Origin of the sequence: Kitasatospora phosalacinea (genome assembly GCF_000716545.1) — a bacterium.
GTDB lineage: Bacteria > Actinomycetota > Actinomycetes > Streptomycetales > Streptomycetaceae > Kitasatospora > Kitasatospora phosalacinea.
The window spans coordinates 1-46627 of the sequence record NZ_JNWZ01000053.1 but is presented as its reverse complement, the minus strand read 5'-3'; the positions used below and the strand labels follow the sequence as shown (position 1 = coordinate 46627).

Annotated in this window: 46 protein-coding genes, 3 pseudogenes and 1 riboswitch; of the genes and pseudogenes, 29 read left to right on the top strand and 20 right to left on the bottom strand. The window is 74.3% G+C overall.

Going from position 1 to position 46627, the window contains the following annotated elements; all coding sequences use genetic code 11:
- The first annotated feature begins 98 nt into the window (after positions 1 to 98).
- The 6 genes from OO48_RS24450 to OO48_RS24430 all read left to right on the top strand — a co-directional run bounded on the left by OO48_RS24450 (position 99) and on the right by OO48_RS24430 (position 4729).
- Positions 99 to 1019, top strand: coding sequence for a LysR family transcriptional regulator (locus tag OO48_RS24450; RefSeq protein WP_033219847.1), 921 nt, complete (start codon positions 99 to 101; stop codon positions 1017 to 1019).
- A 115-nt stretch (positions 1020 to 1134) separates the two neighbouring features.
- Positions 1135 to 1284, top strand: coding sequence for a hypothetical protein (locus OO48_RS38510; RefSeq protein WP_157845524.1), 150 nt, complete (start codon positions 1135 to 1137; stop codon positions 1282 to 1284).
- On the top strand, positions 1281 to 1694 hold the full coding sequence (locus OO48_RS24445; RefSeq protein ID WP_063830726.1) for a type II toxin-antitoxin system death-on-curing family toxin: 414 nt from the start codon (positions 1281 to 1283) through the stop codon (positions 1692 to 1694). The genes OO48_RS38510 and OO48_RS24445 overlap by 4 nt, the downstream gene beginning before the upstream one ends.
- A gap of 202 nt (positions 1695 to 1896) precedes the next feature.
- Positions 1897 to 2832, top strand: coding sequence for a Gfo/Idh/MocA family protein (locus tag OO48_RS24440; RefSeq protein ID WP_051732676.1), 936 nt, complete (start codon positions 1897 to 1899; stop codon positions 2830 to 2832).
- A 139-nt stretch (positions 2833 to 2971) separates the two neighbouring features.
- Positions 2972 to 3053, top strand: a riboswitch (ZMP/ZTP riboswitch).
- Between the two features lie 54 nt (positions 3054 to 3107).
- On the top strand, positions 3108 to 3941 hold the full coding sequence (locus tag OO48_RS24435; RefSeq protein WP_033219884.1) for a bifunctional 5,10-methylenetetrahydrofolate dehydrogenase/5,10-methenyltetrahydrofolate cyclohydrolase: 834 nt from the start codon (positions 3108 to 3110) through the stop codon (positions 3939 to 3941).
- Positions 3942 to 4072: 131 nt separating this feature from the next.
- On the top strand, positions 4073 to 4729 hold the full coding sequence (locus OO48_RS24430; RefSeq protein WP_033219841.1) for an MBL fold metallo-hydrolase: 657 nt from the start codon (positions 4073 to 4075) through the stop codon (positions 4727 to 4729).
- Here the strand turns inward: OO48_RS24430 and OO48_RS24425 are convergent.
- Both OO48_RS24425 and OO48_RS24420 read right to left on the bottom strand, forming a co-directional pair.
- Positions 4683 to 5329, bottom strand: a pseudogene (locus OO48_RS24425) (SDR family NAD(P)-dependent oxidoreductase); the annotation flags it as partial. The gene OO48_RS24430 and the pseudogene OO48_RS24425 sit on opposite strands and share 47 nt — an antisense overlap.
- 125 nt (positions 5330 to 5454) lie before the next feature.
- Positions 5455 to 6141 carry a TetR/AcrR family transcriptional regulator gene (locus tag OO48_RS24420; protein ID WP_081952340.1) on the bottom strand — a complete coding sequence of 229 codons (687 nt, stop codon included), beginning with the start codon at positions 6139 to 6141 and terminating at the stop codon, positions 5455 to 5457.
- 151 nt (positions 6142 to 6292) lie between these two features.
- Here OO48_RS24420 and OO48_RS24415 point away from each other — a divergent pair, with 151 nt between their 5' ends.
- Positions 6293 to 7288 carry a phosphatase PAP2 family protein gene (locus OO48_RS24415; protein ID WP_051732674.1) on the top strand — a complete coding sequence of 332 codons (996 nt, stop codon included), beginning with the start codon at positions 6293 to 6295 and terminating at the stop codon, positions 7286 to 7288.
- 439 nt (positions 7289 to 7727) lie between these two features.
- Positions 7728 to 7922, top strand: coding sequence for a hypothetical protein (locus OO48_RS24410; protein ID WP_033219839.1), 195 nt, complete (start codon positions 7728 to 7730; stop codon positions 7920 to 7922).
- 32 nt (positions 7923 to 7954) lie between these two features.
- On the opposite strand, the gene OO48_RS24405 is transcribed toward OO48_RS24410, so the two are convergent.
- Entirely contained in the window at positions 7955 to 8323 is a 369-nt protein-coding gene (locus tag OO48_RS24405) for a hypothetical protein (protein ID WP_245194785.1), read from the bottom strand.
- 173 nt (positions 8324 to 8496) lie between these two features.
- A pseudogene (locus tag OO48_RS24400) lies at positions 8497 to 8910 on the bottom strand (transposase); the annotation flags it as partial.
- A gap of 43 nt (positions 8911 to 8953) precedes the next feature.
- On the opposite strand from OO48_RS24400, the gene OO48_RS24395 reads away from it, so the two are divergent.
- From OO48_RS24395 to OO48_RS24370, 6 genes and pseudogenes are all read left to right on the top strand, one after another.
- Positions 8954 to 9709 (top strand): maleylpyruvate isomerase family mycothiol-dependent enzyme, encoded by a 756-nt coding sequence (locus tag OO48_RS24395; RefSeq protein WP_033219834.1) that lies wholly within the window; start codon positions 8954 to 8956, stop codon positions 9707 to 9709.
- An 8-nt stretch (positions 9710 to 9717) separates the two neighbouring features.
- Positions 9718 to 10362 (top strand): annotated as a pseudogene (locus OO48_RS24390) (inositol monophosphatase family protein); the annotation flags it as partial.
- Between the two features lie 99 nt (positions 10363 to 10461).
- Complete coding sequence (locus tag OO48_RS24385) at positions 10462 to 12069, top strand: AMP-binding protein (RefSeq protein WP_209439538.1); 1608 nt, start codon at positions 10462 to 10464, stop codon at positions 12067 to 12069.
- Positions 12070 to 12225: 156 nt separating this feature from the next.
- A complete protein-coding gene (locus tag OO48_RS24380; protein ID WP_033219832.1) occupies positions 12226 to 14751 on the top strand; it encodes a SpoIIE family protein phosphatase in 2526 nt (841 codons plus the stop codon).
- 84 nt (positions 14752 to 14835) lie between these two features.
- The gene (locus OO48_RS24375) at positions 14836 to 15435 is read left to right on the top strand and encodes a hypothetical protein (RefSeq protein ID WP_033219830.1); all 600 of its coding nucleotides are present in this window, start codon (positions 14836 to 14838) and stop codon (positions 15433 to 15435) included.
- 96 nt (positions 15436 to 15531) lie between these two features.
- Positions 15532 to 16935: an MFS transporter gene (locus OO48_RS24370; RefSeq protein WP_033219828.1), complete on the top strand. Its 1404-nt coding sequence runs from the start codon at positions 15532 to 15534 to the stop codon at positions 16933 to 16935.
- A 94-nt stretch (positions 16936 to 17029) separates the two neighbouring features.
- On the opposite strand, the gene OO48_RS24365 is transcribed toward OO48_RS24370, so the two are convergent.
- Positions 17030 to 18691 carry an FAD-dependent oxidoreductase gene (locus tag OO48_RS24365; RefSeq protein ID WP_033219826.1) on the bottom strand — a complete coding sequence of 554 codons (1662 nt, stop codon included), beginning with the start codon at positions 18689 to 18691 and terminating at the stop codon, positions 17030 to 17032.
- Positions 18692 to 18939: 248 nt separating this feature from the next.
- Here OO48_RS24365 and OO48_RS24360 point away from each other — a divergent pair, with 248 nt between their 5' ends.
- Genes OO48_RS24360 through OO48_RS24330 form a run of 7 tightly spaced genes read left to right on the top strand, consistent with a single transcriptional unit; the run spans position 18940 to position 24122 of the window.
- Complete coding sequence (locus OO48_RS24360; protein WP_033219825.1) at positions 18940 to 20079, top strand: SchA/CurD-like domain-containing protein; 1140 nt, start codon at positions 18940 to 18942, stop codon at positions 20077 to 20079.
- 58 nt (positions 20080 to 20137) lie between these two features.
- Positions 20138 to 20566 carry a cupin domain-containing protein gene (locus OO48_RS24355; RefSeq protein WP_033219824.1) on the top strand — a complete coding sequence of 143 codons (429 nt, stop codon included), beginning with the start codon at positions 20138 to 20140 and terminating at the stop codon, positions 20564 to 20566.
- Positions 20563 to 21828 carry a beta-ketoacyl-[acyl-carrier-protein] synthase family protein gene (locus tag OO48_RS24350; protein ID WP_033219823.1) on the top strand — a complete coding sequence of 422 codons (1266 nt, stop codon included), beginning with the start codon at positions 20563 to 20565 and terminating at the stop codon, positions 21826 to 21828. The genes OO48_RS24355 and OO48_RS24350 overlap by 4 nt, the downstream gene beginning before the upstream one ends.
- Positions 21825 to 23045 carry a beta-ketoacyl synthase N-terminal-like domain-containing protein gene (locus OO48_RS24345; protein WP_033219822.1) on the top strand — a complete coding sequence of 407 codons (1221 nt, stop codon included), beginning with the start codon at positions 21825 to 21827 and terminating at the stop codon, positions 23043 to 23045. The genes OO48_RS24350 and OO48_RS24345 overlap by 4 nt, the downstream gene beginning before the upstream one ends.
- 36 nt (positions 23046 to 23081) lie before the next feature.
- Positions 23082 to 23336 carry an acyl carrier protein gene (locus OO48_RS24340; protein WP_033219819.1) on the top strand — a complete coding sequence of 85 codons (255 nt, stop codon included), beginning with the start codon at positions 23082 to 23084 and terminating at the stop codon, positions 23334 to 23336.
- Position 23337: 1 nt separating this feature from the next.
- Positions 23338 to 23796 carry an SRPBCC family protein gene (locus OO48_RS24335; protein ID WP_033219818.1) on the top strand — a complete coding sequence of 153 codons (459 nt, stop codon included), beginning with the start codon at positions 23338 to 23340 and terminating at the stop codon, positions 23794 to 23796.
- Positions 23797 to 23801: 5 nt separating this feature from the next.
- The gene (locus OO48_RS24330) at positions 23802 to 24122 is read left to right on the top strand and encodes a TcmI family type II polyketide cyclase (RefSeq protein ID WP_033219872.1); all 321 of its coding nucleotides are present in this window, start codon (positions 23802 to 23804) and stop codon (positions 24120 to 24122) included.
- Positions 24123 to 24173: 51 nt separating this feature from the next.
- Here the strand turns inward: OO48_RS24330 and OO48_RS24325 are convergent, their stop codons facing one another.
- Positions 24174 to 25250, bottom strand: a complete 1077-nt coding sequence (locus OO48_RS24325) for a methyltransferase (RefSeq protein ID WP_081952338.1) — start codon at positions 25248 to 25250, stop codon at positions 24174 to 24176.
- A 104-nt stretch (positions 25251 to 25354) separates the two neighbouring features.
- Positions 25355 to 26467 carry a right-handed parallel beta-helix repeat-containing protein gene (locus OO48_RS24320; protein ID WP_051732670.1) on the bottom strand — a complete coding sequence of 371 codons (1113 nt, stop codon included), beginning with the start codon at positions 26465 to 26467 and terminating at the stop codon, positions 25355 to 25357.
- A gap of 236 nt (positions 26468 to 26703) precedes the next feature.
- Between OO48_RS24320 and OO48_RS24315 the strand changes: the two genes are divergently transcribed.
- Entirely contained in the window at positions 26704 to 26931 is a 228-nt protein-coding gene (locus OO48_RS24315) for a hypothetical protein (RefSeq protein WP_033219817.1), read from the top strand.
- Positions 26932 to 27022: 91 nt separating this feature from the next.
- On the opposite strand, the gene OO48_RS38505 is transcribed toward OO48_RS24315, so the two are convergent.
- The 5 genes from OO48_RS38505 to OO48_RS24285 form a co-directional block, all read right to left on the bottom strand.
- The gene (locus OO48_RS38505) at positions 27023 to 27637 is read right to left on the bottom strand and encodes a hypothetical protein (RefSeq protein ID WP_033219816.1); all 615 of its coding nucleotides are present in this window, start codon (positions 27635 to 27637) and stop codon (positions 27023 to 27025) included.
- Positions 27638 to 28150: 513 nt separating this feature from the next.
- Entirely contained in the window at positions 28151 to 29740 is a 1590-nt protein-coding gene (locus OO48_RS24300) for an MFS transporter (protein ID WP_033219813.1), read from the bottom strand.
- Complete coding sequence (locus OO48_RS24295; RefSeq protein WP_033219811.1) at positions 29737 to 30291, bottom strand: TetR/AcrR family transcriptional regulator; 555 nt, start codon at positions 30289 to 30291, stop codon at positions 29737 to 29739. The genes OO48_RS24300 and OO48_RS24295 overlap by 4 nt, the downstream gene beginning before the upstream one ends.
- Before the next feature lie 165 nt (positions 30292 to 30456).
- Positions 30457 to 30852: a cell division protein SepF gene (locus OO48_RS24290; RefSeq protein WP_051732664.1), complete on the bottom strand. Its 396-nt coding sequence runs from the start codon at positions 30850 to 30852 to the stop codon at positions 30457 to 30459.
- 336 nt (positions 30853 to 31188) lie between these two features.
- Positions 31189 to 31716: a DinB family protein gene (locus tag OO48_RS24285; RefSeq protein WP_033219809.1), complete on the bottom strand. Its 528-nt coding sequence runs from the start codon at positions 31714 to 31716 to the stop codon at positions 31189 to 31191.
- A 262-nt stretch (positions 31717 to 31978) separates the two neighbouring features.
- On the opposite strand from OO48_RS24285, the gene OO48_RS35380 reads away from it, so the two are divergent.
- Complete coding sequence (locus tag OO48_RS35380; protein ID WP_051732662.1) at positions 31979 to 32335, top strand: YrdB family protein; 357 nt, start codon at positions 31979 to 31981, stop codon at positions 32333 to 32335.
- 91 nt (positions 32336 to 32426) lie between these two features.
- Here OO48_RS35380 and OO48_RS24275 read toward each other — a convergent pair whose 3' ends face one another.
- The 3 genes from OO48_RS24275 to OO48_RS24265 form a co-directional block, all read right to left on the bottom strand.
- A complete protein-coding gene (locus tag OO48_RS24275) occupies positions 32427 to 33212 on the bottom strand; it encodes a TVP38/TMEM64 family protein (protein WP_051732660.1) in 786 nt (261 codons plus the stop codon).
- A gap of 97 nt (positions 33213 to 33309) precedes the next feature.
- Positions 33310 to 34212 (bottom strand): deoxyribonuclease IV, encoded by a 903-nt coding sequence (locus OO48_RS24270; protein ID WP_051732678.1) that lies wholly within the window; start codon positions 34210 to 34212, stop codon positions 33310 to 33312.
- 306 nt (positions 34213 to 34518) lie between these two features.
- Positions 34519 to 35715, bottom strand: a complete 1197-nt coding sequence (locus OO48_RS24265; protein ID WP_033219805.1) for an MFS transporter — start codon at positions 35713 to 35715, stop codon at positions 34519 to 34521.
- Between the two features lie 84 nt (positions 35716 to 35799).
- On the opposite strand from OO48_RS24265, the gene OO48_RS24260 reads away from it, so the two are divergent.
- From OO48_RS24260 to OO48_RS24245, 4 genes are all read left to right on the top strand, one after another.
- On the top strand, positions 35800 to 37029 hold the full coding sequence (locus tag OO48_RS24260; RefSeq protein WP_033219803.1) for an ROK family transcriptional regulator: 1230 nt from the start codon (positions 35800 to 35802) through the stop codon (positions 37027 to 37029).
- A gap of 282 nt (positions 37030 to 37311) precedes the next feature.
- A complete protein-coding gene (locus OO48_RS24255) occupies positions 37312 to 37725 on the top strand; it encodes a TOBE domain-containing protein (protein ID WP_033219802.1) in 414 nt (137 codons plus the stop codon).
- Between the two features lie 149 nt (positions 37726 to 37874).
- Positions 37875 to 38564 (top strand): glycerophosphodiester phosphodiesterase, encoded by a 690-nt coding sequence (locus OO48_RS24250; RefSeq protein ID WP_245194784.1) that lies wholly within the window; start codon positions 37875 to 37877, stop codon positions 38562 to 38564.
- Positions 38565 to 38896: 332 nt separating this feature from the next.
- Positions 38897 to 39919, top strand: coding sequence for an AI-2E family transporter (locus tag OO48_RS24245; protein WP_245194783.1), 1023 nt, complete (start codon positions 38897 to 38899; stop codon positions 39917 to 39919).
- A gap of 89 nt (positions 39920 to 40008) precedes the next feature.
- On the opposite strand, the gene OO48_RS24240 is transcribed toward OO48_RS24245, so the two are convergent.
- Positions 40009 to 40962, bottom strand: coding sequence for an alpha/beta hydrolase (locus OO48_RS24240; protein WP_033219798.1), 954 nt, complete (start codon positions 40960 to 40962; stop codon positions 40009 to 40011).
- Positions 40963 to 41148: 186 nt separating this feature from the next.
- Here OO48_RS24240 and OO48_RS24235 point away from each other — a divergent pair, with 186 nt between their 5' ends.
- Entirely contained in the window at positions 41149 to 41994 is an 846-nt protein-coding gene (locus tag OO48_RS24235) for a spermidine synthase (protein ID WP_033219796.1), read from the top strand.
- Positions 41995 to 42165: 171 nt separating this feature from the next.
- On the opposite strand, the gene OO48_RS24230 is transcribed toward OO48_RS24235, so the two are convergent.
- Both OO48_RS24230 and OO48_RS24225 read right to left on the bottom strand, forming a co-directional pair.
- Complete coding sequence (locus OO48_RS24230; RefSeq protein ID WP_051732656.1) at positions 42166 to 43179, bottom strand: GNAT family N-acetyltransferase; 1014 nt, start codon at positions 43177 to 43179, stop codon at positions 42166 to 42168.
- Between the two features lie 546 nt (positions 43180 to 43725).
- A complete protein-coding gene (locus tag OO48_RS24225) occupies positions 43726 to 43941 on the bottom strand; it encodes a heavy-metal-associated domain-containing protein (RefSeq protein WP_033219794.1) in 216 nt (71 codons plus the stop codon).
- 427 nt (positions 43942 to 44368) lie between these two features.
- On the opposite strand from OO48_RS24225, the gene OO48_RS24220 reads away from it, so the two are divergent.
- Complete coding sequence (locus tag OO48_RS24220; protein ID WP_033219792.1) at positions 44369 to 45667, top strand: MATE family efflux transporter; 1299 nt, start codon at positions 44369 to 44371, stop codon at positions 45665 to 45667.
- Between the two features lie 35 nt (positions 45668 to 45702).
- Here OO48_RS24220 and OO48_RS24215 read toward each other — a convergent pair whose 3' ends face one another.
- A complete protein-coding gene (locus OO48_RS24215; protein ID WP_033219791.1) occupies positions 45703 to 46263 on the bottom strand; it encodes a GNAT family N-acetyltransferase in 561 nt (186 codons plus the stop codon).
- A gap of 151 nt (positions 46264 to 46414) precedes the next feature.
- Positions 46415 to 46627, bottom strand: a 213-nt coding sequence (locus OO48_RS39330) for a hypothetical protein (protein WP_209439537.1), incomplete at its 5' end; no start/stop codon positions are given.

Genomic DNA, 46627 nt, shown 5'->3' with positions numbered 1-46627 from the left:
CCCCCGGACGCCCGTCCCGCCCCCGCCCGGGGCGGTCCGCGGGCGCCCCGGGCCACCCGGCGTCCCGGCCGCCCCCGCCGCGCTGGCAGAATTGACCCGTGATCGACGCACGACGGCTGCGGACCCTCCGGGCCGTGGCCGACCACCGGACGGTGACCGCCGCGGCGGCCGCGCTCTACCTCACCCCCTCCGCGGTCTCCCAGCAGCTCGCCGCCCTCGAACAGGAGACCGGCCACACCCTGCTGGTCCGGGCCGGCCGCGGCGTCCGGCTCACCGCCGCCGGGGAGATCCTGCTCACCCACGCCGACGCCGTCCTCGCCCAGCTCGAACGCGCCGAGGCCGACCTCGCCGCCTACGACTCCGGCTCCGCCGGCGAGGTCACCGTCGCCGCCTTCGCCACCGGCATCGCACTCGTCCTCGCCCCCGCCATCACCGCGCTCGCCGGAACCGCCCCCGACCTGCGGGTGCGCGTCCTCGACGCGGAGGGCGACGCCAGCCTGCCGATGCTGCTCGACGGGCGCGCCGACATCGCGGTCGCCGTCGAGTACCGCGGCGCCCCGCGCCCCGACGACCGCCGCCTCACCCGGCTGCCGCTGTACGCCGAGCCCTTCGACGCCGTCCTCCCGCTGCACCACCCGCTGGCCGCCGGGGCCGGCCCGGTCGCCGTCGCCGACCTCGCCGCCGAACCGTGGATCGGGCCCTACCCCGGCAACCCCTGCCACGACGTCGTCCTGCTCGCCTGCGAACACGCCGGCTTCCAGCCCCGGCTGGTGCACTCCTCCGACGACTTCCGCGCCGTCACCGCCCTCGCCTCGGCCGGCGCCGGCGTCGCCCTCGTCCCGCGCTCGGCCCTGCGCGGCACCGAACTCGCCGCCGTCGCCGTCCGCCCGGTCGACAGCCCCCTCGCCACCCGCCGCGTCTTCGCCGCCACCCGCGCGGGCGCCGAACTCCACCCGCTGATCAGCCCCGTCCTGACCGCCCTCGCCCAGGCCGCCGCCCACCTCGACCGCCCGTCCTGAAGCGGCGTCAGATCCACTGCCCCGACGAATAACCGATCGACGACACCCCCTCCCGCCTGTTAGCTTCCGTCCACGAACCGAACCGTGAACCGAACCGCCGGGGGGAGGCGCCGAGGTGGAGCAGCAGGAGCGGTCGCAGGAACAGCCGCCGGACCCGAGGGCCGTCGACTGGGCGCCGGAGCAGCGCGCCGAGCGGCGGGCCGCCCTGGTGGCGCGGATCCGGGCGGCGAACGCCGAGACGCTGGAGAGGCTGGCGGACTTGTGAGCACGCACGGCACCGACCACCTCGACGAGGACGACGTCGTCCACCTGCTGGGCGACGCCGCGGTGGTGCGCGAGCGCTCGCTGCTGCAGTCCGCCCTCGGCCGCCCGCGGGCCTCGGCCTTCGGCGCGGACGCCTACCCGGACGTGTGGTCCAAGGCGGTCGCGCTCGGCGAGTCCCTGTCCCGTAACCACCCCATGACGGACCGGAACAAGCGCACCACCTTCGAGTCGGTGCTGCTGTTCCTCGACTACAACGGGCAGCCGTACGCCGACCCGCACCCGGACGACGCCGTGGCCTTCGTGCTGCGGCTGGCCCAGGGCGGCTACGCGGGCCGGCTCGACGACGCGGCGGCCGACCTCCGCCGGATCCTCGGCGCGGACGCGGACGCGGGTGGGCCCGCGGGCGGCTGACGGCGCGCGCCCCCGGTCGGGGGCGGGGGAGGAGGCCGTCCGGGGCCGGCGCGAGCAGCCGCGCGGGCCGTCCCCGGGCGGGGCCGCGCCACACCGGCGCGAATCGGCCGATCCACCGGCGTCCTGACTGCTCAACACCCGTCCTGGCATATGCTGCCGGGTGGTCAGGGACGACCACCACCCACCCTCGTAGGAGTGCCCGATGAGCGATCACGAGACCGGCCGCAGCACGCCCCCGATCCCGATCGGCGTCATCGGCCTCGGAGACATCGCGCAGAAGGCCTACCTGCCGGTCCTCACCGCCCAGCCCGGTATCGACCTGCGCCTGATGACCCGCGACCGGGCCAAGCTCGACCGGATCGGCGACGCCCACCGGATCCCGTTCCGCACCACCGACCTGGGCGAACTGATCGACTCCGGCATCCGCGCCGCGTTCGTCCACGCCGCCACCGACCAGCACGTCCCGATCGTCGAGGAACTGCTCACCCGCGGCGTCGACGTGTACGTGGACAAGCCGCTCGCCTACGACCTCGCCGGCGCCCGCCGCCTGACCTCCCTCGCCGAGCACACCGGCCGCTCCCTGCTGGTCGGCTTCAACCGCCGCCACGCCCCCGGCTACCTGCTCGCCGCCGAACGCCCGCGCGACCTGATCGTCCTGCAGAAGCACCGCGAGGGCCTGCCCGAACGCGCCCGCACCCTGGTCTACGACGACTTCATCCACGTCGTCGACAGCCTGCGCTTCCTCGTCCCCGGCGAGATCGAGCACGTCGACGTCCGCTCCCGCACCCGCGACGGCCTGGTCGAACACCTCGTCCTCACCCTGGCCGGGCGCGGCTTCACCGCCCTCGGCATCATGAACCGGGTCTCCGGCTCCACCGAGGAGATCCTGGAAGTCTCCGGCGCCGACTCCAAGCGCGAGGTGCACAACCTCGCCGAGGTCATCGACCACCGCGGCCAGCCCACCGTCCGCCGCCGCGGCGACTGGGTCCCGGTCGCCCGCCAACGCGGCATCGAACAGGTCGTCCTGCACTTCCTCGACGCCCTCCGCGCCGGCAAGACGCTCGACGCCACCGACGCACTGCGCACCCACGAACTCTGCGAACTCATCGTCGAACGCATCGAGGCCGAAACGGCCTGACCGCGCACCCGGCCGCCGTCCGCCCGGCGCTCCGGCCCCGCCGACCGGATCGCGCCCGGTCCGCCGTCCCGACCCGCCGCGCGGCGGATCGGGACGGCGGAATCCGCAGGACCGGCGGCGGCCGGATCGGCTAGAGTGCCCACGGGGCCGCGACTGGCGCACGGGTGGAGCACCACCGGGGAGCGGCCGATCCACCGCTGCCGCGCGCCTGGGCGAACTCACCACGAACCCCAGGGAGTTGCCCCGTGTCGCAGACCCCCCGCCGCGCCCGCCTGATGGACGGCGCCGCCCTCGCCCGCCGCCTCACCGACTCCACCGCCGCCGCGGCCGCCGACCTCCACCGGCGCACCGGCACCGCCCCCTGCCTCGCCACCGTCCTGGTCGGCGAGGACCCGGCCTCCGTCACCTACGTCCGGATGAAGCGCGACCGCTGCGAGAAGACGGGCATCCGCTCCCGCCACGTCCAACTCCCCGCGACCACCGGCACCGGCCAACTCGTCGACACCATAGCCGAGTTGTCCGCCGACCCGGCCGTCCACGGCATCCTGCTCCAGCACCCGGCCGGCCCGCACGTCGACGAACGCGCCGCCTTCGAGGCCATCGACCCGGCCAAGGACGTCGACGGCGTCACCACCCACTCCTTCGCCGCGATGGGCTTCGGCCTCCCCGGCTTCGCCTCCTGCACCCCCGGCGGCATCATGCGCCTGCTCGACGAGTACCGGGTCGACCTGCGCGGCAAGCGCGCCGTCGTGGTCGGCCGCAGCGCGATCCTCGGCAAGCCCGCGGGCCTGCTGCTGCTCGGCCGCGACGCCACGGTCACCTACTGCCACTCCCGCACGACCGACCTCCCCTCCGTCCTCCGCGAGGCCGACGTCCTGGTCGCGGCCGTCGGCAAGCCCGAATTCATCCGCGGCGAGCACATCAAGCCCGGCGCGGTCGTCATCGACGCGGGCTACAACCCCGGCAACACCGGCGACGTCCACTTCGAGTCGGCCAGCGAACGCGCCGGTCTGATCACCCCCGTCCCGGGCGGCGTCGGCCCGATGACCATCGCCGTCCTGCTCGCCCAGACCGTCGAGGCGGCGACCCGCCAACTCGCCCCGGCCTGACGGCCCCCGGGCCGCCCGCGCGGCGCGCCCGCGTCCCCCGCCGGGGGCGGCCGGCCTCCGCCTGACCGCCCGTCAGCACCCGGGCCGAAAACGGGGAGCGCGCCGCCCGCCCCCGGCGCTACGTTGGCCGGATGCGCCTGACCAAGTACGCCCACGCCTGCGTCCGGATCGACTCGCCCGACGGCGAGCGGTCCGTCCTGATCGACCCTGGGTGCTGGACGGAGCCGGAGGCGTTCGACGGGGTCCGGGCGGTGCTCTACACGCACGCGCACGCCGACCACGTCGACGAGGACCGGCTGCTCGCCGCCCGCGCCGCCGACCCGGAGCTGGCGGTGTACACCCACCCGGAGCTCGCGGCCGAGATCGCCGCGCTCCCCGGTCTCACCGGTCCCGCGCCGGTCGCGGTCCGGGCGGGGGAGGCGTTCACGGCCGGCGGCTTCGCGGTGCGCGCGGTCGGCGGGCGGCACGCGGAGATCATCGACGAGTACCCGGACTGCGCGAACCTGGGCTACCTGGTCGAGGGCGTCTACCACCCGGGCGACTCCCTGCACGTCCCGCGCGGCCGGGACGAGGAGGTGCGCACCCTGCTGCTGCCCGCCGGCGGCCCCTGGCTCGGCCTGCGGCAGGCGATCGAGACGGTGCGGGCCGTCCGTCCGGAGCGCACCTTCCCGATCCACGACGCCCACCTGAGCGAGATCGGCACCGAGAACTTCGACGGCTGGATCGGCCGGGCGACCGAGACCCGCTACGCCCGGATCCCGCGCGGGGAGTCCGCCCTGCTCGGCTGAGACCGGCGCCGCGCCGGATGCCGGTGGACGCGGTCATCGGGTGTAGGTCATGCCCGGGTGGACGGAGTTCACCCGGATCCGGTCCACGCCCAGCTCCACCGCGCCGATCTTGGTCAGGCCGCGCACGCCCCACTTGGACGCGCCGTAGCCCGCGGTCAGCGCCAGGCCCATCAGGCCGGCCGCCGAGGAGATGTTCACCACCGAACCGCCGCCCGCCTCCCGCAGCGCCGGGACGACCGTCTTCATGCCGATGAACACACCGGTCAGGTTGGTGTCGAGCACCTTGCGGAAGTGCTCCACCGACTCGTCGGCCAGGAAGCTGCCGGTGGAGATGCCCGCGTTGTTCACCAGCCCGTGCACCGCCCCGAACTCGGCCTGCGCGTACGCCACCACGTCCGCCCAGTCCTGCTCCGAACCGACGTCGTGGTGGCGGTAGCGGGCCCGCTCGCCCAGCTCGGCGGCGGTGGCCGCGCCGTCCTCGTCCAGGACGTCGGTGATCAGCACGTTCGCCCCCGCCGCGACCGCCTGCTTCGCGGTCTCCGCGCCCAGCCCCCGGGCCCCGCCGGTGATGATGACGGTCTTGCCGGACAGCTCGCTCATGACTCGCTCCTCGGTGTTCGCGTGTCTCGTGGGCACCTTGCTTCCCCGCTCTGCCGCACTGCGCCTACCGCATCTACTGCACTGCACTGCACTGCACTGCGCTCACCGCACCGCACCGCACCGCACTACCGCTCCGCCGCCGCCACCGGTGCGGTCAGCAGACCGGTGCAGACGGAGACGAGGTCGGCGAGGTAGGCGCCGTCCCCGGTCAGGGTGGGCTCGCCCTCGGCGAGCTGCCGGGCGCGTTCGGCGAGCGCGGCCCCGATCAGGGTCAGCGCCAGGTCGATCCGCTCCAGCCGGACCGGTTCGGGGGCCAGCGGCACCAGCGGCGCCTCCAGCTCCAGGATCAGCCGCCAGTACAGGGTGCCCGCGAGCCCGGCGTGCGGACGCCGCTCCCGGACGCCGCTGCGGTGGCTGACCTGGGTGGAGATCCGCAGGCAGTCCCGGCCGCGCTCGGTGCGCAGCTCGGTGGCCTCCGCGCCGACCAGCGCCCCGAGCAGCTCGCCCAGCGAACGGCCCTCGGGCCGCGGCATCCGCTCGGCGAGCGCCCGCTCGGTGCGCCGCCGGCGCTCGGCCATCACCGCGTCCAGCAGGCCCTCGCGCGAACCGAAGTGGTACTGCACCGCGGACGGGTTCGCCTGCCCGGCCTGCCGCACCACCTCGCGCAACTGCGCCCCGTGCACGCCCTGCACCGCGAACAACCGTTCGGCGGAGCGGATCAGCAGCTCCCGGGCGGACCCGCCACCCGCCGAACCGCCCTCGGACCCCTCGCCCGCAGGGGTGCTCCGTGCACCCGTCGACTTCCTCGCCATGCCTCCACATTAATGATCGCCATTATTAATGTCGAACATTAGGCTGATCGGACGTTCCCGGCACCCGTCCGGGTGCCGCCTGGGAACTCGCTGGGAACCCCGGCGCGCGGCACGAGGAATCTCCAAGCCGCCGTTGCTAGCTTCGTGACGCATGATCGACTCGTCCCACCTGGCAGCCCGGTCACGCTCCCTGGCGCTCCACCTGCTGTCCCGGCTGAAACTCCGGCACCTCGCCTGGCCGCTGTTCGCCCTGGCGTTCTGGTACTACCTCTCCGTCTACGGCCTGCCGTACGCCAACGACGTCGTCTTCCTCTGGCTGATGGCCGCCCTGATCGCGGCCTCCGTGCACAGCGGCGGCCGCCGGGGCTGGCTGCACGTGCTGCGCGACTGGGTCCCCGTGATGGCCGTCGTCTGGGCGTACTCCCTGCTGCGCGGTTACGGGGCGCACACGCCGTGGCCCCCGCACTACGCCCCGCAGATCGCCTTCGACGAGGTGCTCGGCTTCGGCGAGACCTGGACCGTCCGGCTGCAGGAGTGGCTCTACCACCCCGGCGACCCGCAGTGGTACGACTACGCCGCCGTCGCCGTCTACATGTCGCACTTCTTCGCGGTGTTCGTGATCCTCGCCGTCCTGTGGAAGCGCGACCACGCCAGGTTCCGGCACTTCCTCGGCTGCTACCTGGCGATGACCGCGATCGGCTTCGCCACCTACGTGCTCTACCCCGCCGACCCGCCGTGGCTGGCCGGCCTGGAGCACCACATGCCGGCCGTCGACCGGGTGGTCAACACCGTGCTCAACGACAGCGGCCTGCCCCGGGCGGGCACCATCTTCGAGAACGGCAGCAAGTTCGCCAACGACGTCGCCGCGATGCCCTCGCTGCACGCCGCCTACCCGATGGTGATCGCGCTGTTCTTCTGGCCGGGGGCCGGCCGCAAGCTGCGCGTCCTGCTCGCCGCGTACCCCCTGGCGATGGCGTTCACGCTGGTCTACGGAGCCGAGCACTTCATCATCGACATCCTGGTCGGGTGGGCCTTCGCCTGGGCGATGGTCACCCTGGTCAACCGCTTCGTCGCCCGCCGCGCCGCGGCCCGGGCCCTGGAGGAGGCGGTCGAACCGGCCGCCGGACCGGCCGTCCCGGTCGGCTGAGGGCGGACGCTCCCCGCCCCGTGGGCCCAGGCCCCGACCCGGCAAGGTGGTGCCGGGCCGGGGCCTTCCGCTCCGCCCTCCCGGGGCCCGCCCCCGGCCGCCGGACGGGTCCGGTCCGGCCCCGGCGCGGGACGCCGGGGGGTCGCCCCGCGGATGCTGGGCGGACGCCCGGAAGTCCCTGGGCGTTCGCTGGGAACCGGACGTTCCGCGCGTCCGTGCTGGTGGGCCGCCCGGGTGAACCCGGCGGACGGGCGGACGGCGCCCTTCCCGACCGGGCCGGACGGGTGCGGTGAAGGCTTTGCCAATCCGTGGCGGAGTCTTGTTCCGCCCCCCGGTAGCGTCGTGCGGAACCCAGCAGGAGGACCCGCATCATGGCAGCACCCCACGCCCCGTCAGCGCCCGGCGCGCGCCCCCGACCCGCCGGCCGGCCGACGGCCCGATGATCTCCGGCCACGCCGCCGCATCCACCATGTGGGTGGTCCTGACCCCGCTGGGCGTACTGCTCTCCGGCCTCGGTCTGGCCTCCACGATCCGGATCCGACCCGGTGCCGACCGCCCCCGCGACTACCTGCTCGGCCCGCTGCTGATCGCCGCCGGCATCCTGGTCGCGGGCCTCGGACTCTGGCTGCTCTGAGGGACGCGGTGCCCGACCCCGCCGTCCGGGCCCTACCGGCCGCCCCGGTCGCCCTCGCCGCCCCGGCCGTCCTGCCCGTCCGCGAACCAGTGGCCGATGTTGGTCCAGTCGAACCCCGCCCGCCAGGCCGCCCGCCCCTCCGACCAGCCGACCAGGGCGCTCACCACCTTGGCGGGGGAGACGGTCAGGGTCCGGTAGTGCTCGGCGGGCACGCCGTCGCGGTACTCCAACTGGTAGACGCCGTTCTCCCGCAGGCGCACCTGCACGTACCAGTCGCCCGCCGGCTCGTCCGCGCCGAACCGCTCGACGATCAGGTGGGAGTCGCCGCGCTGCATGTTCGCCACCAGCCGGCCCAGGGCCGCCGCCCCGGGGTCGCGCATCGACAGTCCGCGCTCGGTCATCGCGTGAAGCATGGGTGGAGCATGCCGCACCCCACCGACAGCCGGCCCACCGGGGTGGCCGCAGGCCCGGGGGGCCCGGACGGGCCCGGCCGGAACGGGAGTTGACGACCGGTCGGCACCCGGGCGGTCGCGGGGGAGCGGCCCCCGCCCCGGGTGCGCCCGACGGGTCACCCGCCGCCCCGCCCCCGCTGCCGCGAGTCGTCGATCACCGCCCGGGACCAGTCCAACCCGTCCGCCCGGTAGGCCTCGTCCAGCAGCACCCGCTGCAGCCGGTCCCACACCCCGGCCTCCTGCCAGTCCCGCAGCCGGCGCCAGCACGTCATGCCCGACCCGAACCCCAACTCCTGCGGCAGCCACTCCCACTGGATCCCGGTGTGCAGCACGAACAGGATGCCCTGCAGGCAACCCCGGTCCTTCACGGACGGCCGCCCCAGACCCTGCCGCCGCACCGGCAACAGCGGTTCGATCCGTTCCCACAGCTCGTCCGACACCAACCACGGCGCTCTCTTCCCCACGCCCAGCCCAACGAGCCGCCGGCCGAACGGACATGGCCGGCCTCCGCCCCGGCCCCGCGCCCGGACCCGAATATTCCCTTCCGCCCGCCGGAAACTTGGTGATAGACAGTCGACCGTGCCCATCGATCTTGACTTCCCGGCCCTGCTGAGCCTGCTCGACGACCGCTCCGCGGCCTTCCGCGCCGCGCTGGCCGCCGCCCCCGCCCTCGACGCCGAGGTGCCCACCTGCCCCGGGTGGACGCTGCACGAGCTGGCCCAGCACCTCGGCCGGGGGCAGCGCTTCTGGGCCGAGATCGTCGCCGCGGGGCCCGCCGAGACGCCGCCGCCCCGCCCCGACGAGACCGCTCCGGCCGACCGCGAGGCCCTGATCGCCTGGCACGCCGCCTCCACCGACCTGCTGCTCGAAGCCCTCCGCGCGGCCGGCCCCGGCGCCCCCTGCTGGACGTGGTGGGGCCCCGCCCAGTCCCCGCAGGACAGCACGGCCGCCGCCCGCCGCCGCCTCCACGAGACGGCGGTCCACACCTACGACGCCCAGCTCGCGGCCGGCGTCCCCGCCGCCGTCCCGGCCGAGGTCGCGCTCGACGGCGTCGAGGAGTTCCTCCTCATCTGCTGCTCCACCACCGTCCCCTGGCCGCACGCCCCCGCCGTCCTCGCCTTCCGGGCCACCGACGGCCCCGCCTGGTACCTCGACCTCTCCCCGGCCGGCGTCCGCGCCACCCGCGCCACCGCCGCCGCCCCGGACGGCACCCTCCGCGGCACCGCCGCCGAACTGCTCGCCGTCCTGTACGGCCGCACCCCCATCGACGCCCTCCCCGTCGAGGGCGCCGCCGAGCCCTTCCACCAGCTCTACGCCTGGGACCCGGAAGCCTGACCGACCCCCGACGGCCCCGCCCCGGCGACGCGTTCACGGGCGAGGAGAGCGGAGCCACCGGCGCGGCCGGCGCGGCCCGCCGCTGGCTGGTGGACCCGCTGTGCGGGACGCTCAACTTCGCGGTGGGCACCCACCTGGTGGCCGTCAACGTCGCCCTGCGCGAGCACGGCCGGACGACCGCCGCCGCCGCGGACCCGTACACCGGCGAGACGTACTGGACCGACGGCACCGCCGCCCACCTGCGCCGCGACGGCCGCGACACCCCGCTCGCTCCGTCCGCCGACTCCCGCCTGGTCGACCTCAACCTCGACCCGCCCCACCCGAACGCCCCCGCGCTGCGCGTCGCCCGCCTGCTCACCGACCCCGACTTCGAGTCGGCCTTCCGCCCCCGGGTGGTGTCCACCACGCTCGCGGTGGCCTGGGTCGCGGCCGGCCGCCGCGCCGGGTACGTGACGGACGGCCGACTGGTCGACAGCGTCCACTTCACGGCCGGCATCGCGCTCTGCGAGGCCGCCGGGTGCACCGTCACCGACCTGCGCGGCGCACCGGTGCACAGCGGCGCCGGCGGCCTGATCGCCGCGGCCGACGCCGGGACGCACGCCCGCCTGCTCGACCTGGTCAGCCGCCAGGAGATCCGTCCCGTACGCCGGTAAGCCCGTCACGCGCCCTGGTGGCGGCCCCCGCCCCCCGGCCACGCTTGCACCGCGTCCGCACCCCGCGGGCCGCGACCGCCGAGCCGCCCGGAGGCCCGCATGGTGTTCCACAGCGACTACCCGCCCGTCGTCCCGCTCGACCGGCCGATCCACGAGGCCGTCCTGGGCGGCTGCGCGAGCGGCGAGCACGCCGAACGCCCGGCGCTGGTGGACGGGCTGACCGGCCGCAGCGTCAGCTACCGGGAGCTGGACGCGGGCAGCCGCCGCCTCGCCGCCGGCCTCGCCGAGGCGGGGGTGGCCAAGGGGGACGTGGTGGCGCTGCACAGCCCGAACTCGCTGGCCTACCCGCTGGCGTTCTTCGCCACGACCCGCACCGGGGCGACGGTCACCCCGGTCAGCCCGCTCGTCACCCCGGCCGAGTTCGCCGCCCGGCTGCGCGACTGCGCCGCCCGCTGGATCATCACCACCGCCGCGCTGCTGCCCGTGGCCCGCCTGGCCGCCGCCGGACACCCGGTCGCCGGGATCTTCCTCTGCGACGAGCCCGACGACCCCGGAGCGGCAGCGGCCCACCGCTCGCTCGCCGACCTGGCCGCCACCTCCGCCCCCGAGCCCGAGCCGGACCTCGACCCGGCCGTCGACCTGGCGGTGCTGCCGTACTCCAGCGGGACGACCGGCCGGCCCAAGGGCGTGATGCTCACCCACCGCGCGGTGTCCACCAACCTCGCCCAGGCCGACGCCGTGCTCGGCCCGCGCCCCGGCGAACGCGTCCTGGCGGTGCTGCCGTTCTCCCACGTCCACGGCCTCGTGGCCGTGCTCAACCGCTCGCTGCGGGCCCGCTGCACCGTTGTCGTGCTGCCCCGCTTCGACCTGGAGCAGTTCCTGACCGCCGTCCAGCGCCACCGCGTCGAGGCGCTGCACGTGGCCCCGCCGATCGTCCTGGCGCTGGCCAAGCACCCGCTGGTCGACCGCTTCGACCTGTCCTCCGTCCGCTACGTGCTGAGCGCCACCGCACCGCTGGACGCCGGCCCGGCCGCCGCCGCGGCCCGCCGCCTGGGCCTGCCGCACCTGCTGCAGGGCTACGGCATGACCGAGCTCTCCCCGCTCACCCACATCGTCCCGCCCGGCGAGCCGCACCCGCCGCTCGGCACCGTCGGCCGCCTCGCCCCCGGCACCGAACTGCGGATCCGCTCCCTGGACGGCCCGCCCCGCGACCTCGGCCCCGGCGAGGACGGCGAACTGCTGTTCCGCGGCCCGCAGGTGATGAAGGGCTACCTCGGCCGGGAGGCCGACACCGCCGCCGCCGTCGACCCGGACGGCTGGCTGCACACCGGGGACGTCGGCCACGTCGACGCCGACGGCTGGCTGTTCGTGGTCGACCGGGTGAAGGAGCTGATCGAGCGCGGGGGCCACCGGGTCGCCCCGGCCGAACTGGAGGCGCTGCTGCTCACCCACCCGGGCATCACCGACGCCGCCGTCATCGGCGTCGCCGACGCCCACGGCGCCGAGCACCCCAAGGCGTACGTGGTGCCCGCGTTCGGCTGCGAGCTGGCCGAGCAGGAGGTGGTCGAGTACGTGGCCCGCCGGGTCGCCCCGTACAAGAAGGTCCGCGAGGTGGAGTTCCTGGACGCGGTGCCGAAGTCCGCCACCGGCAAGGTCCTCCGCCGCGAACTGCGGGCCCGCGCGGCGGGGCGGGGCCGCGGCGCGTAGGGCCGGGGCCCGTGCTCACCGGCCGGAACCCCGCCGGGGCGGTCCGTGACCGGCAGTTGGGGGTCACGCTCTTGCCCGGACCGGCCCGAATCGAGCACACTCACGTATTCGGTCCGACGGCCCGCACGACCACCAGTCGCCAGCGCCCGGCGGGCCGTGCAGTCTGGTGGAAGCCGGAACGACCGGCGGAACCGGGGAAGGTACCGGGCAGGTGGCCAACTGAGCACGCACGGCTTCGAACGCAAGCCCGATCGCGACGCGGCGGGCGCCGCTCCCGCACGCCTGTCCGGGCACCGCCTGATCCCACTGGCCACCGCGCTGGTCCAGCAGGACGGCCGGATCCTGCACTGGAGCCAGGAGGCCGAGGCGCTCACCGGCTGGCCCGCCGAACAGGCCCTCGGCGCCCACCCGGTCCGGCTGCTGCTGCCCGAGCAGGACCGGGCCGCCGCCGAGGAGCTGTTCGACCGCCTGGTGGCCGGCCACGGCTGGTCCGGCACCCACCCGGTGCGCCGCCGTGACGGCTCCACCGTCGAGCTGGAGTTCCACACCTACCCGATCACCGACCCCGACGGCCGCACCCTGCTGCTGGCCACCGCCTCCGACACCGAGGCGCTGCACGAGGTCGAGTCCGACCTGGCCGTCCTGGACGGCTTCTTCGACCAGTCCCCGATCGGCCTGGCCGTCTACGACACCGAGCTGCGCTTCGTCCGGCTGAACGCGGCGCTGGCCCGGATCAACGGCCTCAGCGCCGAGCAGCACCTCGGCCGCCGGATCTCCGAGGTGCTGCCCGGCATCAACGCCGGCGAGATCGAGAACGTGATGCGGCAGGTGATCGCCACCGGCAAACCGGTGGTCGACGCCCGCTCGCACGGCCGCGTCCCCGGCGACCCGCGCCGCGACCGGGCCTGGTCGGCGTCCTACTTCCGGCTGGAGGACTCCACCGGCAAGGTGCTCGGCGTCTCCTCCTCCATCATCGACGTCACCGAGCGCTTCCAGGCCGAGGCCCGCGCCTCCCGCGCCCAGGAGCGGCTGACCCTGCTGGCCTCGGCCGGCGCCCGGATCGGCACCACCCTCGACCTCAAGCGCACCGCCGAGGAGATGGTCGAGGCGATCGTCCCGAAGTTCGCCGATTTCGCCACCGTCGACCTGCTGGAACCGGTGCTGCGCGGCGAGGAGCCCGCCCCGATCCAGCCCGAGCGGGCCATCCAGGTCCGCGCCGTCGCGGTCGGCGAGGCGTACGGCTCCGGACTGACCGGCGCCGCCGACGCCGTCGGCGGCACCACCGAGTACGGCCCGCACCGGATCTACACCCAGTGCCTGCGCAGCGGCCGCCCGCTGCTCAAGCCGCACGTGGACGAGGAGGTGCTGCGCGGCCTGGTCCCCGACCCCGACCGGGTCGCCCCCGGCATCGCCGCCGGCATCCACTCCTACCTGCTGGTGCCGCTGATCGCCCGCGGCATGGTGCTCGGCGGCGCCGAGTTCGTCCGCACCCGCAACCCCGAGCCGTTCGGCGCCGCCGACGTCTCGCTCGCCGAGGAGCTCGTCGCCCGCACCGCCCTGGCCATCGACAACGCCCGGCTCTACCGGCGCGAACGCGAGACCGCCCTCACCCTGCAGCGCAGCCTGCTGCCGCAGGAGATCCACCGCACCCTGGGCCTGGAGATCGCCCACCGCTACCTGCCCTCCAGCGTGGTCAGCGAGGTCGGCGGCGACTGGTTCGACGTCGTCCCGCTCTCCTGCGGACGCGTCGCCCTGGTGGTCGGCGACGTGATGGGCCACGGCATCCGGGCCGCCGCCACGATGGGCCAGCTGCGCACCGTCGCCCGCACCCTGGCCACCCTCGACCTGCCGCCCGAGCAGGTCCTCGGCCGGCTCGACGAGACCGCCTCCGCGATCGGCGAGGGCCAGTTCGCGACCTGCGTGTGCGCCGTGTACGACCCCGTCGACCGCAGCGTGGTGGTCTGCTCGGCCGGCCACCTGCCGCCCGTGCGGGTCGACCCCGACGGCACCGCGCACGTCGTCGGCCTGCCGCCCGGCGTCCCGCTCGGCATCGGCGGCGGCGCCTTCGAGTCCGTCGAGTTCACCCTGCCCCCCGGCGCCACCTTCGCGCTCTACACCGACGGCCTGGTCGAACGCCGCGGCCGCGACCTCGACGAGGGCATCGACCTGCTCGCCCGCACCCTCGCCACCCCCGGCCGCACCCTGGAGGAGAGCTGCGACGCCGCGCTCTCCGCCCTGGTCACCGCCGGCACCGAGGACGACATCGCCATGATCATGGCCCGCGTCCTGCCCGTCCCCGCCGACCGGATCGCCACCCTGCTGCTGCCCAGCGAGGGCCCGCTGCCCTCCCGCGCCCGCCGCTTCACCCGCGCCACCCTGGACGCCTGGGGCCTGTCCGCCCTCACCGACTACGCCGAACTCGTGGTCAGCGAGCTCGTCACCAACGCGCTGCTGCACGCCGACGCCCCGCGCCGGCTGCGGATATTCCGCGACCGCACCCTCACTCTGGAGGTCTCCGACGCCGGCGGCCAGCCGCCCCGGCTGCGCAGCTCCGCCGAGGAGGACGAGGGCGGCCGCGGCATCCACCTGGTCAGCGAACTCGCGCACCGCTGGGGGAGCCGCCCCACCAAGCACGGCAAGGTGGTCTGGGCGGAGATCGAACTCCCGTACCGGGCGGGCTGACACCCGCCCGGGCGCGACCGCTCGCCCGGGACGCCGCGCTGACGGAGAGTCGGAGCAACCACGCCGTCGACCGGAAGGCCCGCCGTGCACCCCCGACTCCTCGCCGCCATCGGCCTGCTCGTCCTCACCGCCGGCGCGGCCGCCCTCGCCCCGGCCACCGCCGACGAGCCCGACCCGTCGCCCACCCCGTCACTGTCGCCCTCGCCCGCCCTGTCGCCCGCCCCGTCGCCGTCGCCGTCACTGTCGCCCTCGCCGTCGCCCGTCCCGTCACCGACCGGGACCGGACAGCCCGCCGGGAGCACGCCGCCGACCGCCCCGACCGCCCCGACCGCCATCGAGATCACCGGGGCCGCCATCGACCCGAAGGTCCCCAGCCGGGTCCGGGTCACCCTCGCCTACACCTGCGCGCCCACCGACCAGCCCCGCTCGCTGAACACCTCGGTCGAGCAGAGCGACCCCGAGGACCCCGCCACCATCGCCTTCGGTGCCACCCGCACCTCGCCGACCCTGGTCGTCTGCGACGGCACCCCGCAGACCCAGGACGTCACCGTCCAGTCCAAGACCAGCAACTGGCTCACCGGCCCCGACTCGGTGGTGATCACCACGCTCACCGACCTCGGCGCCACCCCGCCCGCCGCCGCCGACGCCCGCCGGATCCCGCTCGACCTGCCGCCCGCCCGCTGACCCGGCGTCAACCGACCGGCCCCCGTCCCCGGCGCGTCGCCCGCCCGCCGCCGCCCGCGCCTCCGAGACTGGACGCCGGACGGAAGGGACTCCCGCATGGCCACCCAGCCCACGACAGCCGGCACCCAGGCCCCCGAGGTGCGCCGCTGGCGGGCCCTCGCGGTATGCCTGGTCGCCGGGTTCATGACCCTGCTCGACGTGTCGATCGTCAACGTCGCCCTGCCGTCCGTGCGCAGCGGACTGCACATGTCCGAAGCCGGACTCCAATGGGTGCTCTCCGGCTACTCGCTGGCCTTCGGACTCGTTCTGGTCCCGGCCGGGCGGCTCGGCGACGCGATCGGCCGCCGCCCGGTCTTCCTGGCCGGCCTCGCCCTGTTCACCGCCACCAGCGCGCTGGCCGGCGCCGCCCAGGGCGAGACCTGGCTGGTCGTCGCCCGGCTGCTGCAGGGCATGTCCGGCGGGCTGCTCGTCCCGCAGGTCTCCGGCTTCATCCAGCAGCTCTTCCGCGGCGACGAACGGGCCCGCGCCTTCGGCCTGCTCGGCACCACCATCGGCTTCTCCACCGCCGTCGGCCCGCTGCTCGGGGGCCTGCTGATCGCCGCGTTCGGCACCGCCGAGGGCTGGCGCTGGGTGTTCTACGTCAACCTCCCGATCGGCATCGCCGCCCTCCCCTTCGCCCACCGGCTGCTGCCCGCGCCCACCCCCGACACCTGCGCCCGCCGCGACTTCGACCCGGTCGGCGTGCTGCTGCTCGGCGCCGGCACCGTCCTGCTGCTGCTCCCGCTGGTCCAGGCGCAGTGGCACGACGCCCGCAAGTGGCTGCTGCTGGCGAGCTCCGCGCTCGTCCTGACCGCCTTCGCCCGGTGGGAGCGCCACTACGCCGGGCGGCGCGAACCGCTCGTCCACCCGGAGCTGTTCGGCACCCGCTCCTTCACCGGCGGCGCGCTGGTCTCCCTGCTCTACTTCGCCGGGTTCACCGCGGTCTTCTTCGTCTTCACCCTCTACCTGCAGTCCGGCCGCCACTACAGCGCCCTCCAGGCGGGCCTGGCCATCACCCCCTTCGCGCTGGCCTCCGCGGTCGCCTCCACCGTCGGCGGCCGCCTGGTCACCCGTTACGGCCGCCGGCTGATCACCGCCGGCCTCACCACCGTCGCCGTCGGCCTCGCCCTGGCCGCCCTCGCCGTCCACCTCTTCGACGGCCCCGAGGTCGGCTGGGCCACCGCCCTCCCGCTCCTGCTGGCCGGCCTCGGCAGCGGCCTGGTCGTCTCCCCGAACCAGGCGCTCACCCTCAACGACGTCCCCGTCTCCCGCGCCGGCTCCGCCGGAGGCGTCCTGCAGACCGCCCAGCGCATCGGCTCCGCCGCCGGCATCGCCACCGTCGGAGCCACCTTCTTCTCCCACCTGCACACCCCCGCGGACTACCCCGCCGCCTTCCAGCTCAGCCTCGCCGTCGTCCTCGTCTTCGTCCTGCTCGCCCTGCTGGCCGCGGCCCGCCACTGAAGCACCGTCAGGGAGCTGGGGAGAGCCCCGACAGGGGCCCGGGTCCCGCCGTTCCCGGGCCCCTGATGTCGCCTCCCGACGTCCTCTCCGGGCCCTACAGCCCCGCGACCCCCCGCACCGCGACCCGCAGCGCCGCCACCGGGTCCCCGACCGGGCTGCTCGCGCGCCAGCCGACGAAGCCGTCCGGGCGGACCAGCGCCGCGCCGCCCTCGCGCAGCCCGTAGACGGCGGGCCAGCCGCTCGGACCGGCGGGGCGGGGCCCGGCCGCGGGGGCGTCGGGGACGGGCTCGGGGACGAGGTCCCCGCCCTCGCCGACCAGCAGGCACCTGATCGGCACCCCCGTCTGCTCGGCCACCGCCCGCGCCGCCTCCGGCCACTGACCGCCGCCCGCCGCGGGCGCCAGCAGCACCGGCTCGCGCTCGAACAGGTCCAGGGTGGAGATCCGGGCGCCCTCGCGGTCGCGCAGCCACAGGTGCGGGGCCCGGGTGCCGACCTCCCCGGTCGCGGCGAAGCGCTCCGGGACGACCCCGGCGGTGGCGTCCGCGCCGACCAGCGCGCCCTCGGTGTAGCGGTAGCCGAGCGCCACCGCCAGGACGTTGGTGCGCGGCCCGCCGACCGGCGCCGCGTCGAAGCCGGGGTGCTGGTGCTCCACCGAGCGGGCCGCGGCCCGGGCCGCGGTCTGCACGGCGACCGGCCGCCGCTCCGTCCCGTACGACTCCAGCAGGCGCGGCCCGCCCCAGCCGCCGAGGAGGGCGGCCAGCTTCCAGGCCAGGTTGTGCGCGTCCTGGATGCCGGTGTTGGAGCCGAACGCCCCGGTGGGCGGCATCTCGTGGGCGGAGTCGCCGCACAGCAGGACCCGCCCGGCCGCGTACCGGTCGGCGACCCGTTCGGCGGCGTGCCAGGGCGCCCGGCCGGTGATCTCCACGTCCAAGTCGGGGACGCCGGCCGCGGCCCGGATGTGCGCCGTGCACCTGGCGTCGGTGAAGTCCTCGACGCGCTCGCCGCGCTCGGGGTGCCAGGGCAGGTGGAAGACCCACTGCTCCTGGTTGTCGACGGGCAGCAGCGCGCCCGCGCCGGCCGGGTCGGTCAGGTAGCAGGCGATGAACAGCCGGTCGCCGACCACCTCGGCGAGCCGCTTGGCCCGGAAGGTGACCGAGACGTTGTGGAACAGGTCGCCGCGCCCCGACTGCCCGATGCCCAGGCGCTCCCGGACGGGGCTGCGCGGCCCGTCCGCGGCGACCAGGTAGTCGGCCCGGACCTGGCGCTCCTCGCCGGTGGCCCGGTCGAGCAGCAGCGCCGTCACCCCGTCGGCGTCCTGCTCGAAGGAGAGCAGCTCGGTGTTGAAGCGGATGTCGCCGCGCCGGGCGGCGTGCCGCAGCAGCACCGGTTCGAGGTCGTTCTGGCTGCACAGGCACCACCCGGACGGGCTGAACCTGGCCAGGCCGCCGCCCGGGTCGATCTCCCGGAACAGCCACTCCTGCTCGCCGCCGGAGAGCGTCTCGGCCTGCAGGATGCCGTGGTTGCCGGCCAGCACCGACGCGGCGGCCCGGATGTCGTCCTCCACCCCGGCGACCCGGAACAGTTCCATGGTGCGGAGGTTGTTGCCCCGGCCGCGGGGGTGCCGGGAGGTCTCGGCGTGCCGCTCCACCAGCAGGTGGGGGACGCCGAGCCGACCGAGGAAAAGCGAGGCCGACAGCCCCACCAGCGAACCGCCCGCGATCAGGACCGGAACCCGGTCCGCCATCTGTGTGTTCATCAACTCTGCTCCATCCGTGCCGGGCGCGGTGCGCGCCAGAGCTGACATCCATCCCCCGTCCCTGACGGCCACTCAGGGTGCTTCGCCCGGATGGCCCCGAAGTCTCGCGCGGGGCCCGCCGCAAGCTGACGATCGAGGGCGAACCATCGCCCGTCCGCCGAGCGTCCCGGCCGTCACCGGCCGGGGCCCGCCACCGGCGGAGGGCCAGGTGCAGACGAACCGCGAACCGACGACAGGAATCCGCCACCATGACCCTGCTCTCCGCCCCCGAGGAGACCACCACCACCGCCGCCGCCCGCCCCACCCCGGGCCGGCTCCGCGTCATCCTGATGCTGGAGGTCTACGAGGGTGCCCAGGACCGCTTCCTGGAGGCGTACGAACTGCTGCGCTACCAGGTCTCGGCCGTCCCCGGCCACGTCAGCGACCAGCTCTGCCAGTCCATCGACGACCCGTCCCGCTGGCTGATCACCAGCGAGTGGGAGAGCGCCGAACCGTTCCTGGCCTGGGTGGACAGCCCCGCCCACCGCGAGATGGTCAAGCCGATGCACGGCTGCGTCCGCGACAACCGCTCGCTGCGCTACACCGTGCTGCGCGAGACCCACGGCACCACCGCCACCGACACCACCGCCCCGCCGCTGCGCCCCGGCGAGCACCACCCCGGCGTGGCCGGCACCCCCCGCCCCGGCCCGGACGGCGTGGTCCGGCACGCGCTCAGCTTCACCGTCGAGCCCGGCGCCGAGGCCAAGGCCGCCGAGCTGCTGGCCGGCTACCGCTCCCCGCAGGCCCGGGTCGACGACACCACCCGTCTGCTGCGCACCTCGCTGTTCATGCGGGGCAACCGGGTGGTGCGCTGCGTCGAGGTGGCCGGCGACCTGACCGCCGCGCTGCGGCACGTCGCCCGGCAGCCCGAGGTGCGGGCCGTCGAGGAGGCGATCAACCCGTACCTGGAGGAGGACCGCGACCTGGACGACCCGCTGTCCGCCCGCGACTTCTTCCAGCGCGCCGCGCTGCCCGCCGCCCACCACCACGCCGCCCTGAAGACCGGCCCGGTGCAGCGCCACGCCTACCTGTACCCCGTCCGCCCGGGCGCCGGCGCGGCCCTCGCCGAGCTGCTCTCCGAGGAGGACGAGCACGCCGCCGCCGACCCCGGCAGCCCGCTGGTGCGCGCCACCGTCTACCGGCACGACGACCTGGTGGTCCGGCTGGTCGACCTGCTCGGCGACCCCGCCGACGACCCGGCCGCCGCCCTGGGCCTGGCCGGCCCGCGCTCCGCCGCCGTCCTCGGCAAGCTCGCCGGCCCCGCCGAGCGGACCCCCGACGGCCTGCGCCGCCTGCTCGCCGAGTGCGCGATGACCCTCGTCACCGACCGCAGCTCGGCCGAGGACTGACCCTTCCCGTCCCCCCCCCGTACGCCCACCCAACCCCCGCCACGAGAGGAAGTCCACCGTGACCACCGAGATGCCACGCATCATCCACGTCGACGACGCGCCCCCCAACCGCAAGCGCGGCGGTGACCTGCGGGCCATGCTCACCCCGCCGGCGGTCGGCGCGACCAGCGGATTCATGGGAGTGGCGATCGTCGAACCGGGCGACCGGATCGGCGAGCACTACCACCCGTACTCCGAGGAGTTCGTGTTCGTGATCTCCGGCGAGCTGGAGGTCGACCTGGACGGCGTGCCGCAGCGCCTGCGGCCCGACGAGGGACTGATGATCCCGATCGGGATGCGGCACCGCTTCCGCAACGTCGGCAGCACCGAGGCCCGGATGGTCTTCCACCTCGGGCCGCTCGCCCCGCGCCCCGAACTCGGCCACGTCGACACCGAGGAGAGCGCCGCCGAGGCGGGCCCGCCGGAACCGGCCGGGGCGGCCTCGTGACGCGCCGGGTCGCGGTGACCGGGATCGGCGTGGTCGCCCCCGGCGGCATCGGCGTCCCCCGGTTCTGGTCGCTGCTCACCGAGGGCCGCACCGCCACCCGCGGCATCACCCTGTTCGACCCGGAGGGCTTCCGCTCCCGGATCGCCGCCGAGTGCGACTTCGACCCCGCCGCGCACGGCCTCACCCCCGAACAGGTCGACCGCAACGACAGGTACGTGCAGTTCGCGCTGGTCGCCACCGCCGAGGCGGTCGCCGACGCCGGGCTCGACCCCGAACGCGAGGACCCCTGGCGGATCGGCGTCTCGCTCGGCACCGCCGTCGGCGGCACCACCCGGCTGGAACGCGACTACGTGCTGGTCAGCAGCCGCGGCGAGCACTGGGGCGTCGACCACCGGCCCGCGCGGCCGCACCTGGAACGGGCGTTCTCGCCCTCCACCCTGGCCTCCGCCGTCGCCGAACAGGTCGGCGCCCACGGCCCCGTGCAGACCGTCTCCACCGGCTGCACCTCCGGCCTGGACGCCGTCGGCTACGCCGCGCTCGCCATCGAGGAGGGCCGCGCCGACGTGGTCCTCGCCGGAGCCTGCGACTCGCCGATCTCCCCGATCACCGTCGCCTGCTTCGACGCGATCAAGGCCACCTCGGCCCGCAACGACGACGCCGAGCACGCCTCCCGCCCCTTCGACGCCGGCCGCGACGGCTTCGTCCTCGGCGAGGGCGGCGCCGTCCTGGTGCTGGAGGAGTGGGAGCACGCCCGGCGGCGCGGCGCCCGGATCTACGCCGAACTCGGCGGCTTCGCCACCTTCGGCAACGCCTACCACATGACCGGCCTCACCCAGGACGGCCTGGAGATGTCCCGGGCCATCGACCGGGCCCTGGAGCACGCCCGGATCAACGGCGAGGACGTCGACTACGTCAACGCGCACGGCTCCGGCACCAAGCAGAACGACCGGCACGAGACCGCCGCCGTCAAGCGCTCCCTCGGCGAGCACGCCCGGCGCACCCCGATGAGCTCCATCAAGTCGATGGTCGGGCACTCGCTCGGCGCGATCGGCGCCATCGAACTCGTCGCCTGCACCCTGGCCCTGCACCACGGCGTCGTCCCGCCCACCGCCAACTACACCGAGCGCGACCCCGAGTGCGACCTGGACTACGTCCCCCGCACCGCCCGCCAACTGTCGCTGCGCCACGTGCTGTCGGTGGGCAGCGGGTTCGGCGGCTTCCAGTCCGCGGTGGTGCTGAGCAAAGTGGAGGCGGCCGCATGAACGAGCGCTGCGCGGTGATCACCGGGATCGGCGTGGTCGCCCCCAACGGCATCGGCGCCGACGACTACTGGAAGGCGCTGAGCGAGGGCCGCTCGGCGCTCGCCCCGATCGACCGGGAGGGCTGCGAGCACCTGCCGCTCAAGGTCGCCGGCCTGGTGCGCGGCTTCGACGCCGAGCAGTACGTCGAGGCCCGCTACCTGGTCCAGACCGACCGGTTCACGCACTTCGCGATGGCCGCCGCCGAACTCGCCATGGCCGACGCCGACCTGGCCGACCACCCCGACGACCCGTTCGGCGTCGCCGTGGTCACCGCGGCCGGCTCCGGCGGCGGCGAGTTCGGCCAGCGCGAACTGCAGCACCTGTGGGCCGAGGGGCCGCACCACGTCGGCCCCTACCAGTCGATCGCCTGGTTCTACGCCGCCTCCACCGGCCAGATCTCCATCCGCGGCGGCTTCAAGGGCCCCTGCGGCGTGGTCGCCTCCGACGAGGCCGGCGGCCTCGACGCGCTCGCCCACGCCGCCCGGGCCGTCGCCCGCGGCACCGACGCCGTCCTGGCCGGCGCCGCCGAAGCACCCATCGCCCCCTACTCGATGGTCTGCCAACTCGGCTACCCCGGGCTCTCCACCGCGGAGGACCCCGAACGCGCCTACCGCCCGTTCGGCAGCGACGCGGTCGGGTTCGTCCCCGCCGAGGGCGGCGCGATGTTCGTCGTCGAGGACGAGCACACCGCCCGGCTGCGCGGCGCCCGCCCGCGGGCCCGGATCGCCGGCCACAGCGCGACCTTCACCGGCGCGGCCCGCTGGGCCGAGAGCCGCGGAGGACTCGCCCGCGCCGTCCGTGACGCCCTCGCCCAGGCGCGCTGCGCCCCCGACGAGGTCGACGTGGTCTTCGCCGACGCCCTCGGCGTCCCCGAGGCCGACCGGGCCGAGGCGCTCGCCCTCGCCGACGTCCTCGGCGAGCACGCCGAACGCGTCCCCGTCACCGCCCCCAAGGCCGGCCTCGGCCGCGCCCACTGCGGCGCCCCCGCCCTGGACGTGGCCGCCGCCGTGCTCGCCCTCGAACACGGCCTGGTCCCACCCACCCCGCACACCACGGACAGCCCGCACGGCCTCGACCTGGTCACCGGCCGCCCGCGCGCCGCCGAACTGCGCACCGCCCTGGTGCTCAGCCGCGGCCTGATGGGCTCCAACTCCGCCCTGGTGCTGCGCCACCCCTGACCCACCCCGACCCACCCCGACTCCAAGGAGCACGACATGGCCTCCGAGATCACCTACGAGGAACTCGCCACCCTGATCAAGACCCGGGCCGGCGTCGCGGTCACCGTCGACGAGCTCGCCGACCCCGGCTGCATGTTCCTCGACCTGGGCGTCGACTCGCTCGGCGTGCTCGGCGTCCTCGCCGACGTGGAGAACCGCTACGGCGTCTCCATCGACTCCTCCGACCTGCTCGGCCGCCCCGTCGCCGAGTTCATGCAGACCGTCAACTCCTCCGTGAAGGCTGGTGCCTGAGATGCCCGGACACACCGACAACACGATCGTCATCAACGCCCCCCTCGACCTGGTCTGGGACGTCACCAACGACCTGGAGAACTGGCCCCAGCTGTTCAGCGAGTACGCCGCCGTCGAGGTCCTCGACCGGCAGGGCCAGCTGGTCCGCTTCCGGCTCACCATGCACCCCGACGAGAACGGCCAGGTCTGGAGCTGGGTCTCCGAGCGCGAGGCCGACCGCGACAAGCTCACCGTCCGGGCCCGCCGGGTCGAACCCGGCCCGTTCGAGTTCATGGAGATCCGCTGGGAGTACGAGGAGGTGCCGCAGGGCACCAGCATGCGCTGGATCCAGGACTTCGCGATGAAGCCCACCGCCCCCGTCGACGACCAGGGCATGACCGACCGGATCAACCAGAACTCCAAGGTCCAGATGGACCTGATCCGCGCCAAGGTCGAGCACCGTGCCGGAGCGGCCCGGTGAACGACGTGCACCGCGCCCTGATCGTCGCCCGGATGAAGCCCGGCACCGCCGACCACATCGCCGGCGTCTTCGCCGACTCCGACCGCGGCGCCCTGCCCGGCCTGATCGGCGTCACCGGCCGCAGCCTGTTCCAGTTCGGCGACGTCTACCTGCACCTCATCGAGTCCGAGCGCCCCGCCGGACCGGAGGTCGCCAAGTACGCCCAGCACCCCGAGTTCCGCGACGTCAGCGAACGCCTCGCGGTCTACGTCGACGCCTACGACCCGACGACCTGGCGCAGCCCCAAGGACGCCATGGCGCACGAGTTCTACCGCTGGGAACGCTGAACGCAACGGAGGGGCCGTCCGGAGTTCCGGACGGCCCCTCCGTGCGTGCCGTTACGCCACCGTGCAGGAGAAGGCGTGCAGGTACGGGTTGACCGGGGCGACCGCGTCCAGGACCAGGCCCGACTCGGCGATCAGGGCGGTCAGGCTGCCCAGGGTGTGCTTGGCGCCGCCGACGTTCAGCAGCAGCAGCAGGTCCATCGCGGTGGTGAACCGCATCGAGGGGGAGTCGTCCACCAGGTTCTCCACGATCACCACCCGGGCCCCCGGCCGGGCCACCTCGCGCAGGTTGCGCAGCGTCCGGCGGGTGGAGTCGTCGTCCCACTCCAGGATGTTCTTCACCAGGTACAGGTCGGCCTGCACCGGCACGGCGGTGCGGCAGTCACCCGGCACCAGCCGGGCCCGCCCGGCCAGCGGGCCGCCGGGCAGCAGCCGCGGGTCCGCGTGCTCCACCACCTTCGGCAGGTCCAGCAGGGTGCCGTGCAGGCCGGGGTGGCGTTCCATCAGCTCGGCCAGCACCTGGCCCTGCCCGCCGCCGATGTCGGCCACCGAGGAGACGCCCGTCAGGTCCAGGAAGTCGGCCAGGTCCTGCGCGGACTGCCGGCTGGACTGGGTCATCGCCCGGTTGAACAGCGCCGCGGACTCCGGCGCGTCGTCGTGCAGGTAGTGGAAGAACTCCTTGCCGAAGGCGTCGCCGAACACGCTGCGCCCGGTGCGCACCGCGTCGTCCAGCCGGGACCAGGACTGCCACGTCCACGGCTCGGTGCACCACAGCGCGATGTCGCGCAGGCTGCCCGGCTCGTCGGAGCGCAGCAGGCGCGACAGCTGGGTGTGCCGGTAGCGGCCGTCGGCGTCCTCGGCGAACACCTCGTAGCAGGCCAGCGCGCGCAGCAGGCGCCGCAGCGGGCCGGGCTCGACGCCCAGCCGCTCGGCCAACCGCTCGGCGGAGGCGGGCTCCTCGTCCAGCGCGTCGGGCAGCCGCAGGCTGGCGGCGGCGCGGACGGCGCCCGCGCAGGCGGCGCCGAACACCAGCTCGCGCAGCAGCATCGCGGGCGGGACGGCCCCGGCCGTCGGGTCGGGCGGGAGGACGGTGCTCGGCGGGGCGGTCGTGCTGGTCGGGGCGGAGGTCATGGGCGTGGCCTTTCGTCGGAGATCGGAGATCGGAGATCGGAGGTCGCGGGGACCGTGGGGACCGCGGGGACCGCGGAGATCGGGGGGACGCGTCCGGCGGGGCGTCAGCAGTGGCCGGCGGGCTCGGAGGCGTCGCAGGCGTTGTCGGCGAACGTGTTGCCGGTGCCGTGCGGGTCCCGGTCGGCGAGGTCGGCGGGCAGGTTCCGGCGCAGCGCGTTGCCGGTGACGGTGGCCCGGGCGTTGGGCGCGCCGACCGCGCTCGGGTACAGCACGATGCCGCCGGACATCGGCGACGTCCCGCTGTGGTCGGAGACCTGGTTGCCGGAGACGGTGACGTCCTCGGTGCCGGTCAGCAGGATGCCGGTGCCCTGGACGGAGTCGAGCCGGGGGATGGGCGGGCAGTAGCGGTTGTTGGCCCGCACCACGTTGTCCCGGACGGTCAGCGCCCCGGCGCGCGGCACCCCGTCGTCGCCGACCACGAACACGCCGCCGCAGTTCCCGAACGCCAGGTTGGCCTCCACCGTCAGGTCGCGGACCCGGCGGAGCTGCAGCCCGATCCGGTTGCCGGTCAGCCGGTTCTCGGACACCACGGTGCCCCGGGTCTCCAGCGCGCCGCCCTTGCGGTCGTACCAGTTGGCGACGAAGATCCCGGCCTGGCCGTTGTCCCTGGCCTCGTTGTCGGTCAGCACGGTACGTGTCGACATCTCGACACTGATGCCCTGTCGGCCGTTGTCGTGCACGGCCACTCGGCGCACCGTCAGCCGGTCGGTGACCGCCGCGCCGATGCCGTTGCGCGGGAAGCCCGACACCGTCAGCGACTCCACCACCGCCCCCGACAGCGTCCGCACCGGCACGCCCCGCTCGTCCGCGCTGCCCGCCACGCAGATGCCGTCACCGGCCCGCGCGCAGCTGCCGCGGTCGGCCGGATCGGGCAGCAGGACGGTGCCGGAGCCCTGCCCGCGCAGGGTCACGCCGTCGGTGGCGAGGGTCACGCTGCCCGGGTAGCGGCCGGCGGCGAGCTCCACCACGTCGCCCGGGGCGGCCGCGTCCAGCGCGGCCTGCACGGAGGCACCGGGCGGGACCCGATGGACGGTCGGACCGGTGGGGGCGGCCGCCGCCGGGGCGGCGGCCAGCGCGGCGGGCACCGAGGCGGCGCAGGACAGCAGGACGGCGGCGACCCGCACCAGCGGGCGCGTCGGGGCGAGGAGAGGAGTCATCGAAGAGGAGCCGGCTTCCGGAAGTGGCGGTCGCGGACGGCATGGGCACATCCGCCGCCTCGAAGCTAAGGTCGCGCCCCCGCTCCGGCCAGCCGGGTTCGCGCACACGGGTTGCGACGGCCGCCGACCGGGTGGCGGGTGCCCGAAACCGGGGTAGGAACCACCCGTACACCCGATCGGGGGGCTCTGCGGCCGGGCACCGAGCCCGTACCGGCGGCCCGAACCACTATGGATCCATGGACACCCACAGTGGACGAACCGCCGAGCGGACCGAACTCCGGACCGCCGAACCGCACCCCGATGGCTCCGGCCGCACCGACCTCCTCCCCGACGAGGCCGCGGATCCCTTCGCCGAAGCCCTCGCCGAAGCCCTCGCCGAACCGTCCGGCCTCGACACCGGACCGGACGGCGCGGACGACCCCGGCTGGGACTACGAGGACGTCATCCTCCGGTCCGTCAACTGAACGCCCGCACCGCGGTGGAAGGCCCGCGGCACGACGGCGCCCGCGCGCTCGTACCTGCTGAGCGCGCGGGCGCCTCCACGTGCGGGGCGGGTCAGTAGCGGTAGGCCCGCACCACCACCGGGATCAGGTGCGTCTCCCGCACCTTGCTGAACACCACCGGGTTCGCGGTCGCGCCCGCCGCCAGGTTCTCCACGCCGACCGCCTGGCTGTCCACGCTCTTGCCGCTGCTGTCGGTGAAGTCGACCTGGATCGCGTAGGAGCGGGTGTCCAGGGTGCTGTTGGTGACCGTGACCGTCGCCGCGTTCAGGTCGCCGGAGACCGAGTTCGGCACGCCGGTCAGCGTCACGTCCGTCGTCCCGTTGCCCGAGCCCGGGGCCTCGCCCGTCGTCGGGGCGTTCGCCAGCACCTCCTGCGCCTTCGTCCGGGTGGCCTGGAGCTGGGCGTTCGCCGAGGCCTCGAACGAGGCGGCGCGCTCCGAGGCGGAGGCCTTCGCCGCCGACACCGAGGCCAGTGCCGACTCGTGCGCCGAGGCGAAGGCGGACGGCGGCTCGCCCGAGAAGCTCGCCGTCTCCGGCGCCCCGACCGTGAACGTCGACATCGCCGCCTGCACCGGGTTCTCACCCGAGGTGCCGCCGCAGGCCGCGACCACCGTGATCCCGGCGACCACCCCGGCCACCGCCAGCGACACCCGCAGGCGGCGCCGCACCGGGCGCCGCTCCGACCGCCTCGGCGGCCCCACCGGCCCCTGCCGGACCAACCCCCGGCCCGAACCGCCCCGCTCCGCGTCTCGCATCGCGCACCCTTTCGTTCAGAACCGCGCCGGGCCCGTGCCCGCCGCGGTCGTTCCGGCAGGCCCACGGCCCGCGTCCGGACACGGCGCGACCTGACGTCCGCCTCCGCCCTACGCCCCCATCGTCGGAGCCCGGCGCCACCCGGGGCCAGCGGCGCTGCGCCATTGGGGGGAGCCCGACGGGTCGTCAGATCGGCGGCGCGGGCACCGAGATACGTGTGGCGGGTGCGCACTGCCCGGCCCGCCCGGTTCCGGTCCTGGGTTCGGTTCCCGGGTGCCCGCAGGCCGCCGCCGGGGCGATCACCGCCGTGTCCGGCTACGGCCCGGGCGCGGATCGCCCCGTCCGAGGGGGGACCCGGCAGGACACCGACCGGCTGGTGGCGGGCCTGGCGGGCCTGGCGGGCCTGGGGGACCACTCGTGACCGGGGCTCAGCGGTGGGCGTGCTCCTGGGCGAGCTCCCGGGCACGCTCCTGGGCGTCCCCTCGGACGCGCTCCTGGACGGCGGCGGTCGCGGGACGGTGGCGCAGCAGGCGGTGGGCCAGGGCGGCGGCCGCCAGCAGCAGGGCCGCCGAGACCCAGGCCGCGGTCGTGATGCCGTGCACGAAGGCGTCGTCCGCACTGGCGAGCAGCTGCCCGGCCGGGCCCGCCGGGAGCCCCGCCGCGACCTCCTGGGCGCCGCCCAGCGACTGGCCGGCCCGCTCCGCGAGCGCCGGACCGACGCCCGCCGGGACGGACAGCGACCCCGCGTACAGGGCCGTCACGATCGAACCGACCAGGGCGATGCCCAGCGCCGCGCCCAGTTCGTACGCCGTCTCCGACACCGCCGAGGCGGCGCCCGACTTGGCGGCCGGGGCGGCCCCCAGCACCAAGTCCGAGGAGAGGGCGTACACCACGCCCTCGGCGGTGCCCAGCGCCAGGAAGGACGAGCCGAGCAACAGGTAGGCGCTGTCCACCCGGACGAAGCCCAGCACGCCGATGCCCAGGCCCATCACGAACAGGCTCGCGGTCAGCACCCGGCGGGCACCCGCGCGCCGCGCCAGGCGGGCCGCCAGCAGGCCGCCCGCCACCGAGCCGACGAAGGCCGGCATCTCGGCGAAACCCGCGTGCAGCGGGGAGTAGCCGCGGACCAGCTGGAGGTACTGCGACATGAAGAAGATCACGCCGGACAGGCCGATCAGGCAGATCAGCGAGGAGAGCACCGCCGCCGTGAACCGCGCGTTCCGGAACAGCCGGACGTCGAGTAGCGGCGCCTCCAGGCGGAGCTGGCGCCGGACGAACACCACCAGCGCGGCCGCGCCCAGCGCGAACACCAGCGGCGTCGTCCACCGCTCCAGGCCGTGCACGGCGAACTCCTTGACGCCGTACACCAGGCCGATCACACCGGCCATCGACAGCAGCACGCTCAGCACGTCCCACCGGCCGGGGCGCGGATCGCGGGACTCCGGCAGCAGCCAGGCGCCGAACACCAGCAGCAGCACCATCACCGGCAGGTTCAGCAGGAACACCGAACCCCACCAGAAGTGCTCCAGCAGCACGCCGCCCACCAGCGGGCCCAGCGCCGCACCGGCCGCCGCGCCCGCACCCCAGACGCCGATCGCGGTGGCCCGCTCCCGGGGGTCGGGGAACAGCGTGCGGATCAGCGACAGCGTGGACGGCATGAGCGTCGCGCCCGCCACGCCCAGCAGGGCCCGGGCCACGATCAGCCACCCGGGGCCCGGCGCGTACGCCGCCAGCAGCGAGGCCGCGCCGAACGCGACCGAACCCGCCAGCAGCACCCGCTTGCGGCCCAGCCGGTCGCTGAGCGCGCCCATCGACACCAGCAGGCCGGCCAGCACGAAGGAGTAGACGTCGCCGATCCACAGCAGCTGGGTGCCGGACGGGCGGAGCGTCTCGGTGATCGAGGGGATGGCGAGGGAGAGCACCGTCGCGTCCACCGCCACCAGGGTGACGGCGAGCACGAGGACGCCGAGACCGGCCCAGCGGGGGCCGGACCGGGTGACGACGGGGGTGGGACTCATGGGGTATCAGATCTCCGTAGAGCACCGCCGAGGAACAGCTCGGCGAGCGAGAACGCGCTTTCGCGGGGGGCGAGCCGGCCTTCCTGCACGGCCCAGCCGATGCCGGCCACCAGGTCGAAGAAGGCCTCGCTCAACCAGGCGGCCGAGAGCTCGACGCGGAAGGCCCCCTCCTGCTGGCCGCGCAGGAACAGCGCGCGGACCCGGGCGTCCTGCTTCTCCCAGAGGTCGTTGATCTCCTCGTGGTCGTACAGCTGGTTCTCCCCGGCCAGGAAGGCGCACAGTGCGGCATCCGGGACCACCGCGTCCACCAGGCGGCGCAGCGCGGCCTCGGCGTTGCCCTCCTCGATCCGCGCGGTGTCGAGCGCGGCGGAGAAGCGGCGCAGGCCGAGGGCGCCCACCTCCAGGATCAGCGCCTCCCGGCCCGGGAAGATCCGGTGCAGCGTGGCGCGGCTGATCCCGGCGGCGCGGGCGATCTCGTCGAGATGGGCCGTCGGGCGCCGGGACAGGATGCCCACGGCTGCTTCCAGGACGGAGTCGCGGTCGGTTGCCATGAGATGAGGATAGCGCATTTGAGACTTTCATGTCTCAAAATTTCGATGTGCGTCTCACGGGAAGGAGGGTCTCCGGGTGCGGCGGGGTTCTCCGGGCACGACAGAGACCCCGCGCGGGGCGCGGGGTCTTCGGGGGGGGGCGGGGTGCGGCGGGTGAGCGGGCGGTCAGCTCTGGTTGTAGAAGCCCGAGTCGTCGATCGGGCGGTCGATGACCGTCACCTCGACGTCGGCCGGGGTGAGCAGGAACACCCGGCGGGCGATCCGCTCGATGCCGCCGCGGGTGCCGAAGATCAGGCCGGAGGCGAAGTCGACCATCCGCTTGGCCTCGGCGTCGTCCATCTCGGTGAGGTCCATGACCACTGGCGTGGCGGCGCGGATGTGCTCGCCGACGGTGCGGGCGGCCTCGAAGCCCGTCGGGCGGAGCGAGACGATCTTGGAGGGGCCGGTCTGGACGCTCGGCAGCGTCTCCTCGCCCTCCCAGGATTCTTCGTACATCGCGGCCGGGTAGCTGCCGGAAGGCATCAGCCACCCGTTGTGGTGCTCGTCGCGAAGTGCTCCCATTAGCCGCGCCTCCCTTTCTCGTTCCGTACTCGTCCCCCGGAGGACGACGGATCGTTTTGACACGTCATCCACTTGTTGGAACTGTCCGAGTATCGCACTGATCACCGTAGATGTGCCCGCTTGTACCCACTGGACGGGTTGTGGCGCGCGGGAAAATCCGTGGTTGTCCGGATATTCGACAGGACGCCACCGACAGGTGAACGGTTGCGCGCGACGACCCTACCGGTGGCATCCGGACGTTAGTTGACTCACTGTCAACAATCGTGTAACGGCTTCACTCCGGGGTGGCGGGTCGCGGCCGAGGGGCGCGCACCCGGGGGGTGGCGCGGGGTGCGGCTACTCGCCGGTGGAGCCGTCGATCCGTTCCCGGAGCAGATCGGCGTGGCCGTTGTGGCGGGCGTACTCCTCGATCATGTGCACCAGGATCCAACGCAGCGTCACCTCGTTGCCGCGCCACTGGCCCCTGCCGACCGTGTCCAGCGGCAGGCCCTCGGCGGCGGACCGGGCGAACGCCACCTCCTGCTGCCACGCGGCGGTGTCGGCGACCGGGTCGGCCCCGTCCACCAGGTCGAAGTCGCCGTCCGGGAACTCGTCCGACCAGTAGCGGCCGGCCGGGTCGAGCTCCTGGCCGTCCAGCACCTGGCGGAACCAGTGGCGCTCCACCTCCGTCAGGTGCCGCACCAGCCCGAGCAGGGAGAGCGAGGACGGTGGACAGGCGCGTTCGCGGAGCTGGTCGGGTGTCAGGCCCTCGCACTTGAGGGCGAGCGTGGCGCGGTGGAAGTCCAGCCAGGCGCCGAGCATCACCGCCTCGTCGGCGGCGAAGGGCGGGCTGGTGCGGGCGGTGGCGGAACTGGTGTTCGTCATGTGGACATGGTGGGGCAGATCGGTCCGACCGGGCGAACCGTTTTCCGCCCCCGTCGGGCGGCGTCCGGGCGGCGTCCGGGCGGCGTCCGGGCGGTGTCCGGGCGGTGCGCGGGCGGGCGCGGTGGTGTGCGGGCAGTGCGCGGGTGGGCGCGGTGGTGTGCGGGTGGGTGCGGTGGTGCGGTTTTGACGGGCAGCGTGGTAGGAAGAGCGGATCATCGGAGGGCGTGGCGGGGAACGGGGCGGGTACGAGGTGCGCAAGGGGATGACGGGGGCTCAGCTGACGCTGCGTTTCCTGCTGGAACTGGCCTCACTGGTGGCACTGGCGGTCGGCGGCTACGGGGCGTGGCCGCACGGTCCGGTCGTCCTCCGGGTGTTGGTCGCACTCGCGCTGCCGGCCCTGGCGGTCGTGCTCTGGGGACGTTATGCGGCACCCCGGCGGCCGGTCCGCGGTTCGGCGGTGCTCTGGTACGGCGTGCAACTGCTGGTCTGGGGCGGCGCGGTCGCGCTGCTGGCGATCGCCGGACACCCCTGGTGGGCGCTCGGGCTCGGCGCCGTGATGGCCGCCAACACGGCGGTGCTGCGCTCGCTCGGCGAGTGGTCGCCCGAGGTGGAGCACTGAGGGTCGCCCCGTCCGGCCGGGCGTTCGGTCCGTGCGACCGTCCTCGGTGAGGCGGCCCGGCCGGGAGCGGTCGTCGTTCCGGTGGCGGGCGTCAGGCGGAGCGGCGCGGGCGGGCCCGCCAGAGCGAGACGGCGCTGAACACGCACATCGCGGCGATCACCCCGGCCGAGACCAGGAAGGCCGGCGAGGTGGGCGAACTCGCGCTCGCCCCCGCGACCACGTACGCGGCGGTGGTCGGCACCACGCCGAGGGCGGTGCCCGCGAGGTACGGCCAGAACCCCACGCCGGAGAACGCGCACGCGAGGTTGCCGGCCTGGAACGGCGCGCCCGGGAACAGCCGGACCAGCAGCACGCTGCGGAAGCCCTGCTCGGACAGGCGCCGGTCGATCTCCGTGAGCACCTTGCCGCGCACCAGCGGACGCAGCGCCTCGCGCCCCAGCCGGCGCCCGAGGACGAACGCCACCGCCGCACCGACCGCCGACCCCGCGACCGCCAGCGGCACGCCCCACAGCGAACCGAACAGCGCCCCCATCGCCGCGTTCAATGCCGGACGCGGCAGGAAGGCCACCGTGCCGAAGGCGTACACCGCGAGCGCGATCGGCATCCGCCACGGGCCGTCGGCGGCGGACATGACGGCGGACGGGTCCCACAGCAGCAGCGAGGCCGCGGCCGCGGCGAGCACCGCGAGCAGCGCGCCGAGGCGCAGCAGGGCCCCGCGGGGCGGACGGCGCACGGGAGGGTGCGGCTGTGCCGGGGGAGGCTGAACGGGGCCGGCGGCTTCGACGGGCTCGGGGAGTTCGGTGGTGGTGGCGGAGTCGGCGCCGGAGGGGGTGACGGAGGGGGTGACGGGTGCGGCTATCGGCTGCGGGGCGGGCACCCGGGGAGCTTAACTGGCGCCGAGCGGGTGCGGGGGAGGCGGTTCAGAGGGGGAGGCGGTTCGGAGGGGGAGGCGGTTCAGGGGGCGGGGCGGCGGTTCAGGGGGCGGGGCGGCGCAACCGTTTGAGCAGGTCGATGTCGGCGGTCTGGCGGGCACCCTCGACCCGGGCGGGGTCGTGGCGGCCGTCCGGGGTCTCGATGATCAGGGGGACGCCGGCGGTGGCGGGGTGCGCGAGCAGTGCCTCGAACGCGGCCGCCCCGATGTGTCCGGCGCCGATGTTCTCGTGGCGGTCCTTGCGGGCGCCCGCGACGTCCTGCGAGTCGTTGGCGTGGATCAGCCGCAGCCGGTCGTGGCCGACCGCCCGGTGCAGGGCGTCGAAGAGCTCGTCGATCCCGTCCGGTGCGGCCAGGTCGTGGCCGGCCGCGAAGGCGTGGCAGGTGTCCAGGCAGACGCCGACCAGCGGATGGTGGTCGAGGGCGTCCAGGTAGGCGGCGAGGTCCTCCATCCGGGAGCAGAGCGAACTGCCCTGGCCCGCCGTCGGTTCCAGCAGCAGCCACGGGGCGTCGGCGCCGTACCGGTCGAGGCCGTCCAGGATCGGCAGCACCTGGGCGCGGACCTGGGCGAGTGCCTCCGCCCGGGTGCCGCAGAGCGCGGAGCCGGTGTGCACGACCGTGCCGAGGGCGCCGATCGCGGCCGAACGGTGCAGCGAGTGGGTCAGGGACTCGGCGGAGCGCTCCCGGGTGGCGGCCGAGTCGGAGCCGAAGTTGATCAGGTAGGGCGCGTGCACGTACGCCGGGATGCCCCGTTCGGCACAGGCCGTCCGGAAGGCCAGGTCGTGCGCGGGGTTCCCGGCGGGGGTGGCCCACCCGCGCGGGTTGGCGACGAACACCTGCACCGCCTCCGCCCCGACCTTCTCGGCGTAGGCCAGCCCCGTGCCGGCCAGCCCCTTCCCGGCGACGGGGACGTGGGCGCCGATCGGGTTGCGCGGGACGGAATCCATGACCAGGAGCATCGCACGGAAGGAAGGAAGCGCAGATCACCGGGGTCGGCGCGGGCCAGCGCGGGCCGGCGCGGGCCAGTGCCAGTGCCGGGGCACGTCGGGCCCGCGCGGAACGCCCTGCTCCCGGCCCCGCTGCGGCCGGGGCCCTCGAGGCGGAGGGCCTGCCGTGCGGGTCCGGCGGGTGACCCGGTGGCGGCCGGTTCGACGGCGGCTCGGTGTGCGGCGGGGAGCAGACGCCGAGGGGCGCGGGAGTGAATCTCCCGCGCCCCTCGGCGGACGGCCGGCCGCCCATTGTCCGGTCGTCCGTCAGTGGATCGGCTCCAGGGAGCCGGAGGCAGCTACCGGGGTGTCGACCGACTTGCGGTGCCGCATCGCCGTCGCGGAGGGGATCAGTGCGGCCGCCAGCAGCGTGACCGCGATGAAGGAGACGGTCAGCGAACTGGCCTGTGCGATGCCGCCGACCACGGCCGGGGCGACCAGGCCGGAGGTGTAGGTGATGGTGGCGACACCGGCGATGGACTGGCTCGGGTTGCTGCCGGCCCGGCCCGCGGCGGCGAACGCGAGCGGGACCACCACGGCGATGCCGATGCCGATCAGTGCGAAGCCCGGGATGGCCACGTACGGGCTGCTCGCGAACACCACCAGCAGGCCGCCGGTGGTGGCGACCACGCCGCTCAGCCGGACGGCGCGCACCGGGCCGAGCCGGCGCACGACCGCGTCACCGGCCAGGCGGGCCGCGGCCATGGTGGCGGCGAAGGCGGTGAAGCAGGCGGCGGCGACCGAGGAGGAGGCGCCGGTGATGTCACGGAGGTAGACGCCGCTCCAGTCCATCGACGCGCCCTCGGCGAACACGGCGCAGAACCCGACCAGGCCGATGACCAGCGCTTCCTTCGGAGGCAGGGCGAAACGCGGCGGCGCCTCCTCCCCCGCGGTCGGCCGGACGTCCAGCACCCCGCGGGAGACCACCTGGGCGAGCACCACCAGGATCGCGGCCGTCACCGCGTACTGGACCCGGGCGTCGACGTGCTGGTGGGCCGCCAGCACACCGAAGGCGGAGGCGATCAGACCGCCGACGCTCCACATGCCGTGCAGACCGGACATGATCGACCGGTCGAGCCGCTGCTCGACCTCGACGCCCTGCGCGTTCATCGCCACGTCGGACATGCCGGCCGTCGCGCCGTAGAGGAACAGCGACAGGCAGAACACCACCAGGTGCGGGGAGAGCGCGGGCAGCGCCAGCGACAGGCACCACAGCGTCAGCAGGCCCCGCAGTGCCGTCCTGGCACCCAGGCGGTGCACGATCCGGCCGGCCAGCGGCATGGCCACCGACGCGCCGACCGCGGGGAACACCAGGGCCAGGCCCAGCTGGCCGGGGCTCAGGTCGAGGTGGTCCTTGATCCACGGAATGCGGGTGACGAAGGTGCCGGTGACGGCACCGTGGACGGCGAAGACCAGCGCCACGCTCACCCTTGCGCGCTGGACGTCCTTGAGAGTCTCGCCCATGCCGGGCTCCCCCTTGGGTCGGTCGGATGGCAATAAACTATCAGGGACCCTGCCTGATAGAAACCTCTGGAAGGATGCAGGCTCATGACGACCGCTCGCACCGCCACGCCGAGCACCGCCCGGGCCATCAACGACCGGCTCGCCCTCGACCTGCTGCTCGAACGGGGGCCCCTCACCGCATCCGACCTGCGCACTCTGACCGGGCTCTCCCGACCCACCGTCGCCGACCTGCTCGAACGACTCCAGCGCAGCGGCCTGGTCGCCCACACCGGAGAGAGCGCCGCACTGCGCCGGGGCCCCAACGCCCGGCTGTACGGGCTGGTCGCCGACCGCGCCCACCTCGCCGGGATCGACATCCGTGCCACCGGCGTCAGCATGGTGGTCGCCGACCTGACCGGCCGGACCCTCGGCACGGCCACCATCGCCGCCGCCCCCGGCACGGGAACCCCGGGCGGGGGGACGGAGGCCGGAGCGGCCGACGGCGACCTGCTGGTGGAACGGACCGTCGAGACGCTGCTCGCCACCGCGGCCGAAGTCGGGGCGCGGGAACTGCACACCGTGGCCGTCGGCGCGCCGGGCCTGGTCGACCCGGCGACGGGCACGCTCAACAACTCCGGCAAGCTGCCCGAGTGGCACGCCAAGCTGCTCGCCGCCCTGCGCTCCCGCCCCGGGACGGAGGTGATCCTGGAGAACGAGGTGAACCTCGCCGGGATCGCCGAGCACCGCATCGGCGCGGCCCGGGGCAGGCGGGACTTCGCACTGATCTGGCTGGGGCACGGCGTCGGCGCCTCCGTGGTGCTGGACGGCCGCCTGCGCCGGGGGGCCTCCGGCGGCACCGGCGAGATCGGGTTCCTGCCCGTCCCCGGGACGTTGGGACTGCCCGGCGCCACGAAGTGCGACGCCGGCTTCCACTCCACGGTGTCGAGCGCCGCGGTCTGCGAGCTCGCCGCCCGCCACGGCCTCACACCCGGCCCCGGCCTCGACGGCGAGGACGGGGGAGAGGCCGCCGAGGCCGTGGTGCGGCAGGCCGTCGAGACCGGGGCCGACGGCTTCCTGGACGAACTGGCGCTGCGCATCGCCATCGGAGCCTCCGCGATCTGCGTCGTGCTCGACCCGGGCTGCGTGGTGCTGGGCGGCGAGATCGGACAGGCCGGCGGCCCCGAACTGGCCGACCGGGTGGAGCAGCACCTGGCCCGGCTCTCCCCGCTCGCCACCGAGGTGCGGGCCGGCACCGCGGGCGGCGGCGCCGTCCTGGCCGGAGCGGTGCTGACCGCCGGGGACGCGGCGCGGCGGGAGCTGTTCGGCGGGGACTGACGCCACGGCCCGCAGCGCACCGCGCCGGGCCGGGCCGGGCTGCGGACGGGCGTTCGCCGGGTAGGCGCGCCGTGTGGATCCTCGGCGGGTGAGTGTTCGCCGGGCGGGCGTTCCTCGGGTGGGCGTTCGCCGGGCGGGTGTTCCTCGGGTGGGCGTTCGCCGGACGGGCAGTGGCCGGATCCCGGGCCCCGGGGGTGGTGGGGTGTGCGTGGGGACGGGGGCCGGTACGGCAGGATGGCGGGGTCCGCCAGTCCGTTCTTGAATCGCCCGGGAGCCGCATCGATGGCCACGTCCGACCGGCCCGTCCACCCGTACCGCATCGGAGAGGCCGCCTCGATGCTCGGGGTGAGTGCCGACACCATGCGGCGGTGGGTGGACGCGGGCCGGCTGCCGGCGATGCGTGACGAGCACGGCCACCGGATCATCGCCGGGGCGGAACTCGCGGCGTTCGCCCGGGAGCTGGCCCGGCCGGAGAACAGTGAGGTGGAAGGGCGTTCCTCGGCCCGGAACCGGTTCCCCGGGATCGTGACCGCCGTCGTCCTGGGAGACGTCGCCGCGCAGGTGGAGATCCAGGCCGGCCCGTTCCGGGTGGTCTCCCTGATCAGCCGCGACTCCGCCGAGGAACTCGGCCTCGTTCCCGGAGCACCCGCCACCGCGGTGATCAAGTCGACCAACGTCGTGGTCGAGCGGCGCTGAGGCTCGGCCGGTCGGCACCGGCGGCAGCCGGGCAACGGACGCGAACTGACGCCGCCTAGGATGCGGAGGTCTACGGCCGACCGGTGGCGGGGCGGCCAGTGCTGTGAGTATTCCGACCGTGCGAGAGGGAGATCCCGTTGAAGAGCCGCGTGCGTGCCGTTGCCCACCGTGGTGACCCGTACCTGCACCGCGAGAACACCCTGCCGGCGGTCAGCGCGGCTCTCGCCGCCGGAGCCGACGCCGTCGAGGTCGACGTCCGGCTCACCCGGGACGGAGTGCCCGTGCTGCTGCACGACCACACCCTCGAACGGCTGTGGAACGACCAGCGCCGGATCGACCGCGTGACGCTCGAACAACTGGAGGAAGTGGCCGCCCCCGGGCTCCGGATCCCCACCCTCGCCGAGGCCCTGCAGACCGTCGCCGCCACGGGCGGTGCACGGCTGATGATCGACCTGGACGGGGACGGGCCGGCCGCCGCCACCTGGCGGGCCGTCAGCGAACTCGGGGTGGAGGACCGCGTCGCCTTCTGCGGGCCGGTCACGGCCATGCTCGCGGTGCGCGAGCTGGCGCCGGGAGCGGAGATCTCCCTGACCTGGAAGCGGCCGCAACTGCCCAAGCGGCGGCTGCTCGACGAACTGCGCCCCAGCTACCTCAATCCGCCTTTCGGGTTGGTCGACGAGCGACTGGTGGCCTCCGCCCACGACGCCGGGATGGGACTGGCGACCTGGACCGTGGACCTGCGACGCACCATGCGACGGATGCTCGCCCTCGGGGTCGACTCGCTGACCTCCAACCGGATCGCACTCCTGCGCCGGACGATCGACCAGCACCGGACCTGACCCGCAGCGAGCAGCCCGGGCGGAGGGCGGCCCGGCACGGGTGGCACGCCACGCCGTCGGCTCCTGCCCGCCGACATGACCGTCGTCTGTTGAAATAAGACGATCATGACGGAGCGTCGGCTGCGGAGGTGACGGTGACGGCAGAGGGCTCCCCGGGCCCGGGCGACCGACCAGACCTGTCGACATCATCAAGTGGGAATCCTTCCTCTGGAAGTGGTGGGGCGTCAGGAGCGCTGCCCGTGGTCGCCGGGGGCGGTGCGGACCCGGACGGCCGGCGGCCGTCCCAGATGCTTCCCGCGACGATCCGGTCGGCTGCCGCCTGGTCCGCGGCGGTGATCCTCTTCATCACCGTGGCCGCGTTCGCCGTCTTCGTGGTGGTGGAGTTGCGGGCCGCGACGATTCCGATGGTGGTCGCGTTGCTGGCCACGGCGCTGCTCTACCCAGTGATGCCCTGGCTGGTGCGCCGGGGCGTCAAACGGGGCGTGGCGGCCGGGCTGACCTGCGCGATCCTGGTGCTCGCGGTCACCGGTGGGATCGCGCTGCTGGTCAACTCCCTGGTGAGCAGCGCGCCGCAGATCGCTTCGGGGCTCCAGCAGGCGGGTGACCGGATCGCCTCCTGGCTGGGGCCGTTCGGCGACAAGATCCAGTACGCGCTCAAGGAGAGCTCGGGCTCCGGGAGCACCCTGGTGGACTCGCTCGCCAACGGCGTCCTCTCCGGACTCGGACTGGTCACCCAACTGCTGACCGGCGGAGTGCTCGCCCTCGCGCTGGTCTTCTTCTTCCTGCGGGACGGGCACCGCTTCGGTGACGCGGTGCACGAGCTGATTCCCGGCCGACACTCCGATACCGTCATCGCGTGCGGTCAGCAGGCGTTCACCGCCATGGCCGGGTTCATGCGGGGCACCACCCTGATCGCCCTGATCGACGCCACGTTCATCTCCATCGGGCTGCTGGTCCTGGGGGTTCCGGGCGCGGCGGGGCTCGGCGCGCTGGTCTTCATGGGTGCCTACATCCCTTTCGTCGGCGCCTTTCTCTCGGGAACGGTGGCCGTCCTGGTGGCCCTCGCGAACGGTGGGCTGGGCACCGCCCTGTGGGTCCTCGGGGTGGTGCTGGCGGTGCAGGCGATCGAGGGGAACGTCCTGCAGCCGCTCATCCAGAGCCGGACCGTGGAACTCCACCCCGCCACCATCATGATCGCGGTGGTGGCGGGGGCCGGGATCGCCGGAATCATCGGTGCCCTGCTGGCTGTGCCGGTCTGTGCCGCCGGACTCGGCGTGGTCTCCGTCCTCCGGGGCGACGCGGAGGGCCCGGGCCTGCCGGGCAGCCGCCGGAAGCGGCACCGGGTCGAGTCGTGAGCGTCTGCCGGTCCGACGGCAGGGTGCGGTGGTCAGGGGTCGGAGGGGGGCAGGGGTCAGAGGAGAGGGCAGGGGTCAGAGGTCGGTGGTCAGGGGGCCGGGAAGTAGGCCGCCATCCAGCGGTCCAGCTCGGTGAACACCTCGGTCCGGGCCGGCTCGGCGGACAGCACCAGGTCGTGTACCCCGTCCCGGATCCGGACGGTGGTGACGTGCCGGCCGAGACGCGGTGCGAGTGCGGCGATGTCGTCGGCGCGCAGCACCGCGTCGGTGTGCATCAGTGCCGGATCCCACCGGTTGGTGACGGTGGAGGCGGTGGAAGCCATCAGCAGGACCGGGCAGTCGATCGGGAGCCCCCGGCGGACCTGCCGGTGGCCGCGCTGGATCGCCGCCAGCCACCCGGCGAACAGCGGAAAACCCTCGGCGGGCTTCAGGGCGAGGTCGAAGTCCCAGCTGCCACGGTGGCTCCGGTGGAGGCTGTGAACGTAGTGCGGGTTGAGCGGTGCGGGCAGCTTCCGGGTGGGGGAGGCGCGCCCGATGGCGTCGAGCGCGGGGGCGCCGAGAGTCCGCATCGCAGGTGCGGCGGGCATCGACAGGAACGGGCTGTTGAGGAACAGGCCGTCGACCAGCCCGCGGCCGGCCCGGCGGGCCGCCCACAGGGCCGCCACCAGCCCACCCGTCGAGTGCCCGTTCACCAGGAGCCGGGTGTGGCCGTCCAGCTCCCGGATGATCCGGACCGCCTCGTCCAGTTCCTCGTCGTAGGCGAGGAGATCCCGGACGAAGTTGGGGGAGTGGTGGGGGCGGAGCGACCTGCCGTACTTGCGGAGGTCCAGTGCGTAGAAGGAGAAACCGGCCGCCGCGAAATGGTCCGCCAGGTGGGTCTGGAAGAAGTAGTCGTTGTAGCCGTGCAGGTACAGCACCGCCTGGCGGGACCCTTCGACCCGCCGACGGACCAGGGTGGCGCTGACCTCACCCTCCTCGTCCGGGAGCAGCGGGAGCTCCGCCGCCTCGTACGGGGCACCCAGGATGTCTTCACGGAATTCCACGCCAGCCACATCCACTTCCCGCTCCACCGCGCCGCCCGGGACCACCCCGGGCGGTACCACCCAGCGACCATACCGGTCGGTAGCCGCCGCCGTTTGGGAAGACCGCCCTGATGGGGCCTAAGCTGCCCGCATGGCTGTCCCTCCGCCCACGGTTCTCCACTCCGCCGCTCCCCGGAAGCCCGCCCGATGAGCGGCACCGCCGTCGACGGGGCGGATCCGCGACCGGTGGAGCGCGAGGTGGCCTTGGGCACCGCCAAGTTGATGCCCGACATCGACCTCGACGGCGGTTGGCTGCTCACCCTCGACGGGACGCCGCAGTCGTACGTCGACCTCCAGGACCCGACGCACCTCGAGTTCGAGTACGTGCAGCGGATCGCGCACCTGCTGGACGTGGCCGCGGCCCCCGGGGAGCCGTTGGAGGCGCTGCACCTGGGTGGCGGTGGGCTCACCCTGCCCCGCTACCTGGCGGCGACCAGGCCCGGTTCGCGGCAGCAGGTGGTCGAACTGGACGGCCCGCTGACCGAGTTCATCGCCGAGCACCTCCCCTGGCCGTCCGGCATCGACGTGACGGTCGGCGACGCCAGGGCCGCGCTCGCCTCCGTGGCACCCGCCAGCGTCGACGTGGTGGTCGCCGATGTGTTCCGGGGCTCGCGGACGCCGGCGCACCTCACCAGCGTAGAGTTCGTACGGCTGGCCGCCGCCGCGCTCCGGCCCGGAGGCTGCTACGCGGCGAACTTGGCGGACGGCCCGCCGCTCACGTTCGCCAAGGCCCAGACCGCCACGGTCGCGGCCGTGTTCGCCCATGTCTGCCTGGTGGCCGAGCCCTCGGTGCTGCGGGGCCGGCGCTACGGGAACGTCCTGCTGATCGGATCCGACGCGCCGCTCCCCACCGGTGAGTTGACCCGGTTGCTCGCCGCCGATCCGTTCCCCGCGAGACTGACGGAGACGCCGGAGCAGGCGGCAGAGCCGGTCACGGACGCGACGGCCGCGGACTCGCCGCCTCCACCCAACGGGGCGTTCTCGCTGGGCTGAGCCGACCCGGCGTGGCGGTGGAGCGCTGTGCTGGAAGTCGTACCTGATGGGAGGTTCTCCTCTCGGTGACGGGACGTCGGACGTCGTGCGGCCCGGAACGGCGACAGGGTGGCGGGGCGGGGCCGGACGGGCGTTGTGGCGGGGCGGTTCGGAGACGCGACGGGTGGCTGGTCAGACGGCGGAGAAGACCAGTCGGCGGGTGCGGTCGCGGTAGCCGACCAGTTCGAGGGCGGCGACCATGGGGTGGTTGGAGAGGTTGGTTTCCGCGCGGATCACCCTGGCCCGGGTTTCGGCGGCCAGGACCCGGGTGGCCTCGGCGAGGATCTCCGCAGCGAAGCCGCGGCCCCGGAACTGGGGCAGCACCCCGAGGTGGCCCACCACCGGGACGACGGAGTTGTGCGAGGGGATGGCGAAGCCGACCACCTGTCCTGCGGCCGTCCGCGCTATTCGCCACCAGGAGCGCCGGCCGCGCATTCCGTGGCGGTAGAACGCGATCTCGTTCCGGGCGTGCGCCTCCGTACCGACGCGCAGCACCTTCCGGGTGGAGCCGGTGTCCAGGCTCTTCGACAGGCACCGGCGGAAGAGGTCCACGAAGACTTCGTCGTCGGGGTCCGGGGTGAAGGACAGCCGGTCGGACAGCGAGGGAACGGGACGGTCCGCCGTCCGTTCGAAACGGAGCTGTTCGGAGGTGAGGCGCAGACCGGCCGCCTCGGCCGCCCTGCGGCGCCACGCGACGGAAGCGGCCGCCTCGGGGCGGTCCCGCCAGCCGGACGGCAGGAGGAGGTGGTAGTCGGGCGCCGGGACCAGCCCGCCGGCGGCGAACACCCGGTGGGCGGCGATGAGCAGCGCGGCGGCGACCGCGCTGCGCGGATCCGTGGTCGGCCGGGGAACCGATGCCGATGACGTGCGCCGGCGCAGGTCGGCGAAGGCCCACATCGGATCGGACCGGGCGAACAGGGCGTCCAGGTTGCTCGGATGGGCGTCGGCGGGGCTGCCCCACCAGATGGCGACGGCCAGCGGTGCTCGGCCGGGACAGGGCTCAGCCACCCAGATCCAGCGGTGGCGGTACTCGCGGTCGGCCAGGCGTGCGCGGACGGTGTCCGCCGAGACCGCGGTGGACGGGTCGGGCCGTACATGGGCCAGTACGGCATTGAGTTCCTGCGGGACGATCGGACGGAAGATCACAGTGCCTCCGGGAAAGGGGACGTGGAGGCGCGGAACCCGATCGTGGCGGTCTGTCGCGGTTACTGCGCGGGGACGGACCTGCCGGAAAGGACGACGACCGGGAGCGCCGTGGGGCGGCTGCGGATTATCGGAACCATCACGGAACTCCTCTCGGGCACGGCGCTACTGGGCCTCGGAACCTGGCGGGGAAAGCCCGGCAGGCCGACGGCGAGACCTGATGCGCTGTCAGTGATGGCCAAGGGTAGGAGGGGCGGCAGATCGCCTGCAAATTATTATTCGGGACCGGATTCCGCGGCGGCGCGGCACGGGGCGATGGTGCGCCGATCCGGCGGCGGGCCGACTCGTCGAGCGGGCGCCCGGGCGGCCGACGGTCGATTCCGGCGGCGGCCCGGGCGGTTCTCCCGGGATCCGGCGGTGGTTACGCAGAATTACCCGCAAGAGTGAATGCGGGGATTTTTCCCGAAGGAGGGGATTGGGCCGGATCTGGCGGCGGTAAATGAACGGACGGCGGCAAGGGGTGTGAGGGGGTGCCGGTCCGGCAATGGTTCAGATTCGACCGACCAGGGCGAACCCGGCATCGGTGACGGCCGAGCGGATCTGCTCGTCCTGGAGCGGCGCGGCGGATTCGACGGTCACCTGACCGGACTTCGCGTCGGCGATGACGTTGGTGACTCCGTTCAACGCGGTCAGTCCGGCGGTGACGGTCCGTTCGCAGTGGCCGCAGCTCATTCCCTCGACGGTGAAGACGGCGGTGGTGGACATGGATGGCCTCCGTTGGGCGGTCGGGATTCGGGGGGCACGGCCTCGCAGGGCCGAAGGGTGCCGTACAGCACAACGCACCCGGTCGCGGCGGGGTACCGGGACACGCCGGTGGGTGCCTCCAACGAGTGGTGCCCTGAATGGGAGTTCGCAGCGGACCGGGTGATCGGACGGGCTGCCGGGCCGGGCGCCGGGAGCGGTGCGGGACGACGGCTCGTCGAGCCGGTGGCCGGTGATGCTGCCGGCCGTTCGTCGGCCGGCCGACGGCCGGGATTTCCGCTCCGCTCTCGCCGAGGCGCGCAAATTTCTTTCGTTGAATTCTTAAAAATTCCCCGCTACGGTCGGCCGCATCGATATCGACGGTGCCTGCCGGGCGGCCGTCGGTGCAATCGGGAGGGAAATCATGGGGCAGACCATGGCAAGGGGTGAGGTGCGGGAAACCGCACCCGCGTCACTGGACGTCTCGGCCGGGCGGCTGGCCGTCTCCATCCTGCTCGGCCTGGTGGCCGGGCTGGTGCTGCAAACTTGGACGGTGGCCTTCCTGGGACGGTTGGGCCCCGAGGCGCTCTACGTCCGGTCGGTGTACACGCCGATCGGCTACCTCGTGCTCGCGGTGACGGAAGGGCTGGTGGTGGCCACCCAGGTTTCCGCCGGGATCGCCGCCCGGAACGGCAGGAGCCGGGACGCGCTCAAATCCGTACCGACGTTCTTCGCGATCGGCGCGGGGCTGCTGGTGCTGCAGGCTGCCGTCGTGCTGGCGGCGTCCGGCTCGATCCTGGCCGCTCTCGGGGTCGCCCCGGGCGCACGGCACGCGGTGCTGGTCTTCGTCGTGACCCTCGCCCTGACCAGTGCGATCGGGCTGGTCCCCCATCTCGGCGCGGGCGTCCTGCGCGGCCTGGGGCACACCGGTCCGGCGTCCTGGCTCGGCGTGCTGTTCACCGTGCTGTCCATCGTCGGAACGGTCGTGCTCCACGCGGTCACCGGGCTCGGTGTGCTGGCGGTGCCGATCGGTGGGCTGCCCGCCACCCTGATCATCGGAGTGGCCGTCGCGGTCGTCCTCCGGCGGAAGCAGGTGGCCCGGCCCCCGCTGGCCGGTGACCGGGCCGCGGTGCGCGAACTCCTGAGCCTCGGTGCGCCGGTGGCGGGCACGTTCCTGCTGCTGTCCACTGTGACCTTCGGCTACCTGCGGATGCTGCGCGAGGCCGGGCCGACCGAAGTCGCCGGATTCTCCCTCGGACAGATGGCGGTCGGACTGCTGATGGTGATCGCGATGGCGGTCGGCTCCGGCACGGCGATCGCCGTCACCCTGCGGCCGGGCGAGAGCCGCAGGGAGATCAACCACGCGGGTCTGATCACCGCCCTGCGGCTGTCCCTGCCCCCGTACCTGCTGCTCGGCGCGGCGGCGTTCCTGTTCCGGGAACCGATCGCCCGCGCCCTGACCACCGACCGGGCCGCGGTCCCCGTGGCGGCCGGGTACTTCGCCTGGGTCGGTCCCACCCTGGTGCTCTTCGGCGGGACGCTCGCACTGCTCGGCTACCTGGAGCAGATCGGTCGGGCGGGGACGGCCTTCCTGCTGAACACCGCGTACTTCACGGTGATGCTGACCGCCGCGTTCCTCATACCCGGGCCCGTCGACGCGGGAGACCTGGCCAAGTTGATGGCGGTGGGAAACGTCCTCGGGTTCGTCACGCTCTGGTTCAGCGCGCGCTTCCTGGTCCTGCGCCGGTGACGGGTCGAGACGGGTGGCGCGCCGGCGCGGGCGCGTCAGTTTCCGGCCAGGTCGTCGGGCACGAGCGAGAAGACGAGCAGGTCGACCCGGCCGGAGTGGACGTAGCCCGCGTTCCGGAGCACGCCCTCCTTCTGGAACCCGGCCTTCTCGGCGACCCGCTGGGAAGCGGTGTTGCCGGTGGCGGCGAACAACTGCAGCCGCTGGAAGCCCTGTCCGCCCAGCAGCCATGCGCCGACCGTGCGCGTCGCCTCCGGCATCACGCCGCGGCCGCGGGCCCACGGTGCGGCCCAGTAGCCGACCTCGCTCACCCGGGCCGGCCAGTCGGTCTTCTTGAGCCCCACCGTGCCCAGCAGTCGACCGGAGTCGGTATCGGCGACGGCGAAGTGGATGCCGTCGCCGGACGTGCGCAAGTGGTGCGACACCCCGGTGCACCAGGCCGCCGCGTCCTCGGTGGTGTACGGCCGGGGCAGCGGCAGCCACTGCTGGGTCAGTTCGTCCGAGCAGGCGGCCCTGGTCTCCTCCACGTCCGCCGCGGTGAAGGGGCGGAGCAGCAGCCGATCGGTGCGCAGGACGGTTTCGGGAAAGATCGGCGGCACGTGGGACTCCTGGTCGGCGGTGGATGGGATTCGGTGTGACATCGAAACGCCGCGGCACGCGGGAGTTCCGCATCCGTCCTGATGGCGGTTGTCGAAAGGAGGATGACCTACCGCTCTTGAGTTCACAGGTTGCGGCGGCGCTCGCGGCCGCTCACTCTACAGGGCGCCGAAATCCGTTTCCATCGATGGCGAACTGGTGCAATGCGGCGTTGAATTCGGAGTTCGGCAGAGAGATTTCCGCCGCTGCGGCGCTCTCCGCCGGCAGCCCAGGGCCGTTGCAAAGTCCTGTGATCTTGTGACTGTGTTGGTCAAGCGATGCCGAGGAGGTCGAGCGGGCGGGTGAAGGGCTCGTAGGAAGCGTGAC

Excerpts from the sequence above, each read along its gene's own strand:
- OO48_RS24335 (WP_033219818.1), top strand. The coding sequence starts at position 23,338 with ATGCCCGGACACACCGACAACACGATCGTCATCAACGCCCCCCTCGAC.
- OO48_RS24265 (WP_033219805.1), bottom strand. The coding sequence starts at position 35,715 with ATGGGCGAGACTCTCAAGGACGTCCAGCGCGCAAGGGTGAGCGTGGCG.
- OO48_RS24225 (WP_033219794.1), bottom strand. The coding sequence starts at position 43,941 with ATGTCCACCACCGCCGTCTTCACCGTCGAGGGAATGAGCTGCGGCCAC.
- OO48_RS24420 (WP_081952340.1), bottom strand. The coding sequence starts at position 6,141 with ATGGCGAGGAAGTCGACGGGTGCACGGAGCACCCCTGCGGGCGAGGGG.
- OO48_RS24255 (WP_033219802.1), top strand. The coding sequence starts at position 37,312 with ATGGCCACGTCCGACCGGCCCGTCCACCCGTACCGCATCGGAGAGGCC.
- OO48_RS24370 (WP_033219828.1), top strand. The coding sequence starts at position 15,532 with ATGGCCACCCAGCCCACGACAGCCGGCACCCAGGCCCCCGAGGTGCGC.
- OO48_RS24360 (WP_033219825.1), top strand. The coding sequence starts at position 18,940 with ATGACCCTGCTCTCCGCCCCCGAGGAGACCACCACCACCGCCGCCGCC.
- OO48_RS24365 (WP_033219826.1), bottom strand. The coding sequence starts at position 18,691 with ATGAACACACAGATGGCGGACCGGGTTCCGGTCCTGATCGCGGGCGGT.
- OO48_RS24290 (WP_051732664.1), bottom strand. The coding sequence starts at position 30,852 with ATGGGAGCACTTCGCGACGAGCACCACAACGGGTGGCTGATGCCTTCC.
- OO48_RS24320 (WP_051732670.1), bottom strand. The coding sequence starts at position 26,467 with ATGACTCCTCTCCTCGCCCCGACGCGCCCGCTGGTGCGGGTCGCCGCC.
- OO48_RS35380 (WP_051732662.1), top strand. The coding sequence starts at position 31,979 with ATGACGGGGGCTCAGCTGACGCTGCGTTTCCTGCTGGAACTGGCCTCA.
- OO48_RS24435 (WP_033219884.1), top strand. The coding sequence starts at position 3,108 with ATGGACGGCGCCGCCCTCGCCCGCCGCCTCACCGACTCCACCGCCGCC.
- OO48_RS24345 (WP_033219822.1), top strand. The coding sequence starts at position 21,825 with ATGAACGAGCGCTGCGCGGTGATCACCGGGATCGGCGTGGTCGCCCCC.
- OO48_RS24260 (WP_033219803.1), top strand. The coding sequence starts at position 35,800 with ATGACGACCGCTCGCACCGCCACGCCGAGCACCGCCCGGGCCATCAAC.
- OO48_RS24405 (WP_245194785.1), bottom strand. The coding sequence starts at position 8,323 with ATGACCGAGCGCGGACTGTCGATGCGCGACCCCGGGGCGGCGGCCCTG.
- OO48_RS24270 (WP_051732678.1), bottom strand. The coding sequence starts at position 34,212 with ATGGATTCCGTCCCGCGCAACCCGATCGGCGCCCACGTCCCCGTCGCC.
- OO48_RS24295 (WP_033219811.1), bottom strand. The coding sequence starts at position 30,291 with ATGGCAACCGACCGCGACTCCGTCCTGGAAGCAGCCGTGGGCATCCTG.
- OO48_RS24315 (WP_033219817.1), top strand. The coding sequence starts at position 26,704 with ATGGACACCCACAGTGGACGAACCGCCGAGCGGACCGAACTCCGGACC.
- OO48_RS24430 (WP_033219841.1), top strand. The coding sequence starts at position 4,073 with ATGCGCCTGACCAAGTACGCCCACGCCTGCGTCCGGATCGACTCGCCC.
- OO48_RS24235 (WP_033219796.1), top strand. The coding sequence starts at position 41,149 with ATGAGCGGCACCGCCGTCGACGGGGCGGATCCGCGACCGGTGGAGCGC.
- OO48_RS24285 (WP_033219809.1), bottom strand. The coding sequence starts at position 31,716 with ATGACGAACACCAGTTCCGCCACCGCCCGCACCAGCCCGCCCTTCGCC.
- OO48_RS24385 (WP_209439538.1), top strand. The coding sequence starts at position 10,462 with ATGGTGTTCCACAGCGACTACCCGCCCGTCGTCCCGCTCGACCGGCCG.
- OO48_RS24300 (WP_033219813.1), bottom strand. The coding sequence starts at position 29,740 with ATGAGTCCCACCCCCGTCGTCACCCGGTCCGGCCCCCGCTGGGCCGGT.
- OO48_RS24410 (WP_033219839.1), top strand. The coding sequence starts at position 7,728 with ATGATCTCCGGCCACGCCGCCGCATCCACCATGTGGGTGGTCCTGACC.
- OO48_RS24415 (WP_051732674.1), top strand. The coding sequence starts at position 6,293 with ATGATCGACTCGTCCCACCTGGCAGCCCGGTCACGCTCCCTGGCGCTC.
- OO48_RS24440 (WP_051732676.1), top strand. The coding sequence starts at position 1,897 with ATGAGCGATCACGAGACCGGCCGCAGCACGCCCCCGATCCCGATCGGC.
- OO48_RS24340 (WP_033219819.1), top strand. The coding sequence starts at position 23,082 with ATGGCCTCCGAGATCACCTACGAGGAACTCGCCACCCTGATCAAGACC.
- OO48_RS24325 (WP_081952338.1), bottom strand. The coding sequence starts at position 25,250 with ATGACCTCCGCCCCGACCAGCACGACCGCCCCGCCGAGCACCGTCCTC.